The organism is Streptomyces sp. NPDC023527, assembly GCF_055560115.1.
The window spans coordinates 170,703-227,479 of the sequence record NZ_JBVHJJ010000003.1; the positions used below are offsets into that span (position 1 = coordinate 170,703).

The 56,777-nt window shown below is 71.9% G+C and carries 50 protein-coding genes (2 of these 50 cut by a window edge); 21 read left to right on the forward strand and 29 right to left on the reverse strand.

The window, feature by feature from the left end; translation table 11 throughout:
- The 4 genes from glmU to pth form a co-directional block, all read left to right on the forward strand.
- Nucleotides 1-1,110, forward strand: partial view of a bifunctional UDP-N-acetylglucosamine diphosphorylase/glucosamine-1-phosphate N-acetyltransferase GlmU gene (gene glmU, locus ACZ303_RS07735; protein ID WP_467336153.1) — the 3' portion only. 354 nt of this gene lie to the left of the window's left edge; only the last 1,110 of its 1,464 coding nucleotides appear in the window; its start codon lies off the left edge, out of view; the stop codon is at nt 1,108-1,110.
- 73 nt (nt 1,111-1,183) lie between these two features.
- Nucleotides 1,184-2,161 carry a ribose-phosphate diphosphokinase gene (locus ACZ303_RS07740; RefSeq protein WP_467336155.1) on the forward strand — a complete coding sequence of 326 codons (978 nt, stop codon included), beginning with the start codon at nt 1,184-1,186 and terminating at the stop codon, nt 2,159-2,161.
- Between the two features lie 200 nt (nt 2,162-2,361).
- Nucleotides 2,362-2,937: a 50S ribosomal protein L25/general stress protein Ctc gene (locus tag ACZ303_RS07745; RefSeq protein WP_467336157.1), complete on the forward strand. Its 576-nt coding sequence runs from the start codon at nt 2,362-2,364 to the stop codon at nt 2,935-2,937.
- An 86-nt stretch (nt 2,938-3,023) separates the two neighbouring features.
- On the forward strand, nt 3,024-3,614 hold the full coding sequence (pth, locus tag ACZ303_RS07750) for an aminoacyl-tRNA hydrolase (protein WP_467336159.1): 591 nt from the start codon (nt 3,024-3,026) through the stop codon (nt 3,612-3,614).
- Nucleotides 3,615-3,788: 174 nt separating this feature from the next.
- Here pth and ppc read toward each other — a convergent pair whose 3' ends face one another.
- Nucleotides 3,789-6,560 (reverse strand): phosphoenolpyruvate carboxylase, encoded by a 2,772-nt coding sequence (ppc, locus tag ACZ303_RS07755; protein WP_467336161.1) that lies wholly within the window; start codon nt 6,558-6,560, stop codon nt 3,789-3,791.
- Between the two features lie 193 nt (nt 6,561-6,753).
- On the opposite strand from ppc, the gene ACZ303_RS07760 reads away from it, so the two are divergent.
- Together ACZ303_RS07760 and ACZ303_RS07765 are read left to right on the forward strand one after the other, a co-directional pair.
- A complete protein-coding gene (locus tag ACZ303_RS07760) occupies nt 6,754-7,725 on the forward strand; it encodes an acyl-CoA desaturase (protein WP_467336163.1) in 972 nt (323 codons plus the stop codon).
- Nucleotides 7,726-7,754: 29 nt separating this feature from the next.
- The gene (locus ACZ303_RS07765; protein ID WP_467336165.1) at nt 7,755-8,447 is read left to right on the forward strand and encodes a TetR family transcriptional regulator; all 693 of its coding nucleotides are present in this window, start codon (nt 7,755-7,757) and stop codon (nt 8,445-8,447) included.
- Between the two features lie 25 nt (nt 8,448-8,472).
- Here the strand turns inward: ACZ303_RS07765 and ACZ303_RS07770 are convergent, their stop codons facing one another.
- Nucleotides 8,473-9,306 carry a trans-aconitate 2-methyltransferase gene (locus ACZ303_RS07770; protein ID WP_467336167.1) on the reverse strand — a complete coding sequence of 278 codons (834 nt, stop codon included), beginning with the start codon at nt 9,304-9,306 and terminating at the stop codon, nt 8,473-8,475.
- Nucleotides 9,307-9,457: 151 nt separating this feature from the next.
- Here ACZ303_RS07770 and ACZ303_RS07775 point away from each other — a divergent pair, with 151 nt between their 5' ends.
- The gene (locus tag ACZ303_RS07775) at nt 9,458-9,955 is read left to right on the forward strand and encodes a MarR family winged helix-turn-helix transcriptional regulator (RefSeq protein ID WP_467336169.1); all 498 of its coding nucleotides are present in this window, start codon (nt 9,458-9,460) and stop codon (nt 9,953-9,955) included.
- On the opposite strand, the gene ACZ303_RS07780 is transcribed toward ACZ303_RS07775, so the two are convergent.
- The 4 genes from ACZ303_RS07780 to galT all read right to left on the reverse strand — a co-directional run bounded on the left by ACZ303_RS07780 (nt 9,914) and on the right by galT (nt 14,242).
- Nucleotides 9,914-10,696 carry a response regulator transcription factor gene (locus ACZ303_RS07780; protein ID WP_467336171.1) on the reverse strand — a complete coding sequence of 261 codons (783 nt, stop codon included), beginning with the start codon at nt 10,694-10,696 and terminating at the stop codon, nt 9,914-9,916. The two genes, ACZ303_RS07775 and ACZ303_RS07780, sit on opposite strands and share 42 nt — an antisense overlap.
- Before the next feature lie 383 nt (nt 10,697-11,079).
- Entirely contained in the window at nt 11,080-12,228 is a 1,149-nt protein-coding gene (galK, locus tag ACZ303_RS07785; RefSeq protein WP_467336173.1) for a galactokinase, read from the reverse strand.
- Nucleotides 12,225-13,202, reverse strand: coding sequence for a UDP-glucose 4-epimerase GalE (gene galE, locus ACZ303_RS07790; protein ID WP_467336175.1), 978 nt, complete (start codon nt 13,200-13,202; stop codon nt 12,225-12,227). Before galE ends, galK begins: the two co-directional genes overlap by 4 nt.
- Nucleotides 13,199-14,242, reverse strand: a complete 1,044-nt coding sequence (galT, locus tag ACZ303_RS07795; protein ID WP_467336177.1) for a galactose-1-phosphate uridylyltransferase — start codon at nt 14,240-14,242, stop codon at nt 13,199-13,201. Before galT ends, galE begins: the two co-directional genes overlap by 4 nt.
- Nucleotides 14,243-14,431: 189 nt before the next feature.
- On the opposite strand from galT, the gene ACZ303_RS07800 reads away from it, so the two are divergent.
- Both ACZ303_RS07800 and ACZ303_RS07805 read left to right on the forward strand, forming a co-directional pair.
- Entirely contained in the window at nt 14,432-16,102 is a 1,671-nt protein-coding gene (locus ACZ303_RS07800; RefSeq protein ID WP_467336179.1) for a sodium:solute symporter family protein, read from the forward strand.
- A 45-nt stretch (nt 16,103-16,147) separates the two neighbouring features.
- Nucleotides 16,148-16,423 (forward strand): hypothetical protein, encoded by a 276-nt coding sequence (locus ACZ303_RS07805; RefSeq protein ID WP_467336181.1) that lies wholly within the window; start codon nt 16,148-16,150, stop codon nt 16,421-16,423.
- Here ACZ303_RS07805 and ACZ303_RS07810 read toward each other — a convergent pair.
- The 10 genes from ACZ303_RS07810 to rsmI all read right to left on the reverse strand — a co-directional run bounded on the left by ACZ303_RS07810 (nt 16,380) and on the right by rsmI (nt 28,915).
- Nucleotides 16,380-17,108 (reverse strand): response regulator transcription factor, encoded by a 729-nt coding sequence (locus ACZ303_RS07810; protein WP_467336183.1) that lies wholly within the window; start codon nt 17,106-17,108, stop codon nt 16,380-16,382. The two genes, ACZ303_RS07805 and ACZ303_RS07810, sit on opposite strands and share 44 nt — an antisense overlap.
- A gap of 281 nt (nt 17,109-17,389) precedes the next feature.
- Nucleotides 17,390-19,267, reverse strand: a complete 1,878-nt coding sequence (locus ACZ303_RS07815) for a hypothetical protein (protein WP_467336186.1) — start codon at nt 19,265-19,267, stop codon at nt 17,390-17,392.
- A 255-nt stretch (nt 19,268-19,522) separates the two neighbouring features.
- Entirely contained in the window at nt 19,523-21,334 is a 1,812-nt protein-coding gene (locus ACZ303_RS07820; RefSeq protein WP_467336188.1) for an ABC-F family ATP-binding cassette domain-containing protein, read from the reverse strand.
- Nucleotides 21,335-21,479: 145 nt separating this feature from the next.
- Nucleotides 21,480-22,826 carry an acyltransferase family protein gene (locus ACZ303_RS07825; protein WP_467336190.1) on the reverse strand — a complete coding sequence of 449 codons (1,347 nt, stop codon included), beginning with the start codon at nt 22,824-22,826 and terminating at the stop codon, nt 21,480-21,482.
- A 160-nt stretch (nt 22,827-22,986) separates the two neighbouring features.
- Nucleotides 22,987-23,916 (reverse strand): 4-(cytidine 5'-diphospho)-2-C-methyl-D-erythritol kinase, encoded by a 930-nt coding sequence (locus tag ACZ303_RS07830; RefSeq protein ID WP_467336192.1) that lies wholly within the window; start codon nt 23,914-23,916, stop codon nt 22,987-22,989.
- Nucleotides 23,917-23,948: 32 nt separating this feature from the next.
- A complete protein-coding gene (gene rsmA, locus ACZ303_RS07835; RefSeq protein WP_467336194.1) occupies nt 23,949-24,821 on the reverse strand; it encodes a 16S rRNA (adenine(1518)-N(6)/adenine(1519)-N(6))-dimethyltransferase RsmA in 873 nt (290 codons plus the stop codon).
- Nucleotides 24,818-26,311 (reverse strand): ubiquitin-like domain-containing protein, encoded by a 1,494-nt coding sequence (locus ACZ303_RS07840; RefSeq protein ID WP_467336196.1) that lies wholly within the window; start codon nt 26,309-26,311, stop codon nt 24,818-24,820. Before ACZ303_RS07840 ends, rsmA begins: the two co-directional genes overlap by 4 nt.
- Before the next feature lie 100 nt (nt 26,312-26,411).
- The gene (locus ACZ303_RS07845; protein ID WP_467336198.1) at nt 26,412-27,329 is read right to left on the reverse strand and encodes a TatD family hydrolase; all 918 of its coding nucleotides are present in this window, start codon (nt 27,327-27,329) and stop codon (nt 26,412-26,414) included.
- 50 nt (nt 27,330-27,379) lie between these two features.
- Nucleotides 27,380-27,859, reverse strand: a complete 480-nt coding sequence (locus ACZ303_RS07850) for a hypothetical protein (RefSeq protein ID WP_467336200.1) — start codon at nt 27,857-27,859, stop codon at nt 27,380-27,382.
- 162 nt (nt 27,860-28,021) lie between these two features.
- Entirely contained in the window at nt 28,022-28,915 is an 894-nt protein-coding gene (gene rsmI, locus ACZ303_RS07855) for a 16S rRNA (cytidine(1402)-2'-O)-methyltransferase (protein ID WP_467336202.1), read from the reverse strand.
- Between the two features lie 109 nt (nt 28,916-29,024).
- Between rsmI and ACZ303_RS07860 the strand changes: the two genes are divergently transcribed.
- The 4 genes from ACZ303_RS07860 (at nt 29,025) to ACZ303_RS07875 (ending at nt 33,946) form a co-directional block, all read left to right on the forward strand.
- Nucleotides 29,025-29,402 carry a cupin domain-containing protein gene (locus ACZ303_RS07860; protein WP_467336204.1) on the forward strand — a complete coding sequence of 126 codons (378 nt, stop codon included), beginning with the start codon at nt 29,025-29,027 and terminating at the stop codon, nt 29,400-29,402.
- A 90-nt stretch (nt 29,403-29,492) separates the two neighbouring features.
- Nucleotides 29,493-31,226, forward strand: coding sequence for a dolichyl-phosphate-mannose--protein mannosyltransferase (locus tag ACZ303_RS07865; RefSeq protein WP_467336206.1), 1,734 nt, complete (start codon nt 29,493-29,495; stop codon nt 31,224-31,226).
- Between the two features lie 143 nt (nt 31,227-31,369).
- Nucleotides 31,370-32,980 carry a penicillin-binding transpeptidase domain-containing protein gene (locus tag ACZ303_RS07870; protein ID WP_467336208.1) on the forward strand — a complete coding sequence of 537 codons (1,611 nt, stop codon included), beginning with the start codon at nt 31,370-31,372 and terminating at the stop codon, nt 32,978-32,980.
- 114 nt (nt 32,981-33,094) lie between these two features.
- On the forward strand, nt 33,095-33,946 hold the full coding sequence (locus ACZ303_RS07875) for an EamA family transporter (protein WP_467336210.1): 852 nt from the start codon (nt 33,095-33,097) through the stop codon (nt 33,944-33,946).
- 15 nt (nt 33,947-33,961) lie between these two features.
- Here the strand turns inward: ACZ303_RS07875 and ACZ303_RS07880 are convergent, their stop codons facing one another.
- The 5 genes from ACZ303_RS07880 to ACZ303_RS07900 form a co-directional block, all read right to left on the reverse strand.
- On the reverse strand, nt 33,962-34,762 hold the full coding sequence (locus ACZ303_RS07880; protein WP_467336212.1) for an SDR family NAD(P)-dependent oxidoreductase: 801 nt from the start codon (nt 34,760-34,762) through the stop codon (nt 33,962-33,964).
- Nucleotides 34,763-34,772: 10 nt separating this feature from the next.
- Nucleotides 34,773-35,945, reverse strand: coding sequence for a serine hydrolase domain-containing protein (locus tag ACZ303_RS07885; RefSeq protein ID WP_467336214.1), 1,173 nt, complete (start codon nt 35,943-35,945; stop codon nt 34,773-34,775).
- 191 nt (nt 35,946-36,136) lie between these two features.
- Nucleotides 36,137-36,889: an energy-coupling factor ABC transporter ATP-binding protein gene (locus ACZ303_RS07890; protein WP_467336216.1), complete on the reverse strand. Its 753-nt coding sequence runs from the start codon at nt 36,887-36,889 to the stop codon at nt 36,137-36,139.
- The gene (gene cbiQ / locus ACZ303_RS07895; protein WP_467336218.1) at nt 36,886-37,650 is read right to left on the reverse strand and encodes a cobalt ECF transporter T component CbiQ; all 765 of its coding nucleotides are present in this window, start codon (nt 37,648-37,650) and stop codon (nt 36,886-36,888) included. The genes ACZ303_RS07890 and cbiQ overlap by 4 nt, the downstream gene beginning before the upstream one ends.
- A gap of 1 nt (nt 37,651) precedes the next feature.
- Nucleotides 37,652-38,704 carry an energy-coupling factor ABC transporter permease gene (locus ACZ303_RS07900; protein ID WP_467336220.1) on the reverse strand — a complete coding sequence of 351 codons (1,053 nt, stop codon included), beginning with the start codon at nt 38,702-38,704 and terminating at the stop codon, nt 37,652-37,654.
- 213 nt (nt 38,705-38,917) lie between these two features.
- On the opposite strand from ACZ303_RS07900, the gene ACZ303_RS07905 reads away from it, so the two are divergent.
- Entirely contained in the window at nt 38,918-40,963 is a 2,046-nt protein-coding gene (locus tag ACZ303_RS07905) for an MDR family MFS transporter (protein ID WP_467336222.1), read from the forward strand.
- Between the two features lie 198 nt (nt 40,964-41,161).
- On the opposite strand, the gene ACZ303_RS07910 is transcribed toward ACZ303_RS07905, so the two are convergent.
- Both ACZ303_RS07910 and ACZ303_RS07915 read right to left on the reverse strand, forming a co-directional pair.
- A complete protein-coding gene (locus ACZ303_RS07910; RefSeq protein WP_467336224.1) occupies nt 41,162-41,929 on the reverse strand; it encodes an XRE family transcriptional regulator in 768 nt (255 codons plus the stop codon).
- 353 nt (nt 41,930-42,282) lie between these two features.
- On the reverse strand, nt 42,283-43,029 hold the full coding sequence (locus ACZ303_RS07915; protein WP_467336226.1) for a MerR family transcriptional regulator: 747 nt from the start codon (nt 43,027-43,029) through the stop codon (nt 42,283-42,285).
- Nucleotides 43,030-43,167: 138 nt separating this feature from the next.
- Here ACZ303_RS07915 and ACZ303_RS07920 point away from each other — a divergent pair, with 138 nt between their 5' ends.
- From ACZ303_RS07920 to ACZ303_RS07930, 3 genes are all read left to right on the forward strand, one after another.
- Nucleotides 43,168-44,676, forward strand: a complete 1,509-nt coding sequence (locus tag ACZ303_RS07920; RefSeq protein WP_467336228.1) for a flavin-containing monooxygenase — start codon at nt 43,168-43,170, stop codon at nt 44,674-44,676.
- Nucleotides 44,673-45,563 (forward strand): SDR family oxidoreductase, encoded by an 891-nt coding sequence (locus tag ACZ303_RS07925; protein WP_467336230.1) that lies wholly within the window; start codon nt 44,673-44,675, stop codon nt 45,561-45,563. Before ACZ303_RS07920 ends, ACZ303_RS07925 begins: the two co-directional genes overlap by 4 nt.
- A 93-nt stretch (nt 45,564-45,656) precedes the next feature.
- Complete coding sequence (locus ACZ303_RS07930) at nt 45,657-45,845, forward strand: hypothetical protein (RefSeq protein WP_467336232.1); 189 nt, start codon at nt 45,657-45,659, stop codon at nt 45,843-45,845.
- Nucleotides 45,846-45,910: 65 nt separating this feature from the next.
- Here ACZ303_RS07930 and ACZ303_RS07935 read toward each other — a convergent pair whose 3' ends face one another.
- Nucleotides 45,911-49,204 carry a S41 family peptidase gene (locus tag ACZ303_RS07935; RefSeq protein WP_467336234.1) on the reverse strand — a complete coding sequence of 1,098 codons (3,294 nt, stop codon included), beginning with the start codon at nt 49,202-49,204 and terminating at the stop codon, nt 45,911-45,913.
- A 172-nt stretch (nt 49,205-49,376) separates the two neighbouring features.
- Between ACZ303_RS07935 and ACZ303_RS07940 the strand changes: the two genes are divergently transcribed.
- From ACZ303_RS07940 to ACZ303_RS07950, 3 genes are all read left to right on the forward strand, one after another.
- Nucleotides 49,377-49,976, forward strand: a complete 600-nt coding sequence (locus tag ACZ303_RS07940; protein ID WP_467336236.1) for a TetR/AcrR family transcriptional regulator — start codon at nt 49,377-49,379, stop codon at nt 49,974-49,976.
- Nucleotides 49,977-50,072: 96 nt separating this feature from the next.
- Nucleotides 50,073-52,304: an MMPL family transporter gene (locus ACZ303_RS07945; protein ID WP_467336238.1), complete on the forward strand. Its 2,232-nt coding sequence runs from the start codon at nt 50,073-50,075 to the stop codon at nt 52,302-52,304.
- Between the two features lie 180 nt (nt 52,305-52,484).
- The gene (locus tag ACZ303_RS07950; protein ID WP_467336240.1) at nt 52,485-53,681 is read left to right on the forward strand and encodes a MarP family serine protease; all 1,197 of its coding nucleotides are present in this window, start codon (nt 52,485-52,487) and stop codon (nt 53,679-53,681) included.
- Nucleotides 53,682-53,686: 5 nt separating this feature from the next.
- Here the strand turns inward: ACZ303_RS07950 and ACZ303_RS07955 are convergent, their stop codons facing one another.
- The 5 genes from ACZ303_RS07955 to ACZ303_RS07975 form a co-directional block, all read right to left on the reverse strand.
- On the reverse strand, nt 53,687-54,151 hold the full coding sequence (locus ACZ303_RS07955) for a hypothetical protein (RefSeq protein ID WP_467336685.1): 465 nt from the start codon (nt 54,149-54,151) through the stop codon (nt 53,687-53,689).
- A gap of 75 nt (nt 54,152-54,226) precedes the next feature.
- Nucleotides 54,227-54,460, reverse strand: a complete 234-nt coding sequence (locus tag ACZ303_RS07960; protein ID WP_467336242.1) for a DUF397 domain-containing protein — start codon at nt 54,458-54,460, stop codon at nt 54,227-54,229.
- A gap of 101 nt (nt 54,461-54,561) precedes the next feature.
- A complete protein-coding gene (locus ACZ303_RS07965) occupies nt 54,562-55,395 on the reverse strand; it encodes a Scr1 family TA system antitoxin-like transcriptional regulator (protein ID WP_467336244.1) in 834 nt (277 codons plus the stop codon).
- The gene (locus ACZ303_RS07970) at nt 55,385-55,906 is read right to left on the reverse strand and encodes a DUF6879 family protein (protein WP_467336246.1); all 522 of its coding nucleotides are present in this window, start codon (nt 55,904-55,906) and stop codon (nt 55,385-55,387) included. The genes ACZ303_RS07965 and ACZ303_RS07970 overlap by 11 nt, the downstream gene beginning before the upstream one ends.
- Entirely contained in the window at nt 55,890-56,108 is a 219-nt protein-coding gene (locus ACZ303_RS07975) for a hypothetical protein (protein ID WP_467336248.1), read from the reverse strand. Before ACZ303_RS07975 ends, ACZ303_RS07970 begins: the two co-directional genes overlap by 17 nt.
- A 296-nt stretch (nt 56,109-56,404) precedes the next feature.
- On the opposite strand from ACZ303_RS07975, the gene ACZ303_RS07980 reads away from it, so the two are divergent.
- Nucleotides 56,405-56,777 carry the beginning of a helix-turn-helix domain-containing protein gene (locus tag ACZ303_RS07980; protein ID WP_467336250.1) on the forward strand. Its footprint extends 842 nt past the window's final position, so 373 of the gene's 1,215 nt are visible here — the first part of the coding sequence; its start codon is at nt 56,405-56,407; its stop codon lies off the right edge, out of view.

Sequence of the window (56,777 nt, forward strand, 5' to 3'; positions counted from 1 at the left end):
GGCGACACGCTCAAGCGGCTCAGCGACGCGCACGCCGCCGACGGCAACGCCGTCACCGTGCTGACCGCCGAGGTCCCGGACTCCACCGGCTACGGGCGCATCGTGCGCGACGACACCGGCGCCGTGACCGCGATCGTCGAGCACAAGGACGCCACCGACGCGCAGCGCGCCATCCGGGAGATCAACTCCGGGGTGTTCGCGTTCGACGCCCGGCTCCTCACCGACGCCCTCGGCAAGGTCCGTACGGACAACAGCCAGGGCGAGGAGTATCTGACCGACGTCCTGGGCATCCTGCGCGAGGCCGGGCACCGGGTGGGCGCGGCCGTGGCCGGGGACCACCGGGAGATCCTGGGGATCAACAACCGCGTCCAGCTCGCCGAGGCCCGCAAGCTGCTCAACGAGCGGCTGCTGCACACGGCGATGATGAGCGGTGTGACGGTCGTGGACCCGGCCACCACGTTCATCGACGTGACGGTCACCTTCGAGCCGGACGCGCTCGTGCACCCGGGCACCCAGCTGCTGGGCGCCACCCACCTCGCCTCCGGTGCCGAGGTCGGGCCGAACTCCCGGCTGAAGGACACCGCGGTCGGCGCGGGCGCGGTCGTGGACAACACGGTCGCGGACGGCGCGGAGATCGGCGCGGGCGCGAACGTCGGCCCGTACGCCTATCTGCGTCCCGGCACCAAGCTGGGCCCGAAGTCCAAGGCTGGCGCGTACGTCGAGATGAAGAACGCCGTGATCGGCGAGGGCACCAAGGTGCCGCATCTGTCGTATGTCGGCGACGCCACGATCGGCGAGTTCAGCAACATCGGCGCGGCGAGCGTCTTCGTGAACTACGACGGTGTGAACAAGCACCACACGACGATCGGCTCGCACTGCCGGACCGGCTCGGACAATATGTTTGTGGCTCCGGTCACGATCGGGGACGGCGCGTACACCGCGGCCGGCTCGGTCATCACCAAGGATGTGCCCCCGGGTTCGCTGGCTGTCGCACGTGGGCAGCAGCGGAATATCGAGGGTTGGGTTGCCCGTAAGCGCCCGGGAAGCGCAGCCGCACAGGCCGCTTCCGCCGCTCAGCCGGCGGCTGAGGAGACCTCCGGCGAGCAGTGACCGTGACACGGGTGCGTCGTGCGGGGCGTACCGTGATAAGCGCACACAAAGCGACATCCAAGGAGACTGTGCTGTGACCGGGATCAAGACGACCGGCGAGAAGAAGCTGATGCTCTTCTCCGGCCGCGCCCACCCCGAGCTTGCCGAGGAGGTCGCGCACCAGCTGGGCGTCGACCTGGTCCCGACCAAGGCGTTCGACTTCGCCAACGGCGAGATCTACGTCCGCTTCCAGGAGTCGGCTCGTGGTGCTGACTGCTTCTTGATGCAGAGCCACACGGCTCCCATCAACAAGTGGGTCATGGAACAGCTGATCATGCTCGACGCGCTGAAGCGGGCCTCGGCCCGCAGCATCACCGTCGTCGTGCCGTTCTACGGTTACGCCCGTCAGGACAAGAAGCACCGCGGTCGTGAGCCGATCTCGGCGCGTCTGATCGCGGATCTGTTCAAGACGGCGGGTGCGGACCGGATTCTCACGGTCGACCTGCACACCGACCAGATCCAGGGCTTCTTCGACGGGCCGGTCGACCACCTGTTCGCGCTGCCGATCCTGGCGGACTACGTGGGCGCCAAGGTCGACCGCGACAAGCTGACCGTGGTGTCCCCGGACGCGGGTCGTGTGCGCGTGGCCGACCGCTGGTGCGACCGTCTGGGCGCGCCGCTGGCGATCGTGCACAAGCGCCGTGACAAGGACGTCGCCAATCAGGTCACCGTGCACGAGGTCGTCGGTGATGTGAAGGGCCGGGTGTGTGTCCTGGTCGACGACATGATCGACACCGGTGGCACGATCTGCGCCGCCGCGGACGCGCTGTTCGCCAATGGTGCGGAGGACGTCATCGTGACGGCGACGCACGGTGTGCTGTCGGGTCCGGCCGCGGACCGTCTGAAGAACTCCAAGGTGAGCGAGTTCGTGTTCACCAACACCCTGCCGACGCCGGGTGAGCTGGAGCTGGACAAGATCACGGTGCTGTCGATCGCGCCGACGATCGCGCGTGCGGTGCGTGAGGTGTTCGAGGACGGTTCGGTGACGAGCCTCTTCGAGGAGCAGGCGTAACGGCCTTTCCTCGCTGATCGATACCGATCGGCACTGATCGATTTCTGGGCGGCCTCCCCGCCGGGTACACTTCCCAAGTTGCTCGGCGAGGGAGGCCGCACCGTTGTGTGCGGCGGTCCGTTATCGACGCGCTCTTCGTAGCAGGTCTGTCGTGGGCCGGGTAACGGCCGTCAGATCGATTCGTACTACGAGGAGTGCTCATGTCCGAGATCAAGATCCCCGCACAGGTCCGCCGCGAGTTCGGCAAGGGCTTCGCCCGTCGCGCCCGTGTCTCCGGCCAGGTCCCCGCCGTTGTCTACGGTCACGGTGGCGAGCCGGTCCACCTGACCCTGCCGGGCCACGACATGATGATGGCGCTCAAGACGCCGAACGTCCTGCTCTCCCTGGACATCGAGGGTCGCACCGAGCTGGTCATCCCCAAGGCCGTCCAGCGTGACGCCCTCAAGGGCTTCCTGGTCCACGTCGACCTGCTGGTCGTCGCCAAGGGCGAGAAGGTCACCGTCGAGGTTCCGGTCCACACCGAGGGCGAGCTGGCCCCGGGCGGCAACCTGGTCGAGCACATCCTGAACACCCTCACCGTCGAGGCCGAGGCCACCCACCTGCCCGAGTCGGTCACCGCCAGCATCGCGGGCCTGGAGGCCGGTGCCTCCGTGCTGGCGAAGGACGTCGTCCTGCCGGCCGGCACCACCCTGGCCGTCGACGGCGACACCGTCGTCCTGCAGGTCATGGCCGCCCAGACCGAGGCTCCGGCCGAGGCCGAGGGCACCGAGGCCTGATCCTCGGATCGCATCGGTTTTTCTTTCAGCCGCCGTCCCGCTCCTCGGAGTGGGGCGGCGGTTGGCTTATGAAGGAGAATGTGCGGATGACGGACGATACGAGCCCCTGGTTGATCGTGGGGCTGGGCAACCCCGGCCCGGAGTACGCGGCGAATCGCCACAACGTCGGCTTCATGGTGGCCGATCTGCTCGCGGAGCGCCTGGGGGCGAGGTTCAAGGCGCACAAGTCGCGGGCGCAGGTGGTCGAGGGCCGGCTGGGTGCGCCGGGGCCGTCGAGCCGGCGGGTGGTCATCGCCAAGCCGATGTCGTTCATGAATCTGTCGGGTGGTCCGACGGCGGCGCTGCGGGACTTCTACAAGGTGCCGGTGGAGCGGATCGTCGCGGTCCATGACGAGCTGGACATCGACTTCGGTCAGCTGCGGCTGAAGCTGGGCGGTGGCGACAACGGCCACAACGGTCTGAAGTCGATCACGAAGGCGATGGGCCCGGACTACTGCCGGGTGCGTTTCGGTATCGGGCGGCCGCCGGGTCGTATGCAGGTCGCGGACTTCGTGCTGAAGGATTTCTCGGCCACGGAGCGCAAGGAGCTGGCGTTCGAGGTGGATCGCGCGGCGGACGCGGTCGAGACGCTGATCGTGGACGGCCTGGAGCGGGCGCAGGGGACGTACAACTCGTAGCGGGTTTCTTTCCCCGGTCCCGCCGCCTTCCCGAAACCGGGGCTCCTCCCCGGACCTGGACCGCGCTTCGCGCGGTGTCCTCAAACGCCGGACGGGCTGATTTCAGCCCGTCCGGGGTTTGAGGACGCGCCCGCAGGGCGCTCGCCGGCGCAGCCGGCACCACGCCCCGACGGGTCAGCCGGTGTTGCGCAGCCCGGCCGCCACACCGTTCACGGTGAGCAGCAGGGCGCGGGCGAGCAGCGGGTCCGCCGCCTCGCCGCGCGCCGCCGCTTCCCGCTGCCGGTGCAGCAGCGTGACCTGGAGGTAGGAGATCGGGTCGAGGTACGCGTCCCGGATGTGGAAGGTCTGGCTCAGGACGGGGCTGCCGTCGAGGAGTTCCTTCTCGCCGGTGATGCGCAGGACTTCCTGGACGGTGAGCGCGTGTTCGGCCTTGATGACGTCGAAGACGTGCTTGAGCTCGTCGGGGACGAGGGTGTCGACGTAGTGCTGTGCGATGCGCAGGTCGGTCTTGGCGAGGGTCATCTCGACGTTGGAGAGGAAGTTCTGGAAGAAGTGCCAGTGTTCGTGCATTTCGTCCAGGACGGTGTCGAGTCCTGCCTCGCGGGCGGCCTTGAGTCCTGAGCCGACGCCGAACCAGCCGGGGACGATCTGGCGGGACTGGGTCCAGCCGAAGACCCACGGGATGGCGCGGAGTCCGTCGAGTCCGGCGCCGCTGTCGGGGCGGCGGGAGGGGCGGGAGCCGAGGTGGAGTTCGGCGAGCTGGTCGACGGGGGTGGCGGCGAAGAAGTACGCGGGGAGGTCGGGGTCCTCGACGAGCTCGCGGTAGGCGTCGTGGGCGGCGTCGGAGACGGTGTCCATCGCGGCGTCCCAGCGGGCGAGGGCCTCGTCGGACTGGCGGGGGGCGGTGTGCAGGGCGGACGCCTGGAGGGTGGCGGCGACCGTGAGTTCCAGGTTCTCCCGGGCGAGGGCCGGGATCAGGTACTTGTCGGAGATGACCTCGCCCTGCTCGGTGACCTTGATCTCGCCTTCGAGGGTGCCCCAGGGCTGGGCGAGGATCGCGTCGTGGGTGGGGCCGCCGCCGCGGCCGACGGTGCCGCCGCGGCCGTGGAAGAGGCGCAGGCGTACGCCGTAGCGGTGGGCTACGTCGCGCAGGCGGCGCTGGGCGCGGTGGATCTCCCACTGGCTGGTGGTGATGCCGCCGAACTTGGAGGAGTCGGAGTAGCCGAGCATGACCTCCTGGACGTCGCCGCGGAGGGCGACGAGGCGGCGGTAGGAGGGGTCGGCGAGCATGTCGTCGAGGAGGCGGTCGGCTTCCTTGAGCTCGTCGGTGGTCTCCAGGAGGGGCACGATGCCGATCTTGGCCCAGCCGGCGTGGAGGTCGACGAGGCCGGCTTCGCGGGCGAGGACGGCGGCGGCGAAGACGTCGTCGGCGCCCTGGCACATGGAGATGATGTAGGACTCGACGACCTCGGGGCCGAAGCGTTCGAGGGCCTCGCGGATGGTGTGGAAGACGCCGAGGGTCTTCTGTCCGTCGGCGTCGAGGGGTGCCGGCATGGGGGCGAGGGGCCGCCGGGAGCGGAGCTCCTTGGCGAGGAGCTTGCGGCGGTAGTCGCGGGGCATGTCGGCGTAGCGCCAGGATTCCTCGCCGAGGCGGTCGAAGAGCTGGCCGAGGGTGTGGTGGTGGGCGTCGGCGTGTTCGCGGACGTCCATGGTGGCCAGGTGCAGGCCGAAGGCGGCGAGGGTGCGGATGGCGCGTTCGAGGCGGCCGTCGGCGATGAGGCGGCCGCGGTGGGCGCGCAGCGAGTCCTGGATCAGCTGGAGGTCGGCGAGGAGGTCGCGGGCGCCGAGGTAGTCGCGGCCGGGCTCGTGGGGGGTGTTGCGGGCGAGGCGCTCGCGGGTGTTGACGAGCTTCTGCCGGATGCAGGTGGCCTTGAGGCGGTAGGGCTCTTCGGCGTTGAGGCGCTTGTAGCGGGGGCTGATCTCGGGGAGGAGTTCGAGGTCCTGTTGCAGGGAGGTCAGCAGTTCCTCGGTGGCGCCGCAGTTGCGGATGGAGTTGGAGAGGGCGCCGCGGAGGAAGTCGACGAGTTCGAGGGCGTCGGTGATGCCGTGCTCGTGCTGGAGGATCAGCACGTCCCAGGTGACCTGGGGGGTGACGTTGGGGTTGCCGTCGCGGTCGCCGCCGATCCAGGTGCCGAAGGTGAGCGGCCGGGTGGTGGCGGGGAGGGCGACGCCGACGCGGTCGAGTTCGGCGGCGAGGTCTTCGAGGACGTCGCCGACGGCGTCGGCGTGGAGCTCGTCGAGGTAGTAGATGGCGTTGCGGGCCTCGTCGGTGGGCTCGGGGCGGGCGACGCGCAGTTCGTCGGTCTGCCAGAGCAGGTCGATGTTCTCGGCGAGGCGGAGGTCGGTGCGGCGCCTGTCACCGGCGCCGGCGGCGGGGGCGTCGAGGAGCTCGGCGATGCGGCGGAGCTTGTTCAGGACGCTGCGGCGGGCGGCCTCGGTGGGGTGGGCGGTGAAGACGGGTCGTACGCCGAGGTGCTCGACGGCGTGCCGGAGGTGCTCGGGGTCGGCGTCCTTGAGCTGGTCGGCGGTGCGGGTGAGGATCGAGCCCTCGGCGTCGCGCTTGGCCCGCAGCTCGCGGCCGCGGTGCACCTGCTCGGTGACGTTGGCCAGGTGGAAGTAGGTGGAGAAGGCGCGGACGAGCTTGGCGGCGGTCTCCAGGTCGGTGTCGCCGAGGAGCCGGGCGGCGGCGTCGCCGTCACTGCGGGTGAGGGCCCGGACGCGTTCGACGAGGGCGAGGAGGTCGTCGCCCTCCTGGCGGACCAGGGTCTCGCCGAGGAGGTCGCCGAGGCGTCGGATGTCGGCGCGCAGGGCGGCGCTGCGCTGTGCTTCGCCTTCGTTTCCGGGCGTGGTCCCGTGGGCGAGGGGGGTCTGGTCGGCACTGCTCACAGGTGCGGCTCCTTGCAGATTTCTGAGCACGTCTGGAGGGGTTGCGGACCGCGCTGTCCGACGTCCACCAGCATAGGTCGCCGTCCGACGCGCGGTTGTCCGGCAGCCCTCTTGCTCAGGAGCGCGGCCCTGCCATACTTACGTAGCCGTAGGTTACGGAACCGTAGCCGTGTCCAGCCCCCTGAGGGATCTCATGACTGCAAGCCCCGACGTGATCGAAGAAGCGCCGATGGCCCAGGAAAGCCCGCTCCCTTCCGCCACGCTGGGTGGTGACAGCAAGCGATCGGTGGAGCAGATCGCGCTGCTGGTGTTCATCACCGTTCCGTTCGTCGCGCTGCTCGCCGCGGTCCCGCTGGCGTGGGGCTGGGGCGTGAGCTGGCTGGATCTCGGCCTGATGGTGGCGATGTATTACATCGGTTGCCATGGCATCACGATCGGGTTCCACCGCTATTTCACGCATGGCGCGTTCAAGGCGAAGCGGCCGCTGCGGGTCGCTCTGGCGATCATGGGGTCGCTGGCGGTGGAGGGGCCGCTGGTGCGCTGGGTGGCGGATCACCGCCGGCATCACCGGTTCTCGGACGCGGAGGGTGACCCGCATTCGCCGTGGCGGTACGGCGAGAGCGTGCCGGCGCTGCTGAAGGGCCTGTGGTGGGCCCACCTCGGATGGATGTTCGACGAGGAGCGGACGCCGCAGCAGAAGTACGCGCCGGACCTGATCAAGGATCCGGACCTTCGCCGGGTGTCCCGGCACTTCGTGCTGTGGACGGCGGTGTCCTTGCTGATCCCGCCGCTGGTGGGCGGCCTGGCGACGTGGTCGTGGCAGGGCGCGGCGACGGCGTTCTTCTGGGGTTCACTGGTGCGGGTGGCGCTGTTGCACCATGTGACGTGGTCGATCAACTCCATCTGTCACGCGGTCGGCAAGCGGCCGTTCAAGTCGCGTGACCGTTCGGGCAATGTGTGGTGGCTGGCGGTGCTGTCCTGCGGCGAGTCCTGGCACAACCTGCACCACGCCGATCCGACATCGGCGCGGCACGGTGTGCTGAAGGGGCAGCTGGATTCGAGCGCGCGGATCATCCGCTGGTTCGAGAAGGCCGGCTGGGCCTATGACGTGCGGTGGCCCGATGCGGGCCGCATCGATTCGCGGAGGAAGGAAGATGCCGTCTGAGGGTGCCCCCAGGGGTGTCCGGGGAGGGCATGATTGACGGCGTGGCGATCGACAGCAATACCACCAGTAACAAGAACCGGGCCGCCGACTCGGGGTCCCGCCGCACCCGGCGGGTGCGGATGACCGGCGCGGAGCGCCGTGAGCAGCTGCTGGACATCGGTCGCACGCTCTTCGCCGAGAAGGGGTTCGAGGGCACGTCGGTGGAGGAGATCGCGGCGAAGGCCGGGGTCTCCAAGCCGGTGGTGTACGAGCACTTCGGCGGCAAGGAGGGGCTGTACGCGGTGGTCGTGGACCGCGAGATGCGGCAGCTGCTGGATCTGGTGACGGGCGCGCTCACGGCGGGTCACCCGCGGGAGCTGCTGGAGCAGGCGGCGTTCGCCCTGCTGGACTACATCGAGACGTATACGGACGGCTTCCGCATCCTCGTACGGGATTCGCCGGTGGCGCAGTCGACGGGTACGTTCGCCTCTCTCATCAGCGATATCGCGACGCAGGTCGAGGACATCCTGGGCCTGGAGTTCAAGGCCCGCGGCTTCGATCCCAAGCTGGCCCCGCTGTATGCCCAGGCGCTGGTGGGGATGGTGGCGCTGACGGGTCAGTGGTGGCTGGACGTCCGCAAGCCGAAGAAGGCGGAGGTCGCGGCGCACCTGGTGAATCTGGCCTGGCACGGGCTGGACGGGCTGGAGGCGAAGCCGGCCCTGGTGGGGCGTCGGCGTTCGTGATCCGGGGCCGCGCCCCGGACACCGGCTATCGCCGGGAGGTGTCCCCGGCCGGGTCCGGTCGGCGGGCCACCACGAAGATCCTCCGGAACGGGAACACCGTTCCGTGCGGCCCCTCCGGGTACGCCTCGCGCAGCAGGTCGCGATACTCGCCGAGGAACTCCTCCGCCGCCGCCGGATCCTCCGCCAGTGCGGTCAGGGCCGGCCGCAGAGCGGTGCCCTTCACCCAGTCCAGGACCGGGTCCTTCCCCGGCAGCAGCTGGAGGTAGGTCGTCTCCCAGGCGTCCACCTCCAGGCCGAGCCCGGCGAGGCGGGCCAGGTAGGCGGCGGGTTCGAGGACCGGTACGGGCCGCACGGTCGTACCCAGGCGTTCCCGCCAGCGCGTGGAGCCGCACAGCTCGCGCAGCAGCACATGGCTGGGGGCGGTGAAGTTTCCCGGCACCTGGAAGGCGAGGGCCCCGCCGGGGGCGAGCGCGTCCGTCCAGCGGGTGAAGGAGTCGACGTGGTCGGGCACCCATTGGAGTGCCGCGTTGGAGATGATCAGGTCGAAGGTCTCGTCCGGCACCCAGTCGCCGATGTCCGCGAGGGTGAAGTCCAGGCGCCCGCCGCCGCTCGTGGGGCCGGCGTGGGCGGCGGCCTCGGTGAGCATGGCCGGGGAGTTGTCGAGGCCGGTGATGTGCGCGTCGGGCCGGTGCTCGGCGAGGAGCGCGGTGACATTGCCGGCGCCGCAGCCGAGGTCGGCGATGCGGGCGGGCCGGCCGGGGAGCTCGGGGACGCGGGCGAGGAGGTCGTGGAAGGGGCGGGTGCGGTGGCCGGAGTGGCGGAGGTACTGCCGCGGGTCCCAGGTGGGGGCGGTGCGCATGGTGGGGCCTCCTTGCGTGCGGTGCGCGCGGGCGCGAGCCGGTGGCGCGTCCGGTACGTGCGGGTTCCGGACGGTGGCGACTCCAGCATCCCCGGCCAGATCTCTTGACGTCAAGAGACTTCACGTCGACAGACCCTCTACACTGATCGCCATGGAGGACGAGGTCGATCGGCTTGTCGCAGCTTGGCGTCGCGAGCGCCCGGACCTCGACGTGGAACCACTCGAGGTGCTCAGCCGGGTCAGCAGACTCGCTCGCCATCTCGACCGGGCCCGGCGGCTCGCCTTCGCCGAGCACCAGCTGGAGCCCTGGGAGTTCGACGTCCTGACGTCGCTGCGCCGGGCGGGAGCCCCGTATCAGCTCTCCCCCGGGCAGCTGCTCACCCAGACCCTGGTCACCTCGGGCACCATGACCAACCGCATCGACCGGCTGGCCAAGAAGGGCCTGGTCGAGCGGTTGCCGGACCCCAGCGACCGGCGGGGTGTGCTGGTGCGGCTCACCGCCGAGGGGCGGGACCGCGCGGATGAGGCGCTGGCCGGGCTGCTGGCCCAGGAGCGCGCCATCCTCGCCGAGCTCTCCGGGACCCAGCGCCGCGAACTGGCGGATCTGCTACGCCAGTTGACCGCCCCGTTCGACAATATTCCCGGCTAGGTCCACCGGGCCCACCCCGGCCCGCCGGGCCAGCGCGACGGCGGCGAGCGTGGAGTGCACCCCGAGCTTGCCCAGCACATTCTGCATGTGCGTACGGACCGTGTGCGGGGAGAGATAGAGCCGCTCGGCGACCGCCTTGCGTCCCAGCCCGGCCACCATGCAGCGCAGCACCTCGCGCTCGCGCGGGGTGAGCGACTCCACGAGCCGCTCGCTCTCGGTGCGGTGCTTGCGCGCCGCCGTCAGCTCCCTGAGCACGCCCGTCAGCAGGGCGGGCGGCAGATGCGTCTCGTCGCGCAGGACCCCGCGGATGACGGCCAGCAGCCGGGACAGCGAGCAGTCCTTGGCCACCCAGCCGCCCGCGCCCGCCTGGAGCGCGGCCGCGGCCCGCCGGGGGTCGTCGCGCTCGGCGAGCACCACCGTGCGTACGGCGGGCTGGCCCGTGCGGACCCCGGCCACCAGGGAGATCCCGTCGACGGTGCCCTCGCCCTGCCCACCGCTGTCCTGTCCCTGCCCGCGGAGCTGCCCCGGCACCACGTCCGGTGCCACCGTGCCCAGATCCGCGTCGACGAGCAGGACGTCGAAGCGGCGGCCCTCGCCCGCCGCGCGCTCCAGGGCGCGCAGCGCCGCCGGCCCGCTGCCGGCCGCCGAGACGTCCACATCGGGCTCGGCCGCGAGGGCAGCGGCGAGCGACTCGGCGAAGATGCGGTGATCGTCGACCACCAGTACCCGAATACGTGCCACAGCCACCCCCATATCCCGGGGGACGGGCAGTGCGGGTACGGCGCCCGGTCCCGGGGCCGTCACGCGCGCACGGCCGCCGCCGTGATCGCTGATCGACCGCCCCGCCCCGGGCGTCGTACCTGCCTGTCTCGCCCCCTGATCAGCGTCGGCCCCCACCGGCGCTGTGCTTCAGCGTACGGCCGGGGTACGACATCGGAAGCCGATTGGCAAAACTGCTTGACCCGCGTGTTTATGGTGAGCTTTCTGTTCAGTATTGAGGCAGTGAACGACATGGAACGACGCGATGTTGCCCATGCCCGACTGATCCATGGGCCGCATCCGGCCGACAAGTCGACGAAGTCACCGGGAAGCCGCTGGTCGGGTCCCCGCGGGCACCGGCGTCGTCAGGCCATCCGGCGCGCGCCGTCGGCCGGTGACGCCGCGAAGACCCGCGGTTCGCGGTGACCGGCCGCGGCGAAGGCGCCCCGGACGGCCCCGGCGACCGCCGCCGCGTCGCCCGCCTCGACGAGCGCCACGGCCGAGCCGCCGAAGCCCGCGCCGGTCATCCGGGCGCCGAGCGCGCCCGCCTCGTTCGCGACCGCGACGGCCAGGTCCAGCTCGGCGCACGAGACGGCGAAGTCGTCGCGGAGCGAGGCGTGTCCGGCGGTGAGGACCGGTCCGACGGCCCGCGGCCGCCCCGCCTCCAGGTGGCCGACGGCCTCCCGCACCCGGGCGTTCTCGGTGACGACGTGGCGTACGAGCGCCCGTACGCCCGGATCCGTGAGGCGGTGGAGGGCCGACTCCAGCCCGTCGCAGGGGATGTCGCGCAGCGCGCGTACGCCCAGCGCGCGTGCCCCCGCCTCGCAACCGGCGCGTCGCGCCGCGTACGCGCCGTCCGCCAGGGAGTGCTTCACCCGGGTGTCGACGACCAGCAGCCGCAGCCCCGCGGCCTCCGGGTCGAAGGGGACGTGGTGGCGGGTGAGGTCGCGGGTGTCGAGGTGGAGGGCGTGGCCGGCGACGCAGCAGGCGGATGCGGTCTGGTCCATGATCCCGCAGGGGACGCCGACGAAGGCGTTCTCGGCGTGCCGGGCCGTCCCGGCGAGGTCGGCTTCCGGCAGGGCGAGACCGTGGAGGCCGGTGAGGGCCAGGGTCGTGGCCACCGTCAGCGCCGCCGAGGAGGACAGCCCCGCGCCCATGGGCAGTTCGCTCTCCACGTGCAGGTCCGCGCCGCCGATCGGGTGGCCCGCGTCGCGCAGCGCCCAGGCGGCGCCCGCCGGATAGGCGGCCCAGCCGTCGACGGTCCGCGGCGCGAGGTCGGCCACGGCCTGCTCGGTGACGCCCGGTGCGTGGGCGGAGTGGAGGCGCAGCCGTCCGTCGGTACGGGCCGAGGCGGCGACCCAGGTCCGGTGCGGCAGTGCGAAGGGCAGTACGAACCCCTCGTTGACGTCCGTGTACTCCCCGATGAGGTTGACCCGCCCCGGCGCCGCCCAGACGCCTTCCGGGGGGTGTCCGAAGGCGCGGGCGAAGGCGTCCGCCGCGTCGGCGGCGTTCACTCCGGGGCCCGGCGGCGGGCGAACTCCCAGGCGTCCGTGACCATTTCGGCCAGGCCGGGGCGGCGGGGCCGCCAGCCCAGGGTCTCCCTGGCCCGGTCGGCGGAGGCGACCAGGACGGCCGGGTCGCCCTCCCTGCGTGCGGCGGTGATCTGCGGGACGGGGTGGCCGGTGACCTTGCGGGCGGTCTCGACGACCTCGTGGACGGAGAAGCCGTTGCCGTTGCCGAGGTTGCAGATCAGGTGTTCGCCGTCGCGGGCGGCGGACAGGGCGCGCAGGTGGGCCTCGGCGAGGTCGGCGACGTGGATGTAGTCGCGGACGCAGGTGCCGTCGGGGGTGGGGTAGTCGTCGCCGTAGACGGAGATCGCCTCGCGCTCGCCCAGGGCGACCTGGAGGACGAGGGGGATGAGGTGGGTCTCCGGGGCGTGCCGCTCGCCGTGCGGCCCGTAGGCGCCCGCGACGTTGAAGTAGCGCAGGGAGACGGCGGCGAGGCCGTGGGCCGCGCACTCGCCGCTGATCATGTGGTCGACGGCGAGTTTGGTGGCGCCGTAGGGGTTGGTGGGGCGGGTGGGGGCGTCCTCGGTGATGGGGACGGTGGCGGGTTCGCCGTAGGTGGCGGCGGTGGAGGAGAAGACCAGGGTGCGGACGTCGGCGTCGCGCATGGCGGCGAGGAGGTCGGCGGTGCCGCCGACGTTGTTGCGCCAGTACGGCTCGGGGTCGGCGACGGACTGGCCGACCTGGGAGAAGGCGGCGAAGTGCAGGACGGCGTCGTAGGAGCTGTCGAGCCAGCGGTCGGCGTCCTGGACGCGGCCCTCGATGAAGCGGGCGCCGTCGGGCACGCCGGAGCGGTGGCCGGTGGAGAGGTCGTCGAGGACCGTCACGGTGTGTCCGGCGGCCAGCAGGTGCGCGGCGACGACGCTCCCGATGTAGCCGGCGCCGCCCGTGACCAGGTACGTACCGCTGGTGCTGCTGCTCATTCGCTCGCTACCTCTCGCAGTCGCCGGGCCGCGGCCTCGGGTGGCACATCGTTGATGAAGACATTCATGCCGGATTCGGAACCGGCGAGGAACTTCAGCTTGCCGGGAGCCCTGCGAATGGTGAAGAGCTCCAGGTGAAGGGCGAATTCACTCCTGTGGGGGTGGCGGGTGGGCGCCTGGTGCCAGGCGGAGATGTAGGGGGTGGGGGGCGCTCCGGGGCCGAAGATCCGGTCGAAGCGCCGCAGGAGCTCCAGATAGGCCGCCGGGAACTCCGCGCGGGCCGCGTCGTCGAGGGCGAGGAGGTCGGGGACGCGGCGCCGGGGGTGGAGGTGGACCTCGTAGGGCCAGTGGGCGGCGTAGGGGACGTGGGCCGTCCAGTGCTCGCCGTCGAGGACGGTGCGGGAGCCGTCGGCGCGCTCGGCGGCGACGGTGTCGTCGAAGAGGTTGCGGCCGGTGCGCCGCCGGTGGGCGGCGGCCGAGGCGAGCACGCGTTCGGTGCGGGGGGTGACGAAGGGGTAGGCGTAGATCTGGCCGTGGGGGTGGCCGAGGGTGACGCCGATCTCCTGGCCGCGGTTCTCGAAGCAGAAGACCTGTTCGACGGCGGGGTGGGCGGAGAGCTCGGCCGTGCGGTCGGTCCAGGCGGCGAGGACGAGGGCGGCGCGGTCGGGGGTGAGGTCGGCGAAGGAGGCGTTGTGGTCGGGGGTGAAGCAGACGACCTCGCAGCGGCCGGAGTCGCCGGCGAGGGAGGGGAAGCGGTTCTCGAAGACGACGACGTCGTAGTCGGCGGCGGGGATCTCGGTGGGGCGGCCGTCGCGGGTGGGGCACAGGGGGCAGTCGTCGCGGGGCGGGTGGTGCGTACGGGACTGGCGGTGCGAGGCGATGACGACGCTGTCGCCGAGCAGGGGGTCGTGGCGGATTTCGGAGGTGGTGGTGACGGGGTCGAGGGGGCGCCGGTCGACGGCGTCGCGCACGGTGTCGTCGCGGAGGTCGTAGTAGAGGAGCTCGCGGCCGTCCGCGAGCCGGGTGACCGTCTTCTTCACTCCGGACTTCTTCACTCCGGAACCCCGTTCACGCCACGCATGCCGCCCACCGCCAACTCCTTTCCCTGCGGAGCCCTTTCACACCGGATCTCTCCCCTTGCACACACCTTCACACACAACCGAACACAAGGAATCATGAGCGAACAGCACCGTCAACAGTGAGCGAGCGAACCCCCACAGAGGTGACCCATGCACCAGGCGGCCGAAGGACTGCGGCTCCCCGTCAACGGTCTCGACTACACGATCCTCGCGCTCTACTTCGCCGTCGTCCTCGGCATCGGGTGGGCGGCCCGCCGCTCGGTCCGCACCAGCCTGGACTTCTTCCTCTCCGGCCGCGCGCTGCCCGCCTGGGTCACCGGTCTCGCGTTCGTCGCCGCCAACCTGGGCGCCACCGAGATCCTGGGGATGGCCGCCAACGGCGCCCAGTACGGCGCGTACACCGTCCATTGGTACTGGATCGGCGCGATACCGGCCATGGTCTTCCTGGGGCTGGTGATGATGCCCTTCTACTACGGCTCGAAGGTGCGCTCCGTGCCGGAGTTCCTGCTGCACCGCTTCGGGCCGGCCTCGCACCTGCTGTCGTCGGTCATCTTCGCCGTGTCGTCGGTGCTGATCGCGGGCGTCAACCTCTACGCGATGGCGATCGTGCTCCAGGCGCTGCTGGGCTGGCCGCAGTGGCTGGCGGTGGTCGTCGCGGGCTTCTTCGTCCTGGCGTACATCACCCTCGGCGGGCTGTCCTCGGCGATCTACAACGAGGTTTTGCAGTTCTTCGTGATCCTCGCGGCGCTGATACCGCTGACGGTCGTCGGCCTGAAGCGGGTCGGCGGCTGGGACGGTCTCTCCGCGTCGCTCTCGGCCGGCCGCGGTGACGACTTCCTCCATCCCTGGGGCGGTACGGGCATCGGCGAGGCCAACGCGCTGGGCGCCAACTGGCTGACCATCACCCTGGGGCTGGGCTTCGTGATGAGCTTCGGCTACTGGACGACCAACTTCGCCGAGGTGCAGCGCGCGCTGTCGGCCCGGAACCTGAGCGCGGCGCGCCGCACCCCGCTCATCGCCGCGTTCCCGAAGATCCTCATTCCGCTGGTCGTGGTGGTGCCCGGGCTGATCGCGCTGGTGCTGGAGCCGGCGCTGGGCACGGCGGGCAGCGGGCTGAGCTACAACGACGCGATCCCGGTGCTGATGCGCGACCTGCTGCCGAGCGGCGTGCTGGGCCTGGCGGTCACCGGGCTGCTCGCGGCGTTCATGGCGGGCATGGCGGCGAACGTGTCGTCGTTCAACACCGTGTTCACGTACGACATCTGGGGCGCGTACGTGCGCAAGGGCCGCCCGGACGCGTACTACGTGGCGACCGGGCGGTGGATCACGGTGGTCGGGGTGGTGGCGGGCATGGGGACGGCGTTCATCGCCTCGTCGTTCGGCAACATCATGAACTACCTCCAGACGCTGTTCTCGTTCTTCAACGTGCCGCTGTTCTGCGTCTTCGTCATCGGCATGTTCTGGAAGCGGGCGACGGCCGCGGCGGGCTTCTGGGGGCTGCTGTCCGGCACGGTCGCCGCGATGGTCAACTACTTCGCGCTGTACAAGCAGGGTGTGATCGCGATCCCGTCCGACCAGGGCGCCAACTTCGTCTCCTCGATCGTGGCGTTCGCCGTCGGCGCCGTGGTGATGCTGGTGGTCTCGCCGCTGACCCGGCCGCGGCCCGTGGAGCGGCTGGCGGGCCTGGTGTACGGCACGAGCTCGCCGGGGGCGGCGGAGCCGCCTGCGCTCGGCGACGACGCGTGGTACCGCAGGCCGGCGTTGCTGGGCTGGGGCACGGTCGTCCTGGCGGCCGCCTGTTATGTCCCGTTCTCCCTGTGAGCCCCCGAGGGCACCGGGAGAGGATCCACTGAGGGAAGGGTTCCGATGGGTGACGACCTGGAGCGCGAGGACGGCGGGGCGCGCGAATCCGCGACCGCGTCCCGGCTCTTCGACATCCGGCTGATCATCGGTGGGCTGTTCACGCTGTACGGCGTGATCGTCACCGGCGCCGGCGTGCTGGCCTCCGACGCCGATCTCCGCAAGGCCCAGGGCGTCAACATCAATCTGTGGACGGGCCTGGGCATGCTCGCCCTGGGGGGCTTCTTCCTGCTGTGGCTCAGACTCCGCCCGGCGGTCCCGCCGCCGCCCCCCGGGGACTAGCGGCGGCCGCGGCGGCCTGGGCGCCTGCGGCGCGGTCGAGGAGGCCCGTGCGGGCCGCGAGGGCCGCCGCCTCCAGCCGTGAGCCCACGCCCAGCTTCATCAGGACGCGCTGTACGTGCGTACGCGCGGTGCTGGGCGCTATTCCCATGCCCGCCGCGATCAGCCGGGTGTCCTCGCCCTCGGCGACCCGGACCAGCACCTCCACCTCGCGCGGGGTCAGCAGCTGGAGCAGCCGGGCCCCCTCGTCGTCCGGCTGCGCGGCCGGGTTGAGGAGCTCGGTGAAGGCGCCCTGGAGCAGCTGCGGGTCGACGGCGGCCTCGCCGGCGCGGGCCTTCATCATGGCGCGCTCGACGCCTTCGATGCGTTCGTTGTGCCGTACGTAGCCGGAGGCGCCGGCGGCGAAGGCCGCTGCGATGCCCAGCGGGCTCGGCACCGGGCCGAGCACGACGACGGCGACCTGCGGGCGCTCGCGCTTGATCCGTACGATCGGGTCGAAGGCGCCCGGTTCGGCGGGTGTCGCGGTGCCCAGCAGGCATACCTCGGGTGCGCGGCTCACCACCAGGTCGGCCGCTCCCGCGCTCGGCGCGGCGGCGGCCAGCACGCGGTGTCCGCGCAGCTTCAATGCCGAGGCGAGCGCCTCGGCCAGCAGTCGGTGGTCGTCGACCACCATGAGCCGCACGCCCATGCGCTTGCCCCCTGTCGCCCGCGTACGTCTCTTTCCCGGCCCCTCTTGCCCCCGGAAGCTACACGCTTGTTCGACGTCGCGCGCCCCTTACCGGTGAGAAGTCCCCCGGAATGCCGAAATCCCTGCCAATCACGTGTACTTCGAGACTGAAACGGATCGTTCAGGCACGGAGGCGTGGGTGGCAGGGATACGGACTTCATCGTGCGGCAACCGGTCGTAAACGGCTACCGGGGCGACGCGGGGACCGGCCGGGCGGCAGGTCCCCGCGTCAACGCGGGGCGTCAGCTGCCGCCGTAGATCTGGAGCGTGTACTGCTTGCCCAGACCGGAGACGGTGACCTTGCGGATGTAGTTGGTGCCCAGGAAGAGCCGGCCCTGGGCCCAGACGCCCTGCTGGTAGTTGGGCGAGAGCTCGCCCTCGGCCCGCGCGGTGTCGTCGGCGTTCTTCAGCAGCACATCGGCCTTGTACGTCTTGGGGTCGATGCGCAGCACCTGGCCGCCCCACCGGAAGGTGGCGTTCCGGTAGGCGATGGGGTAGCCGTCCTTGTCCACGCCGAGCGGGATCAGGTCGGTACCGGCCGTGCCGTCGGTCTTGCCCTTGGTCTGGCCGCTGGTCAGGTCGAAGGCGACGATCTCGTTGACGCGGCCGCCGTCGCCGCCGGCGGGGTGCTCCTCGGTCGGCAGGTAGAGCGTGTCCTTGGTGATCGACAGCTTGGAGCAGCCCTCGACCTCGGTCGAGGGGCACTTCGGCTCGTACTTGCCGTTGCCCGTGGAGATCTTGGTGCGGAGCTTGCCCTCCTTGGCGCTGTCGTCGACGACGAGGAAGTCGGAGGCCCCGTTGCCCGTGGTGTCACCGGCGGAGACCGCGACGACGAGCGGGTCGGTGGAGGCGATGTGCGGGTAGTTCAGCCCGGACGGCACCTTGTACTCGGACTTCACGGCGCCCGACTTGGGGTCGAGCGTCTGCACGGTGACCTGCGGCCGCTCGTAGTCGCCGCAGCGGCGGACCGCGACGAGCTTGCCGCCGCCGCCGTAGCCGGCGTCCTTGCAGTTGGAGCTGGACTCCTTGGGCTTCCACAGCTCCTTGCCGTCGGCGAGGGACCAGGCCGCGCCGCCGCCGGTGCCGCCGGCGGCGACGGTGCCGCCGCCGATGGTGACCTCGTCGAACCGGACGTCGCTGTCACCGAACTGGGCCGACTTCTGCCACAGCTTGGTGCCGCTGTTCACGTCGAAGGCGACGACCTGGGTGCAGGGACCGCCGTACTTCTTCTCCGAGCTGGGCTTGCCGTCGCTGACGAGGACCACGGCCTTGCCGTCGTCGGTGGCCTTCGGGTTGGACCAGCAGATGGCGCCGTCGAGCGGGAGTTCCCACTTCTTGCCGCCGCTCAGGCCGTAGCCGACGACCTTGTAGACATCGGCCTTGGCGACGGCCTGGTCGCCGACCCACATGCCCTTGGCGCTGACCAGGTCGTCGACCTTCTCCTGCTCGACCTCGAAGAGCAGCTTGCCGTCGACCGTCTTCGGCTTGGGGCCGCTCTTGCCGCCCTCGCCGCCCTGCTTGCCGCCGGTGCCCTGACTGGTGCCGGCGGAGGAGACGTTGGGTTCCTCGTCGTCACCGGAGGTGGCGAACCAGATGCCACCGCCGACGACCAGCACGAGCGCCACCGCGGCGCTGATGATGACCGCCATCTTCTGCTTGGCGCGGCCGTTGCCGTTGCCGGGGCCACCGGGAGCACCGGGGGCGCCCGGGTACTGGGCGGGCGGCGGGAAGGCGCCGAACTGCGGCTGGGTGGGCGCGCCGTAGCCCTGCTGGGCCTGGCCGGGCTGTCCGGGGTAGCCGTAGCCGCCCGGCTGGGCGGCCTGGCCCGGGTAGCCGTAGCCGCCCGGGGCGGCCGGCGGGGCCTGCGGCGGTGCGCCCGGCGGGGGCGGCGTCTGGGGCGCTCCCGGCGGCGGGGGCGGGGTCTGCGGCGCTCCGGCGGGGGGCTGGGGCGCGCCCGCCGGGGGCTGGGGCGCCTGGGGCGGGCCGAAGCCGGGCTGCGCCTGCGGCGGCTGCTGCTGGGGCGGGTAGCCGTACGAGGGGTTCGGCGCTCCGAAGCCTCCGCCTGGCTGTGCCGGCGGAACCCCTGGCGGCTGGTTGGGCGGCTGGGGCGGCTGTGACATCAGCTTTCCTCTTTACGCGGGTCCACGACCCGATCGGTCTCCCCCGCGCTCCCAGTGGCTGAAAACCACCAGGAAGGAGCGAATCGGGCATGCATCCCGCCAGTCGGACGGCAGGCGAGCGGGTGTTCTTTGTATCACCCGGCGCCGACGGCACAGAGGCCGATCCCTGGGGTTTCCACCACCTGAGACCGGCCCGTGACGAGACTGTTGCCCCTTACATGCCCCTTATCCGCCCATTGCAGACCGGGACATGCGTCAGGCGTCGTCGGCCAGTTCCAGCCAGCGCAGCTCCAGCTCGTCGCGCTCGGCGGCGAGTTCACGGAGCTCGGCGTCGAGCTTGGCGACCGCCTCGAAGTCGGTGGCCTGTTCGGCGATCCGGGCGTGCAGCTTGGTCTCCTGCTCGCTGATGCGGTCGAGGCGGCGCTCGATCTTCTGGAGCTCCTTCTTGGCGGCGCGGGCGTCACCGGCCGACTTCTGCTTGGCGGCGGCCGCCTCGGTCACCGCGGGGGCGACGGCGGGCGCAGCGGCCTCGATGACCCGCTGCCGGCGTTCGAGGTACTCGTCGAGGCCGCGCGGCAGCATCCGCAGGGCCTGGTCGCCGAGGAGCGCGTACACCTTGTCGGTGGTGCGCTCGACGAAGTACCGGTCGTGGCTGATGACGACCATCGAGCCGGGCCAGCCGTCGAGGAGGTCCTCCAGCTGGGTCAGGGTCTCGATGTCGAGGTCGTTGGTGGGCTCGTCGAGGAAGAGGACGTTGGGCTCGTCCATCAGCAGCCGCAGGATCTGCAGGCGGCGGCGCTCACCACCGGAGAGGTCGCCGACGGGCGTCCACTGCTTCTCCTTCGTGAAGCCGAACTTCTCGCACAGCTGCCCGGCGGTCATCTCCCGGCCCTTGCCGAGGTCGACGCGGTCGCGCACCTGCTGGACGGCCTCCAGCACCCGCTTGGCGGGGTCGAGTTCGCCGACCTCCTGGGAGAGGTAGGCGAGCTTGACGGTCTTGCCGACGACGATGCGGCCGGCGGCCGGCTGCCGCTCGCCCTGCGTACGGGCCGCCTCGGCGAGGGCCCGCAGCAGCGAGGTCTTGCCCGCGCCGTTGACGCCGACGAGGCCGATCCGGTCGCCGGGCCCCAGCTGCCAGGTCAGGTGGCGGATCAGGGACTTGGCGCCGGCCTGGACGGTCACGTCCTCCAGCTCGAAGACGGTCCTGCCGAGCCGGGAGTTGGCGAACTTCATCAGCTCGGCGGTGTCGCGCGGCGGCGGCACGTCGGCGATCAGCTCGTTGGCGGCCTCGATGCGGAAGCGCGGCTTGCTCGTACGGGCCGGGGCGCCGCGGCGCAGCCAGGCGAGCTCCTTGCGCATCAGGTTCTGCCGCTTGACCTCCTCGGTCGCGGCGATCCGCTCCCGCTCGGCGCGGGCGAAGACGTAGTCGCTGTAGCCGCCCTCGTACTCGTGGACGGCCCCGCGCTGCACGTCCCACATGCGGGTGCAGACCTGGTCGAGGAACCAGCGGTCGTGGGTGACGCAGACGAGGGCCGAGCGGCGGGCGCGCAGGTGGGCGGCCAGCCAGGAGATGCCCTCGACGTCGAGGTGGTTGGTGGGCTCGTCGAGGACGATCAGGTCCTGCTCGGCGATCAGCAGCTTGGCGAGCGCGATGCGGCGGCGCTCACCACCGGAGAGCGGGCCGATGACGGTGTCGAGCCCCTGCGGGAAGCCGGGCAGGTCCAGGCCGCCGAAGAGCCCGGTGAGCACGTCGCGGATCTTGGCGCTGCCGGCCCACTCGTGGTCGGCGAGGTCGCCGATGACCTCGTGCCGGATGGTGGCGGCCGGGTCGAGCGAGTCGTGCTGCGTCAGGACGCCGAGGTGCAGGTGGCCGGCGTGCGTGACGCGGCCCTTGTCGGCGGTCTCCAGCTTGGCGAGGATGCGGATGAGGGTGGTCTTGCCGTCGCCGTTGCGGCCGACGACGCCGATCCGGTCACCCTCGTTCACGCCGAGGGAGACGCCGTCGAGCAGTGCACGTGTGCCGTACACCTTTTCGACGGCTTCCAGATTGACGAGGTTCGTGGCCATTCCGCTCCTGCGCTTGTGCCTTGCGGCGCTTTCCTGGTGTCGGCTGTCCAGGGTAGTCGGCGGCGGGGCGGAGGGCGGTTGGGCCTTGGGGTGCGGGAGGTCACATGCCTGTCCTCGATCGCCGGACGGGCTGGAGGAGCCGGCCCTACCCCCGGCGGGGGGCTCGTCCTGCGGCTTCCACGAGGAGCCAGCCGGCCGCGGCCATCAGGATGGCGGCCGGGGCCGTCACGTGGACGGCCACGAGGAGGGCGGTGCGGCCCTCCAGGAGGTCGCCGAAGCCGACCATGGACAGGCCCAGGATGCCGAAGAGGGCGAGGGTGACGCCGGTCGCGGCCGCGGGGCCTTTCAGGGCCCCCTCCTGTGGGCGGGTGGGGAAGGACGTGGTGGGGGATGGAGGCTGTTCCGCCTTGCGGAACGCTGCCACCAGTAGTGCGGTGATCGCTGCCGCTGCCGCGATGCGCAGGGGGACCTGGGCCCACCAGGTCGGCGTCGCCGGTTCCGGTAGTTGGACGTCCAGGGTCAGCATCGCTCCGTACACCCCCAGCATCGCCGTCAGGTGCCAGAGGAACGCCGTCATCGCGATGCCGTTCGCCGTCACCACCGTGCGCCATACGCGGGGGCGGGCCACCAGGCGGGTCATGGGGGTGCGCAGGAGTTCCACGGCTCCCACCAGCCACAGGCCGTGGCAGAGGAGGGCGGCCGTGGGGGGTGCCATGTTGCTGATCTTTTCGCCGGGCATGCCGACCATCGACAGCGGATACGGGCCCAGCGCCACGAGCGTGATCGCGCCGGTCAGGCCGGCGGCGGCCAGGGCGGCCGGGTGGCGGAGGCGGCCGTCGGCCCGGAGGAAACCGAGCTGGTGGACGGCGAGCCAGACGAACGCGAAGTTCAGGAATTCGATGTACGGGACGCCCGCGGCGAAGCGGAGTACGTCGACGGTGGCCGCGGCGGCGACCAGTGCGGCGAACGCACCCCAGCCGTAGCGCTCGTGGAGCCTCAGGAGAGGTGGCGTGAAAGCGACCATCACCAGGTAGATGCCGATGAACCACAGGGGTTGGGCGACGAGTCGGGAGGCGACGTCCGTCAGGGCGCCATCGGCGCCCAGGAGCTGCACGGTGAGGGCGCCCGCGCCCCACACGGTGATGAAGAGCATCGTCGGGCGCAGGAGGCGCTGCAACCGGGCGCGCACGAACGCCGCGTACGCCGGTCCTTCGGTGCGGCGGGTGAGGGAGCGGTAGGACAGGGCGTGCGAGAAGCCGCCGACGAAGAAGAAGACCGGCATGACCTGGAGGGCCCAGGTGAGCAGTTGGAGCTTCGGCTCGACGGCGAGGAGGTTGCCGACCTCGGGCCGGCCGTGGGCGGCGGTGACGGCCGCCATCAGCCAGTGGCCGAGCACGACGGTGCCGAGCGAGGCGACGCGCAGCAGGTCGATCGTCCGGTCGCGGCCGGCGGGGGTGGCGTCGGCGAGGTCGCGTGCGGTTCTCGTGGGCATGGGGGCACGATCGCCTGCGGCGGGCGGGCGTCGCCACGGGGTGGGTACTCAGGTGGGGTGGGTACGGGTACTCAGGCGGTGGCCTTTCCCCTACCCGCCCCTTCCCGTAACCGGGGCTCCGCCCCAGGCCCCTCTCAAAAGCCGGCCGGACTTGGTTTCCTCAGGCCGGAGCTACGACCGTCGCACCCGCCACCGGACCCGACGCGACCCGCACCGCCCGGCATGTACCCGAATCCCGCAGCGCGTCCGCCACCTTTTCCGCCTCGGTCGCGTCCGTCACCAGGAACGCCGTCGTCGGGCCGGAGCCGGAGACCATCGCCGCCAGGGCGCCCGCACCCGTGCCGGCGTCCAGCGTCGCGGTCAGGGAGGGGCGCAGGGAGAGCGCCGCCGCCTGGAGGTCGTTCGTGACCGCCGCCGCCAGCGCGGTCGCGTCGCCCGTGCGGAGGGCGCCGAGGAGGGCCGGCGACGGCTCCGGGTCGGGGACGTCGGCCGTCGTCGCGCCCGTACCGGCGACCTCCCGCAGGCGGTCGCACTCGCGGTAGACGGCGGGGGTGGACAGGCCGCCGTCGGCGACGGCGAAGACCCAGTGGAAGGTGCCGCCCACGGCGAGGGGCGTGAGGATCTCGCCCCGGCCGCGCCCGAGGGCGGCGCCGCCGACGAGGCTGAAGGGCACGTCGCTGCCGAGTTCGGCGCAGATGTCGAGGAGCTCCTCGCGGGAGGCCCCCGTGCCCCACAGGGCGTCGCAGGCCAGGAGCGCGCCGGCGCCGTCCGCGCTGCCGCCGGCCATGCCGCCGGCGACGGGGATGTCCTTGTCGATGTGGATGTGGACGTTCGCCTCGCGCCCGTGGCGGGCGGCCAGGGCCAGGGCCGCGCGGGCCGCGAGGTTGGTGGCGTCCAGCGGCACCTGGTCGGCGTCGGGGCCGGCGCAGGTGACGCGGAGCTCTTCGGCGGGGGTGACGGTGACCCGGTCGTGGAGGCCGACGGCGAGGAAGACGTTGGCCAGGTCGTGGAAGCCGTCGGGCCGGGCGCCGCCCACGGCGAGCTGGACGTTGACCTTGGCGGGTACGCGGACGGTGACGGACGCGGTCACGGGGGTCTGGCTCCTCGGGTCGGTGGGGGGTGCTACTGCTTGTTTTCCGCGATCGCCACGAACTCGTCCACCGTCAGGGACTCGCCGCGCGCCTGCGGGGAGATCCCGGCGGCAACCAGCGCGGCCTCGGCGGCCGCGGCGGAGCCGGCCCAGCCGGCGAGGGCGGCGCGGAGGGTCTTGCGGCGCTGGGCGAAGGCGGCGTCGACGACGGCGAAGACCTCCTGCCGGGTCGCGGTCGTCTCGATGGGCTTCGCCCGGCGGACGAGGGAGACGAGGCCGGAGTCGACGTTGGGCGCGGGCCAGAAGACGTTGCGGCCGATGGCTCCGGCGCGCTTGACCTCCGCGTACCAGGCGGCCTTGACGGAGGGGACGCCGTAGACCTTGGAGCCGGGCGGGGCGGCGAGCCGGTCGGCGACCTCGGACTGGACCATCACCAGGGTCCGCTCGATGCTGGGGAACTGCGCCAGCATGTGCAGCAGGACGGGGACGGCGACGTTGTACGGGAGGTTGGCGACCAGCGCGGTGGGCGGGGGGCCGGGCAGCTCGGTGATGTGCATGGCGTCGCTGTGCACGAGTGCGAAGTGGTCGGCGCGGGCGGGCAGGCGGGCGGCGACGGTCGCCGGGAGGGCCGCGGCCAGCACGTCGTCGATCTCGACCGCGACGACCCGTTCGGCGGCCTCCAGCAGGGCGAGGGTCAGGGACCCGAGCCCGGGTCCGACCTCGACGACGACGTCGTCGGGCCGCACCTCGGCGGTCCGGACGATGCGCCGGACCGTGTTGGCGTCGATCACGAAGTTCTGGCCGCGCTGCTTGGTGGGGCGTACCCCGAGGGCTGCGGCCAGCTCCCGGATGTCGGCGGGGCCGAGGAGGGCGCCGGAGTCGTCTGTGCTGGGGCTGGAGCTCACCCGTGAAGTTTACGGCCGCACACGGGCCACGGGCTCGCCCCCCGGCTGACGTAGAGCTTCTTGGCCCGGAAGGTCTGCTCGGAGGCGGGTGCGTCCTGGGGGCGGCCCTTGCCGCCGAGGCCCTGCCAGGTGCGGACGTCGAACTGGTAGAGGCCGCCATAGGTGCCCGAGGGGTCGACGGCGTTGGGCCGGCCGCCCGCCTCGCACTGGGCGAGTCCGTGCCAGTTCAGGTGGTCCGCGCCCTGGACGGAGGACGGCATGGGCTTGGTGCCGACCTTCACGATCTGGGTGCGGGGCTGCCGGACGATCCGGGAGGTGACGCGCTGGGGCTTCTGCTTGACGCCGTTGACGGTGCGCAGCGCGTAGGTGATGCGTTCGACGCCCTTCTCGCCGCGCTGGGCGACGACCTCGGTGCCCTTGTGGAGGGTGGGGTCGTTCCGGCGTTCGGTGGCGAAGTCGATGGGGACCTCGCGGATCTCCTGGCTGCCGGTGATGCGCATGACGGAGATCGTCTGGCCTTCGCGGGGGAAGCTGTCGGGGTCGACGGAGGTGGTGTCCTCGCCGCGCAGCGTGATGCCGGCCTGGGCGAGGGCCTCGCGGACGGTGGCGGCGTTGGTGCGGATGGTGCGTTCGCGGCCGTCGGCCATGAAGGTGACGGTCCGCTCGGTGCGTACGTCCAGGTCGACGCCCTCGCGGGAGATGCGGGACGCGCGGTCGGCGGAGAGGTAGGCGCCCTCGGCGCGGACGCCGAGCTGGCGCAGGGCGCCTTCGACGGTCCTGGCGGTGGTCCACACCCGGTGGTGCTCGCCGTCGAGGGTGAGGGCGACGGGCCGCCCGTAGTGGACGGTGACCTCGTCGCCGGGGGCGAGGTCGTGGCCGTGGCCGGGCGAGACGGCGTCGTGGGCGCCGACGGGCAGGTGCTCGTCGGCGAGGAGTTCGTCGACGTCGTCGGCGAAGGTGTGCAGGGTGCGGGAGCTGCCCTCGACGTTGAGCCGGACGGTCTTGTCGCTGGCGACGAAGGCGGAGGTGCCGCCGGCGAGGAAGACGACGACGAGGGCCTGCGGGAGCAGGCGGCGCAGGGCGTCGGGCCGTTCGCCGGTGCGCTTGCGGCGCGGGGCGCGGCGGGTGCCGGCGCGTTCGGGCTCCTCGGCCGGCCGCTGCGGCAGGGCGGCCTGGCGGGGCAGGTGGGGCGCCTCCTGGGGCGGCCCGAGCTCGTCGAGGAGCTCGGGGTGGGAGCAGGCGGCGGCTTCGCGGGGCTCGGGCAGGAAGGGGTCGTACAGGCCGAGCGGCGGTTGGTATATCCGGTAGGGCTCGGCGGGGCCGCCGTAGGGGTCGTACGGCGGGTACGGCTCCTGCGTCCGGGTCTGCGTCTCGTGGCCGGCGTAGTGGTCGGAGGGTTCGTACGGGTCGTACGGCTCGTACGGGTCATACGGCGGTGCTTCCGCCGCACCGCGGCGTGCGGCGCGGGGGCTGCCCTGTGCATGAGTCACGCGACACTCCCCTGGGTCGAGCTTCGGCCCGGGACTGTAGCGGAGGGAGCGTCACTCTCCAAAGTCGGATAAACACAGGGTGTCGCGGGGGGGCGCGGGGTCAGTAGCCGAAAACCCGCGCCGTATTCGCGGCGATCGCTGTGGCGAGGGCGTCCTCGTCGATGCCGCGGTAGCCGGCCATGGCCCGCAATGTGACCGGAATGAGGTACGGCGCGTTGGGCCGTCCGCGATAGGGCACGGGCGTGAGGAAGGGCGCGTCGGTCTCGACGAGCACCAGGTCCAGGGGGGCGACGGCGAGGGCGTCGCGCAGGTGCTGGGCGTTCTTGAAGGTGACGTTGCCGGCGAAGGACATGTGGTAGCCGGCGTCGGCGCAGGTCTTGGCCATCTCGGCGTCGCCGGAGTAGCAGTGGAAGACGACCTTCTCGGGCGCGCCCTCCTCCCGCAGCACCCGCAGGACGTCGGCGTGCGCGTCGCGGTCGTGGATGACCAGGGCCTTGCCGTGGCGCTTGGCGATGTCGATGTGGCGGCGGAAGGAGAGTTCCTGGGCGGCCATGCCCTCGGGGCCGGTGCGGAAGAAGTCGAGGCCGGTCTCGCCGACGCCGCGCACGTGCGGGAGGGCGGCCAGTGCGTCGATCTCCGCCAGTGCCGCGTCGAGGGCGGCGTCGCCGCCGGGCGCGCGGGCGCCCTGGCGGGACCAGCCCTCGGGGTCGCCGTGGACGATGCGGGGGGCTTCGTTGGGGTGCAGGGCCACGGTGGCCCAGACGCTGTCGTGGGCGGCGGCGGTCTCGGCGGCCCAGCGGGAGCCGGCCACGTCGCACCCCACCTGGATCACCGTGGTCACGCCGACGGAGGCCGCTTTGTGGAGGGCTTCCTCGACGCTTCCGTCCTGCATGTCCAGATGGGTGTGCGAGTCGGCGACGGGCACGTTCAGCGGGGCCGGGAGCGGCGGTGGGACGTCCTTCTCGCTCCGGTTCCGCGCGCTGTCGGACTTGCCGCTGTTCGATGCTGTTGCCGCCATGACCGCGATTCTATGGATCGCGTGCGCCCGGGCTCACGCCCGGTGTCCGCTCACTTGCGGTGGTGGAAGGGGTGCAGGAGGTCCGACAGGTGCCAGTGCCGTTCCTGGCTCGGGGCGCTGTCGGAGGGTTCGGTGTGCTCCGGGCGCTCGGGGCCGCCGGCGTGGAGGGGTCCGGCGGGGGCCTGGCTGGTGGCCGGTACGGCCGCGTTCGCGGGACGGTGCAGGACGTCGGCGATCTGCTTGACCCGGCCGGACCGCATGATGCGCACCACGTGCTCGCCGCAGTTCAGGCAGGTCGGGTGGGTCAGCGGGGACGAGACGCGCTGCCCGTCCGCGTAGTAGATGACGAAGGGCCGGCCCTCGGCGTCGGTGTGGTGCGTTATTTCGTACGACTGTTCCCACCCGTGCCCGCACCGCATGCACGCGAAGGCATACGACTCATGTGCCGGCTCCGGTGCGCCGTGCTCGGCGGCCCGCGGACCACCGGTCATCGCGCGGACACCGTTCGAGGTTCCTGCGATCTCGCTCATGGCAGCTCCTCTTGTCCTGAGGACAAGTCTCTCCGGGATCGGACGTCCCACATCCAGGGAACGCCCTTCCCGGCGATAGCGCAGCAGCCCCTGCCCCGAATTGGGGCGAACTTGGCGTCGCACTGCCCAAAATGCCAGGCTGCCAGGCCTAAGCTTTGCTTTTCACGATAGCCCTTTACCTTCTGATGGGCCCTGCTGTACAGCGGCGTTCTTGGCCTCGTTCTTGGCCGCGACGACCGCGTCGAAGACCTCCCGCTTGGGAAGCCCCACCTCCGCCGCCACGGCCACGATGGCCTCCTTGCGGCGCTCCCCCGCCTCCTCCCTGATCCGCACCCGGCGGACCAGCTCGGCGGCGTCGAGGTCCTGCGGGCCGGGCGCGGCGGCGCCCTCCACGACGATGGTGATCTCGCCGCGCACCCCTTCGGCCGCCCAGGCCGCGAGCTCCTCCAGGGGGCCGCGCTTGACCTCCTCGTACGTCTTGGTCAGCTCCCGGCACACCGCGGCCCGGCGGGTCGCGCCGAACACCTCGGCCATGGCGGCGAGGGTGTCGTCCAGCCGGTGCGGCGCCTCGAAGTAGACGAGGGTGCGGCGCTCGTCCGCGACCTCCCGCAGCCGCCCGAGCCGCTCGCCCGCCTTGCGCGGCAGGAAGCCCTCGAAGCAGAACCGGTCCACCGGCAGCCCGCTCACCGCGAGCGCCGTCAGCACGGCGGACGGCCCCGGCACGGCCGTGACCTTGATGTCCCGCTCCACGGCGGCGGCCACCAGGCGGTAGCCGGGGTCGGACACCGACGGCATCCCCGCGTCGGTGACCAGCAGCACCCGCGCCCCGCCGGCCAGTGCCTCGACGAGCTCGGGCGTACGGGCCGACTCGTTGCCCTCGAAGTAGGAGACGACCCGGCCGGTGGTGTGCACGCCCAGCGCCTGGGTGAGGCGGCGCAGCCGCCGGGTGTCCTCGGCGGCGATCACCTCCGCGGCGGCGAGCTCGGCGGCCAGCCGCGGGGGCGCGTCGTCGACGTCACCGATGGGGGTACCTGCGAGTACGAGCGTTCCAGTCACGGTCCCATCCTCGCAGGGTCGGGCGGCGGGGCCGCCCCTGGTGGCCGCGTGGCCGCGGAAGGGGGACGCTGGAAGGGCACCTTCGGTCGCCCCGGAGGAGATGAGACAGATGCCGAAGGTTTCGAAGGAGAGCGCCGCCCAGGTCGAGGACCACGGCTCCGTGCTGGCCCGGCACGAGGACATCGACGGTTACACGGTCGACTTCGTGTCCTTCCGCGAGGACGTCGACGGCACCCTGCTGCTCAAGGGCCTCCCCGAGGACAATTGCGCCTGCCCCCACTGGGGCTATGTCCTCAAGGGCCGGGTGACCTACCGCTTCGCCGACCACGAGGAGGTCTTCGAGGAGGGCGACGCGTTCTACCTCCCCCGCGGCCATGTCCCCCTGGCGGCGGCGGACAGCGAAATCGTGCAGTTCAGCCCGACAGCGGAGCTGAGGGTGACGGAGGAGGCCATCCGCGAGAACCTGCGCCGCCTGAGCGGGGGGTGAGGCCCGGCCGACCGGCGTACGCGCGGGCTCCCGCGGGGACCCGCGCGGCGCCCCGGGGATTCGCACAGGCTGGTTCCCTACGATGGCGCGGTGACCAGTGACACCGCGACCCGAGCCCGGCAGGGCCAGATGGCAGACGAGCCGCAGCCTCCGTGGCAGCGCAGACTCCGCCGGTTCGGCTATGTGGGAGGGCGGCCGGCCGATGTGCGGGAGCGGTTGGTGCCGCCGTTCGCCGCGTCCGGGACGAGGTGGGGGGCGGTGTTGCCGGCGCGCTGGGCGGGCTGGGCGGGGCCGCTGCTGGTGGCGCTGTTCGCGGGGCTGATCCGCTTCTGGCACCTGGGCAGCCCCAAGGCGGTGATATTCGACGAGACGTATTACGCCAAGGACGCCTGGGCGCTGTGGCGGTTCGGCTACGAGGCGAAGTGGCCCGACGACATCAACGACGAGGTCCTGCGCGGTTACACCCAGGTCCCGGACGCCCCCGGGTATGTGGTGCACCCGCCGGTCGGCAAGTGGGTCATCGCCGTCGGGGAATGGCTGTTCGGGCTGAACCCTTTCGGCTGGCGTTTCATGGTGGCCGTCCTCGGCACCCTGACGGTGCTGATGCTGTGTCGCATCGGCCGCCGGCTGTTCCGCTCCACCTTCCTCGGCTGTCTCGCCGGCGCGCTGCTGGCCGTGGACGGCCTGCACTTCGTGATGAGCCGCACCTCGCTGCTCGACTCGGTGCTGATGTTCTTCGTGCTGGCGGCGTTCGGCTGTGTGCTGGTCGACCGGGACAAGACCCGGGCCCGGCTGGCGGCCGCCCTGCCGGAGGATGACGACGGGCTCGTACGGCCCGACGCCTCGGTCGGGGCCGGGCTCGGGCTCGGGTGGCGGCCGTGGCGGCTGGCGGCGGGGGTCTTCCTCGGTCTGGCCTGCGCGACCAAGTGGAACGGCGTGGTGTATCTGGCGGCGTTCGGGCTGCTGGTCGTCGTCTGGGACATGGGCGCGCGCCGTGTCGCCGGTGCCCGCCGCCCGGCGCTCGCCGCGCTGCGCCGCGACGTGCCGTGGGCGTTCCTGTCGACGGTGCCGGTGGCGCTGGGGGTCTATCTGGCGTCGTGGACCGGCTGGTTCGCCAACAGTGGCACGTACAGCGAGAAGAACGGCTGGCAGCACAGCGGCTACTACCGGCACTGGGCCGAGACCGAGGGCGGCCACAGCCCGGACGGCTTCCTGGCCGGTGTCCTCAATCCGCTGCGCAGTCTGTGGAAGTACGAGACCGAGGTGTGGGACTTCAACACCACGCTCTCCTCGCCGCACACCTATCAGTCCAACCCGTGGAGCTGGCTGGTCCAGTCCCGCCCGGTCTCCTACTTCTACGAGTCGCCGGCGCCCGGCACGGACGGCTGCCCGAAGGACACGGCCGACAAGTGCGCCCGCGAGGTGCTCGCGCTGGGCACGCCGCTGCTGTGGTGGGCGGCGTGCTTCGCGCTGCTGTACCTGCTCTACCGGTGGGCGTTCCGGCGCGACTGGCGGGCGGGCGCGGTGCTGTGCGCGGTCGCGGCGGGCTATCTGCCGTGGTTCATGTGGCAGGAGAGGACGATCTTCGTCTTCTACGCGGTGGTGTTCGTGCCGTTCCTGTGTCTGGCGGTGGCCATGATGGTCGGGGCGATCCTGGGGCCGCCGGGGTCCTCGGAGCGGCGCCGGGTGGTGGGCGCGATCGGGGCGGGCACGCTGGTGCTGCTGATCGCCTGGAACTTCGTCTACTTCTTCCCCATCTACACCGGGCATCCGATCCCGATAGAGGCGTGGCGCGACCGGATGTGGCTCGACTCCTGGATCTGACACTCACTCAGATCAGGGTCTCCCCCGAACGATCGATTCCGGCCATCCCCCTCCCTCGCGCCACTCGCGTCCCGTACAGTGCCGAACCGGAGGTTTTAATCGGGTGATTAAGACCTGGGTGGGGGCCTGGAGGGGGCTGGCTTATGCACAAGGGTGCGAAGATCGCGATCGGCGTCGTCGCCGCGGCGATGGTGGGGACGGCCGGACTGGGCGCGTACAACCTCGTCGACGCGGTCACGGACACCGCGGCCGCGCAGGGCGGGGCCGGGCCCGTGACCGGGCCGCCGACGGACAGCGAGGTCGCCAGTACCTCCCGTGACTTCCTTGAGGCGTGGGAGACGGGCGACACGGACAAGGCCGCCGCGCTGACCGACAACAGGGAGGCGGCGACCGCCGCGCTCACCGGCTACCGCCAGTCGGCGCACGTGGAGAAGGTGACGTTCAAGCCGGGCCCACCGGTCGGCGCCAAGGTGCCGTTCACCGTCACCGCCGAGATCGCCTACGGCAAGCAGCGCTCCACCTGGACGTACGACTCGTCCCTCAGCGTCGTGCGCGGCACCATCAGCGGCGACGTCAAGGTGGACTGGCAGCCCGCCGTCGTCCACCCGCAGCTCGCGCGCGGCGAGACGCTGAGAACCGACGCCGGCGCGCCGCCGGAGGTGACCGCCGTCGACCGGAACGACACCGTGCTGGACGGCAAGGACCACCCCTCGCTGGTGGCCGTCCTGCCGGAACTGCGCCGGCGGTACGGGCAGAAGGCGGGCGGCGAACCGAGCCTGGAGGTACGGGCCGTGGGCCCGAACGGCACCGGCACCCCCAAGACCCTGCACGTGGTCTCCAAGGGCAGGCCCGGCCGGTTGAAGACCACGCTGGACGCGGGCGTGCAGCGCGCCGCCGAGGCGGCGGTGGCCGGGCGGGCCGACGCCTCCGTCGTCGCGCTGAAGACCGGCACCGGCGAGATCCTGGCGGTGGCCAACTCCAAGAAGAGCGAGTTCAACACCGCGCTGCTGGGCCAGACCGCGCCCGGCTCCACCATGAAGATCGTGACGGCGGCGATGCTCCTGGAGCAGGGCAAGGCGTCCCCGGACAAGCCGCTGCCGTGCCCGAAGTACGCCACCTACGGCATGAAGTTCCACAACGTGGAGGACAGCGAGAACCCCTCCGCCACCTTCGCGCAGGACTTCGCGGCCTCCTGCAACACCGCCTTCATCTCCCTCGCCGGCAAGGTGGGCGACGACGCGCTCGCCGCCGAGGCCAGGGACGTCTTCGGCCTCGGCCTGGAGTGGAAGACCGGTGTCGCGTCCTTCGACGGCAGCGTGCCGGCCGACGCGGGCGCCGGGAAGGCCGCCGCGATGATCGGGCAGGGGCGGGTGCAGATGTCCCCGCTGAACATGGCCTCCGTCGCCGCGACCGTGCGCGACGGCTCCTTCCACCAGCCCTACATCGTCGCCCCGTCCGTCGACGACCGCGAGCTGGCGCGGGCGCCGCGCGCGCTGCCCGACGCGGTCGCGCGGCAGTTGCGCTCGATGATGCGGCTCACCGCGACCTCGGGCACGGGCGCGAAGGCCATGTCCGGGCTCGGCTCCGACATCGGCGCGAAGACCGGCTCGGCCGAGGTCGACAACCAGGCCGCGCCCAACGGGTGGTTCACCGGCTACCGCGGTGACGTGGCCGCCGCGGCCGTCGTCCCGCAGGGCGGTCACGGCGGCGATTCGGCCGGCCCGATCGTGGCGGCGGTGCTGCGCGCGGGGTGACGGGGGTGGCGGGGGTGACCGGCACTACAGCGGCGGCGCCGTTCCGGCGCTAGCGTCGGGGACCATGAGCTCTCCGGTACGCACACGGGCCCGCCGGCGGCGCGAGCGCGCCGTATGACACCGCTGGTCGCCACGGCGGTCCTCATCGCCGCTGTCACCCATGCCAGTTGGAACGCCATCGCGCACGGCATCAAGGACCAACTGCTCGCCTTCACCCTCGTCGGGGGCGGTGGCGCGGTCTGCGGACTCGCGCTGCTGCCGTTCGTGCCGTCGCCCGCGGCCGGCGCCTGGCCGTATCTGCTGGCCTCGGCGGTGCTGCACGTCGTCTACCAGCTGCTGCTCATGCGGTCGTTCACGCTCGGCGACTTCGGCCAGATGTATCCGATCGCCCGCGGCAGCGCGCCGCTGGCCGTCACCGTCCTCGCGGCCGTCTTCGCCGGTGAGGTCCCGGACTCCTGGCAGCTCGCGGGGGTCGCGGTGGCGTCGGCGGGGCTGGTCGGCGTCGCGCTGTGGGGCATCCGCGGCTCGGGTGCCCGGCCGCACTGGCCGGCCATCACGGCCGCGCTGGCGACGGGGCTGGCCATCGCCTCGTACACGGTCGTCGACGGTCTGGGCGTCCGCGCCTCGGACTCCCCCTTGGGCTATATCGCCTGGCTGATGATCCTCGAAGGTCTCGCGATCCCCGCCTGCGCGCTGGCCCTGCGGCGCGGCCTGCTGCTCGCCGAGCTGCGCCCGCACGCGGTGCGCGGCCTGCTCGGCGGGGTGCTGTCCGTCTTCGCGTACGGCCTGGTGCTGTGGGCGCAGACCCGGGCGGCCCTCGCCCCGATCGCGGCCCTGAGGGAGTCGTCGATCATCGTGGGCGCGGCGATCGGCGCGGTGGTGCTCAAGGAGCGGTTCGGCGGGCCGAGGATCGCGGCGGCGGGGCTGATGGTGGTGGGGATCGGGCTGATGCTGCACGCGGGATGAGGCCGGAAGGGGGGCTCAGCCCTCCCGGGCCTCCCGCATCGCCTGCGACCAGCCCTCGTTGCGGCTCAGGATCCCGCCGTCCACCGGCAGCGTCACGCCCGTGATCCACGACGCGTCCGGTGACGCCAGGAAGGCCACCGCCGCCGCGATGTCCTCCGGGCGGCCCACGCGGCCCAGGGGATACAGCCGGGCGGCCCGTTCCAACATCGCCTCCCGGCCCTCCCAGTTGGGGGTGTCGACGGTGCCGGGGGCGACGAGGTTGACGCGCACGCCGCGGGCGGCGCAGTGGCCGGCCAGGGTGCGGGTGAGGCTCGCGAGGCCGGCCTTGGCGGCGCTGTAGGCGTGGTTGCCGAAGTCCTGTTCGGCGTTGACCGAGCCGATGTTGACGACGGCGCCGCGGCCGCCGGCGGCGGCCAGGTGCGGCATGGCGGCCCGTACGCAGCGGAAGGCGCCGGTCAGGGTGATGTCGAGGTCCCGGAACCAGGTGTCGTCCGGCTGGTCCTCGACGAGGGGGGCGTCGGGGTGGCAGGAGAGGGCGTTGTTGACCAGGACGTCGAGGCGGCCGAAGCGGTCGACGGCGGTCGCCACGGCCCTCTCGACGGCCGTCCGGTCGCCGACGTCGCAGGCGAGCGACTCGGCGGCCAGGCCCGCCTCCCGCAGGGCCGCCGCCGCCTTCTCCGCCCGTGGGCCGTCCAGGTCGGTGACGAGCACCCGCGCGCCCTCCGACGCGAAGCGGCGGGCCGTGGCCTCGCCGATGCCCTGCCCGGCGCCCGTGATCAGTACCGCGTAGCCGTCGAAGCGTGCCGCTGCCGTCATGTGGCGAGCACTACCCGGCGGTGGCTCCGGCAACCGCCCGGACCAGGGCCTGGGCGCGCGGGTCGGCAGTGACGTTCTTCTGCATGCCGTTGGTGACGTAGCCGAAGGCGATGCCCGACTCGGGGTCGGCGAAGGCGAGGGAGCCGCCGCGCCCGGGGTGGCCGAAGGAGCCGGGGGCCAGCAGGGGCGACGCGGGGCCGTGGAGCATGTAGCCGAGGCCGAAGCGGGTGCCGACGACCAGGACGCGGTCCGGGCCGGCGGACTCCTCCGTACGGGCCAGGGTGAGGGTCGCGGGCGCGAAGAGCCGGCGGCCGCCCTCGACGTCGCCGATCAGCGCGGCGTAGAAGCGGGCCAGGGCGTCGGCCGTGGCGATGCCGGCGGAGGCGGGGAGCTCGGCGGCGCGGTAGGCGGGGTCGTTCTCGTCGGCGAGGGGCTCGATCGCGGCGAAGGCGCGGCGGGTGAGGGAGTCCGGGTCGCGGTAGGCGTCCGAGACGGACTTCTTGGCACGTACCCGCAGGCCCGGCGTGGCCGGCTCGGCGGGCGGCTCGATGTCGGCGATGCGGCCGACGCGGTCGCGCTCGGCGTCCGGCAGCCCGATCCACAGGTCGGCGGCGAGCGGCCCGGCTATCTCCTCGGCGACCCAGGCGCCGACGGTCCGGCCGGTGATGCGCAGGATCAGCTCGCCGAGCAGCCAGCTGTAGGTCTGGGCGTGGTAGCCGTGGGCGGTGCCCGGCTCCCAGGCGGGGGCCTGGGCGGCGACGGCGCGCGGGCCGCTGACGCCGTCGATGGCCTCGGCGGGGCTCAGGGGCGTGTCCAGTACGGGCAGCCCGGCGCGGTGGGAGAGCAGGTGGCGTACGAGGACGCGCTCCTTGCCGGCGGCCTTGAACTCGGGCCAGTAGGTGCCGACGGGCGCGTCGAGGTCGACCTGCCCGCGCTGGTGCAGCAGGAGCAGGACGGCCGCCGCGACGCCCTTGGTGGCCGAGCGGACGACCTGGGCGGTGCCCCGGGTCCAGGGGGCGTCGCCGTCGGCGTTTTTGGTGCCGGCCCACAGGTCGACGATCTTGTGGCCCCGGCGGTAGACGGTGACGGCGGCGCCGCGCTCCCCGCGCCGGGTGAAGTTCTCCGCGAAGGCGTCCCGGACCGGTTCGAAACCGTCCGCCACCGTGCCCTGGACGTCCACCACTGTTCTCCTGCTCCCACTGTGCGAATGCTGTGCCGATGCTGTGCCGAATGCGTCGATCGCGATAAATCCCCCACCATGGTGCAACGCGATCGTCAATGCGCGTAGACCGGGGCACCCGGAACCCCTCGCCTACCCCGTGGGACGGTCACCGAACGCGTCGCATGTCACGTGCGTGGGCCAGGTGGACCACGTCACCGCGGCACCGTCACCGAACGCGGGTCGAAGCCGAACGGCAGCTCCAGCCGGTGCGCCCGCATCAGCTCCTCGTCGCAGAGCAGCTCCTGCGTCGGCCCGTCCGCGGCGATCACCCCGTCGCTGAGGACCACGGCCCGGCCGCACAGCTCCAGCGCGTACGGCAGGTCGTGCGTGACCATCAGGACGGTGACGTCCAGCGAGCGCAGGATGTCGGCGAGCTCGCGGCGGGAGGCGGGGTCGAGGTTGGAGGAGGGCTCGTCCAGGACGAGGATCTCGGGCTCCATGGCGAGGACGGTCGCCACGGCCACGCGCCGCCGCTGCCCGAAGGAGAGGTGGTGCGGGGGCCGGTCGGCGAACGTCTCCATGCCGACCAGGGCGAGGGCCTTGCGTACGCGCGCCTCCAGCTCGGGCCCGCGCAGCCCGGCGGCGGCCGGTCCGAAGGCGACGTCCTCGCGGACGGTGGGCATGAACAGCTGGTCGTCGGGGTCCTGGAAGACGATGCCGACGCGGCGGCGGATCTCGGCGAGGTGGCGCTTGCCGACCGGCAGTCCGCCGACCCTGACGGTGCCGACGCCGCCGCCGAGGATGCCGTTGAGGTGCAGGACGAGGGTGGTCTTGCCGGCGCCGTTGGGCCCGAGCAGGGCGACGCGCTCGCCGCGCGCGACGGTCAGGTCGACGCCGAAGAGGGCCTGGTGGCCGTCGGGGTAGGCGAAGGCGAGGCCGGAGACCTCCAGGGAAGGGGTGGTCATGTCAGTGTCCATCCGGTCAGGCGGACCGCGAGCGCGGCCAGCGGCAGCGCGGCGGCGTGCGCCCATTGCGTACGCGTCGCGGTCACCTCGTCGATCACGGGCATGGCCCCCGTGTAGCCCCGGCTGACCATCGCCAGGTGCACGCGCTCCCCACGCTCGTACGAGCGGATGAACAGCGCCCCCGCGGTCTTGGCCAGCACCCCCCAGTGGCGTACGCCGCGCGCGGTGAAGCCGCGGGATTCGCGGGCGACGCGCATGCGCCGCATCTCGTCCGTGACGACGTCCCCGTAGCGGATCATGAAGGAGGCGATCTGGACCAGCAGCGACGGCATCCGCAGCCGCTGGAGCCCGAGCAGCAGGGAGCGCAGCTCGGTGGTGGACGCCAGCAGGACGGACGCGGCGACGCCGAGGGTGCCCTTGGCGAGGATGTTCCAGGCGCCCCAGAGGCCGGATTCGCTGAGGGAGAGGCCGAGGACGTCCACCCGGTCCCCCTGCGCGACGAAGGGCATCAGCAGGGCGAAGGCCACGAAGGGGATCTCGATCAGCAGCCGCTTGAGCAGGAAGGCGGCGGGGATCCGGGCGGCGGCCGCGACGGCGGCGAGCAGCAGCGCGTACGCCGCGAAGGCCCAGAGCGCCTCGCGCGGGGTGGAGACGACGACGAGCACGAAGCCGAGGACGGCGGCGAGCTTGCAGTGCGGTGGCAGCCGGTGCACGGGCGAGCGGCCGGGCCGGTAGAGCTGGTGGGTGTGGCCCGCGCCCATGTCAGACGGTCTCGGTGGCGGGCGCCTCGGCGGGCGTACCGGCCCGGGCGCGGCGGTGGCGTACGGCGAGGAGGACGCCGCTGCCGACGACGAGGGTGGCGCCGACGCCGATCACACCGGCCAGGCCACCGGAGATCCGGGCGTCGGAGACGTCCTTGACCTGGTAGTCGGCGAGCGGGGAGTCCTCGGCGGCGTGCTCCTCGGTCTTGCTGTCGAGGCCCTTGTCGTGGGCGGCCTTCTCCAGGCCGTCGGGGCTGGTGGAGGCGTAGTAGCTGACGCCGCCGGCGCAGACGAGGGCGGCGGCGAGGCCGGCGATCCACACGGGCCGCGTGGAGCGTGCGGGCGCGGCGGCCGGCCGCGGGGCGGTGCGTACGGTGCCGTCCGGGGTCCGCAGCTCCAGGGGGCGCACGAGGTCGCGGGCGCCGTGGACGAGGTCGGGGCGGACGGCGACGACCGCGCCGACCGTCAGCGCGGTGATCACCGCCTCGCCGACGCCGATGAGGACGTGCACGCCGACCATCGCCGTGAAGACCTTGCCGAGGGGGACGTCGGTGGTGCCGCCCAGGGCGTAGATCAGGGTGAAGGCGCAGGCCGCGGCCGGTACGGACACGAGCGCCGCCACGAAGGAGGCGATGGTGACCCCGGACCGCCGGCGCGGCAGGAGCTTCACGAGCGCGCGGAAGATCCCGTAGGCGGCGAGGGTCGTGACGACGGCCATGTCGCTGATGTTGACGCCGAGCGCGGTGAGGCCGCCGTCGGCGAAGAGGACGCTCTGCATGAGCAGGACGACGGATATGCAGAGCACGCCGGTGTACGGGCCGACGAGGATCGCCGCCAGGGCGCCGCCGAGGAGGTGGCCGCTGGTGCCGGCGGCGACGGGGAAGTTCAGCATCTGGACGGCGAAGACGAAGGCGGCGACGAGCCCGGCGAGGGGCGCGGCCTTGTCGTCGAGTTCCTTGCGGGCGCCGCGCAGGCCGACCGCGACGGCGGCCGCGGCGAGGGCCCCGGTGGCCACGGACACCGGGGCGTCGATGAATCCGTCGGGTACGTGCATGGGCGGGGCTCCGCTCTGCCGGTCGGGCTGTGGTCGCAGGTGCAGGGGTTGGTGGCTGATGATAGGCGCGCTTTGCGAAAACCTCGCAAGAGCGTGTGCGCCGCTCTTGCACGCCCCTCGCTCACCCGCGCGCCGCCAGCGGTGGCGGGGATCGACGTCTGCCCGAATGCTGAGCTTCGGAGGACTTCGGGACACTTCGGGAGGTTGGCCATCATGACCACGGCTGCCGCGCCCACCCCGGAGGCCCCCGGGGCCCCGCCGGCCCCGCCCGCGCTCAGCCGCCGCCGGACGAACCTCGTCTTCGTCACGATCGTCCTCGGCATGCTGCTGGCGGCCCTCGACCAGACCATCGTCTCCACCGCCCTGCCGACGATCGTCGCGGACCTGGGCGGCGGCGGGCACATGGCGTGGGTGGTGACCGCGTACCTCCTCGCCGAGACGGTCTCGACCGTCCTGGTCGGCAGGTTCGGCGACCTCTTCGGCCGGAAGGTCGTCTTCCAGCTGAGCGCGGTGGTCTTCGTCGGCGGCTCGGTCTTCGCGGGCGCCGCGAACTCCATGCTGATGCTGATCGCCGCCCGCGCCCTCCAGGGCGTCGGCGGCGGCGGTCTGATGGTCACGGCCATGGCGCTGATCGCGGACGTCATCCCGCTGCGCGAGCGCGGCAAGTACCAGGGCGCCCTGGGCGCGGTCTTCGGTGTGACCACGGTCGTCGGCCCGACGCTCGGCGGCATCTTCACCGACCAGGCGACGTGGCGCTGGTGCTTCTACGTCAACGTGCCGGTCGCGATCGTCATGGTGGTCATGGCGGCCCGTACGATCCCGGTCGTCCGCTCCACGGTGCGGCCCGTCATCGACTACGCGGGCATCGCGCTGGTGGCCCTCGGCGCGTCCGGGCTGGTCCTGGGGCTGGAGTGGGGCGGCAACGAGTACGCGTGGGGCTCGGCGGTGATCGTCGGCCTGTTCGCGGGGTCGCTCGTCCTGCTGACGGCGTTCGTCCTGGTGGAGCTGCGGGCGAAGGAACCCATGCTCCCCATGCACCTCTTCCGCAACCCCGTCTTCGTCATCTGCTCGGTCCTCAGCTTCATCGTGGGCTTCGCGATGCTGGGGGCGCTCACCTATCTGCCGACGTACCTCCAGTACGTGGACGGGGTGTCGGCGACCATGTCGGGCGTACGGGCGCTCCCGATGGTCGCCGGGCTGCTGGGCGCGTCCATGCTCTCCGGCATCACCGTCAGCCGCACCGGCCGCTACCGCGTCTTCCCCGTCTCCGGGATGGCGGTGATGGCGCTCGGCCTGTTCCTGATGTCGACGATGGGCGCGTCGACGGGGCCGTGGCTGGAGTCGCTGTACATGTTCGTCCTCGGCGCCGGCATCGGCCTGGCCATGCAGGTGCTGACGATCGCCGTGCAGAACACGGTCCCGTACCACGAACTGGGCACGGCCACCTCGGGCGTGACCTTCTTCCGCACGCTCGGCAGCGCGTTCGGCACGGCCATCTTCGGCACGCTCTACACCAAGCAGCTCCGGCCGAACCTGGAGGAGGCGCTCCTGCGGTCCCCGGGCGTCCCGCCGTCCGCGGTGCTGAGCCCGGCTGACCTGGCGCGGCTGCCGCCGCAACAGGCACGGCCGGTCGTCGACGCCTACGCGGAAACGATCAACTACGTCTTCCTGTGGGTCGTACCGGTCGCGCTCCTCGGCTTCCTGGTGGCCTGGTTCCTCAAGGAGGTGCCACTGCGCGACAGCGCGCGGGCCGGCGCCTCCGACATGGGCGAGGGCTTCGCGGCCCCCGACTCGGCGGAGGCGGAACGCCAGTTGGAACGCGCGGTGGCGGGCGTCATGCGCCGCGCCCGCAGCCCGGTCAGCCGCCAGATCCTCGCGGAGTCGGGCAGCCCGCTGGGCCCCGCGGAGGCGTGGACCCTCGGCCAGATCCACTGGCGCCTGCGCGTCCGCGGCGAGGCCACGCTGACGTCGGTGGCCACCGCCCACCGCATGCCGCCGGAGGTCCTGGCCCCGGCCTTCACCCGCGCGGCGGAAGCGGGCCTGGCGCGGGTCGAGGGCGACCGCCTGACCCTGACCCCGGCCGGCGAGGCGGAGATCGACCGCCTGAACCGCACATGGCGCGACTGGCTGGCCACCCGCCTGGACGACTGGGACATCACCGACCCCGAGGACCGCGCCCTCCTGGACCGCGCCCTGGACACGATGGCGGCCCGCCTCCTGGAGGAAGCGGAGGAGGAACAGGAACGGATCGCGGTGTGACGGGGTCGCGGGGTGCCGCTCCCCCGGCGGTTTCCAGCAACGGAAACCCGAACCCCTTGTCCCGGCCCCCGGAGAGCCGACAGCATCTGATCCGGCGGCGTATCCGCCTACCGCGACAAGTCGTTGGCGCTCGCCGTACCGTTCAGGGAAGGGTGGGCGACGCACGGAGAGTGAAGCGCGCTGAACGCCCCGACGGACCTACGGGCTCACCGAAGCCGGTACGGGCACGCCTCGGGACCACAGTTCCTCGCTGTGTTCCGCGAAGCGGGAGAACATTCCGCTCTCTCCGTGGCGGCGCAGGTGCAGCAGCGGCGAGTCGTGGCCGACCAGCCGGGCGAGGTGTGGCGTGACCAGGGCGCGGTCGTCGAAGCGGAAGACGGACAAGGAGACGTGGTTGATCGCGTCCGCCGACGCGGAGGAGCGGGTCTCCAGCTGTTCCGCCGGTCCGAGCCTTTCCAGATGTTCCAAGGTGATCCTGATGCGGGTGGAGACCTTCAACGCGACGTCCTCGATCTGCTCGCGCTGCCGGGTGACTTCTCCGGCCGGGTCCCCGAGCAGGAAACGGACCCGGCAGCCCTGCCGCATCTTGCGGCGCAGCGTGCCGACGAAGTCGGGCTGGTCGAGCCAGAGGAAGTAGTTCGTGTAACCGGCGAAGAACAGCTCTTCGGCGGCGTCGTCGATCAGCTCTCCCCAAACCGCCGACGGGCACGCGGACCGATAGGGGTAGCTATGGACGATCTCCCTGTCCGTCCCGGCCTTGATGCGCTCCTTGACGGCTTTCGGCCACAGCATCTCTTCGTCAACTCCCAGCGCCGCACAGGCATCGTGGCGGTTCCTCGGGTGCGGGGTCAGCTCCGGATCGCTGATCCAGCGCTCAACGGTCTTGCCCGACACCCCGAGGCGTAAAGCCAACTGTCGCGGCGAGAGACCGGCGTCGGCCATAGCCGATCGCAGAGCAGTGTTCAAGGGCTCTCCCTCGGACGTTTGGGACGTTTACAAGCTACCGCCGAGGCGTCCCAACTGTCTCCGGAATGGCGGCGATACGTCCTCGATGGGAGACGAGGGCGCTGCCATGGAAACGAGCGACGCGGGAAGGGCCGTGAACATGCCTGCTGAAGGTGGAGGGGAGCCCGTGAAATGCCGGGGGTGCGGCGGCATCGTCCTGTGGCTGGACGGCCTCAGTCCCTGCGGCCGCTGCGGCAAGTCCGTACGGATCCTCCTGGCCGGGTCGCCGGACCCCGGCCGGGCGGCAGAAGGTCGGCGGAAGCCGCCCGCCGGATGACAGCCGCCGCCCCGCACCAAGCCGCCCCCGGCCTTCGTCAGCCGGACCGACCCGCCCCCGGCTCCTCCCGAGCCGGCTCCGTACGGACCCGGCGGTCCATCGCCATCGTGAACTCCGCCTCCACCACCGCCTTCGCCAGCGGCCGCAGCTCGTCGAGGGTTTCCGTCACGGAGTGCGCGCGGAGCAGGGTCGTGAAGGTCTCCGCCATCGCGTCCGCGTGGGCGCGGACCTCGCGGCCCGCGGCCAGGACCGCCGCCAGGGGGATGCCGTGGCGGACCAGCGCCGAAGAGGCGTCGAGCAGGCGGCGGCTGACGTGGACGATCTTGTCGCCGTCGACGCCGAGATAGCCGATGTCCAGGGTGGCGGTGAGGTTCTCGGGGGTGACCTCGCCCTCGAAGCGGTCGGCCAACTCCTCCGGGCTGAGTCGTACCGCGGTCTCCTCCGACCACGGGACCGTGATCGTCGCGCCGGCCAGGCCGAGGAGCTCGCCCACGTCGCGGCCGGACTCGAAGGCCGTGAGCAGCTCGGCGATGCCGCCGAGCGTGTGGCCGCGGTCCAGGAGGGCGGCGATCGTGCGCAGCCGGGCCAGGTGGTGCGGGCCGTACCAGGCGATGCGGCCCTCGCGGCGCGGCGGCGGGAGCAGTTTGCGCTCGCGGTAGAAGCGCAGCGTGCGCACCGGGATCCCGGCCGCCTCGGCCAGTTCCGTCACGCGGTATTCGCGCGGCTCGCCCCGTACGCCGGACGGCTCCGGCCGTTCGCCCACGGCGTCCTCGTCACTCGCCATTCCCGCACCCTATTCCCTTCCGTACGCGCGGTAACTTCCTTGCCGCGGCCCCCTATCGCTCCACGAGCGACTGCCCTACGCTCCGAACCATGCCAGTAATCGCTGGCATGGTTGGACGCTACACCGGGAGGCGGAGGCATGGCCGAGCACAAACGCGTGGCGGTGATCGGGTCCGGATTCGGCGGGCTGGGCGCGGCCGTACGGCTGCGCCGGGAGGGCGTCACCGACTTCCTGGTCCTGGAGCGCGCCGGCTCCGTCGGCGGCACCTGGCGGGACAACACCTATCCCGGCTGCGCCTGCGACGTCCCCTCCCACCTCTACTCCTTCTCCTTCGCCCCCAACCCCGAGTGGCCGCGCAACTTCTCCGGTCAGCCGCACATCCGCGCCTATCTGGAGCGCGTCGCCGACACCTTCGGCCTCCGCCCCCACCTGCGCTTCGACTCCGAGGTCCGCAGCCTGCGCTGGGACGCCGACCGGCTCCTCTGGGAGCTCGACACCGCCTCCGGGCCGCTCACCGCCGACGTGGTCGTCTCCGCGACCGGGCCACTGTCCGAGCCCAGGATCCCGGACGTCCCGGGCCTGGCCGGCTTCCCCGGCAAGGTCTTCCACTCCGCCCGCTGGGACCACGACTACGACCTGCGCGGCAAGCGCGTCGCGATGATCGGCACCGGCGCCTCGGCCATCCAGATCATCCCCTCCATCCAGCCGGACGTACGCCACCTCACGCTCTTCCAGCGCACGGCCCCCTGGGTCCTGCCCCGCGCCGACCGCCGGATCACCGCGGCCGAGCAGTGGCTGCACACCAAGGCCCCCGTCACCCGCGCGCTGCGCCGACAGCTGCTGTGGGCCGTCCGGGAGCTCCAGGTGAGCGCCTTCACCAAGCACCCCAAGCGGTTGGGGCTGCTGGAGAGCCTGGCCAAGTCCCATATGCGCAAGGCCGTCAAGGACCCGGCACTGCTCGCCGGGCTCACCCCCGACTACCGCATCGGCTGCAAGCGCATCCTGCTGTCCAACGACTACTACCCCGCGCTCGCCGAGCCCAATGTGGACGTCGTGACGTCCGGGCTCGCCGAGGTCCGCGGCTCCACGCTCGTCGCCGCCGACGGTACGGAGACGGAGGCCGACGCGATCGTCTTCGGCACCGGGTTCCGGGTCACGGACATGCCGATCGCCGAGCGGGTGACCGGCGCCGACGGCACGACGCTGGCGGAGGAGTGGAAGGACGGCATGGCGGCCCTGCGCGGCACCAGCGCCGCCGGGTTCCCCAACTTCCTCACGATCATCGGGCCCAACACCGGCCTGGGCAACAGCTCGATGATCCTCATCATCGAGGCCCAGCTGAACTACCTGGCCGACTTCATACGGCAGTTGGACACCCTCGGCGGCAAGGCCGCGCTCGACGCCCGCCCCTCCGCCGTGGGCGCCTGGAACCGCGGCGTCCAGACCCGGATGCGGCGCACGGTGTGGAACACCGGCGGCTGCGACAGCTGGTACCTGGACGGGGAGGGCCGCAACACCGTGGTCTGGCCCGGCACCACCGCGGAGTTCCGCAAGGTCACCCGGCGGGTGGACCTCACCGAGTACCGGGTGCTGCGGCTGCCGCGGACCACCCGCCGCCCCGCCGCGACCGCGGAGGCCGCCCGATGAGCCGTACGGGCCTGGAGGGCCAGGTCGCGGTGGTCACCGGGGCCGCGCGCGGCGTCGGCGAGCTGCTCGCCCGGAAGCTGTCGGCACGCGGCGCGCGCGTCGCGCTGGTCGGCCTGGAGCCGGACGAGCTGCGGCGGGTGGCGGACTCGCTGCACGAGGACGCGGCGTACTGGCACGCCGACGTCACCGACCACGAGGCGATGGCCCGCACCGCCCGCGAGGTCAAGGCCCGCTTCGGCAAGGTGGACATCGTCGTCGCCAACGCGGGCGTGGCCACGGGCGGCCCGTTCGCCGACTCCGACCCCGACGCCTGGCGGCGGGTCGTGGAGGTCAACCTCATCGGCAGCGCCGTCACCGGCCGAGCCTTCCTGCCCGTACTGACCGAGAGCCGCGGCTATCTGCTCCAGATCGCCTCGCTCGCCGCGATCACCCCGGCGCCGCTGATGAGCGCCTACTGCGCGTCGAAGTCGGGCGTCGAGGCGTACGCGCACTGCCTGCGCGCGGAGGTGGGCCACAAGGGCGTACGGGTCGGCGTCGCCTATCTGAGCTGGACCGACACCGACATGGTGCGCGGCGCCGACGAGAACGACGTGATCCGCGAGCTGCGGCAGCGGCTGCCGTGGCCGGCGAACCGCACCTACCCCCTCGGGCCGACCACGGACCGCCTGGTCGCGGGCATCGAGCGGCGCTCGGCGCATGTGTACGGGCAGGGGTGGCTGCGCGGCCTCCAGGCCGTACGCGGACTGCTGCCCGAGCTCCTCGCCCTGGGCGGGCGGCGGGAGATGCGCCACTTCGAGCCGAGGCTGGCGGGCGTACCGGCGGTGGGTCTGGTGGGCGCGGGCGGCGCGGCGGACGAGAAGGCACGGGCGGCCGGTAGCGCAGGGTAGTCGTACGATATGCGCGCCGTGAGGGCGCGTGCCACGCTGATTCGGGGCCGCTCGACTGCCCCGCACCCACCCCCCACGAGGAGTGAGAACAGCATGGGTATCAAGGACGAGATGCAGGAGAAGGCTCAGAAGGCCAAGGAGAAGATGCAGGGCAAGCAGGACGAGGCGAAGCAGCGCGGCCAGAGCGAGCAGGAGCGCCTGCGCCAGCGCGCGGACGAGACCCGGCAGCAGGGCCAGCGCAGCTTCGACGACATCCAGGACGACATGGACGACCGTCGGTAAGAGGCACCAGCCGGTAAGGGGCGCACCCCACGGGGGTGCGCCCCTTACGCATGCCCTCTCGGCGATCACCGCGGCGGCAGCTTCGGCCGCCGCCGGTCCGGCACCCGTGAGTAGTCCGGCGGCTCCGCCGCCCCGTGCCGCTCCAGCAGGTCGAGCGCCAGCCGCACCGCGTCGTCGAGCTGCTTGTGCCGCCCCTCCGCCCAGTCCAGCGGGGTGCGGTCGACCTCGATGTCGGGCTCCACGCCGTGGTTCTCCACGTCCCAGCCGTAGGCGTCGAACCAGGCGGCGTTCATCGGCACGGTGATCGCCGTGCCGTCCCCGAGCCGGTGCCGCCCGGTCATCCCGACGACGCCGCCCCAGGTGCGCAGGCCCACCACCGGGCCGATGCCCTGGAGTTTGAAGGCCGCGGTGATCATGTCGCCGTCGGAGGACGTCATCTCGTCGGCGATGGCCACGACCGGCCCGCGCGGGGCGTTGCTCGCGTACGACACCGCCTGCGCGTCGCGCGTCAGGTCCCAGCCGATGATCGTGCGGGTCAGCTTCTCCACGACGAGCTCGCTGATGTTGCCGCCGGCGTTGCCGCGTACGTCCACGATGAGCGCCGGCCGTGACATCTCCATCCGCAGGTCGCGGTTGAACTGCGCCCAGCCGGAGCCGCCCATGTCGGGGATGTGCAGATAGCCGCACTTGCCGCCGCTGACCTCCCGTACGACCGCGCGGCGCTTGGCCACCCAGTCCTGGTAGCGCAGCGGCCGCTCGTCGACCAGCGGCACGACGGCGACCCGGCGCGGCGGTCCCTCGCCGTCCGGTGGTCCGAAGGTCAGCTCCACGGTCGTGCCGCCCGCCGCGGCCAGCAGCGGGTACGGGCCGGTGACCGGGTCGACCGGCCGGCCGTCGACGTGGCTGAGCACCGCGCCCTCGCGGATGCCCGAACCGGCCAGCGGGGAGCGGGCCTTGGAGTCGGAGGAGTCGCCGGGCAGGATGCGGCGCACGGTCCAGGCGCCGTTCTTGTCGCGGATCAGGTTGGCGCCGAGGAGCCCGATGGCCCGCTGGTAATGCGGCGGGCCCTCGTTGCGGCGCGCGGGTCCGACGTAGGCGTGCGAGGTGCCCAGCTCGCCGAGGACCTCCCGCAGCAGGTCGGCGAAGTCGTCGGGGGTGGCGACGCGTTCGACGAGCGGCCGGTACTGCGCGAGCACCGCGTCCCAGTCGATGCCGCACATCCCCGGCTCCCAGAAGTACGCGCGGACGATCCGGCCGGCCTCCTCGTACGCCTGGCGCCACTCGGCGGCCGGGTCGACCTCGTGCAGGATGCGCCGCATGTCGATGAAGACGGTCGAGTCGGAGTCGCCGACGTCGGTGGCGGGCACGGCGCGCAGCTCGCCCTCGTCGTTGACGACCAGGCGGGTGCCGTCACCGCTGACCGAGAACCAGTCGAGGGAGCTGGTGAGTTCGGTGCGCTTGGCCTTGGCCAGGTCGAAGTGTTCGAGCGTGGGGCGGCCGGAGGTGTCGGTGGGGTTGGCGAAGGTCTCGCCGAGGGCGCCGGAGATGGGCCAGCGCAGCCACACCAGGCCGCCGCCGCTGACGGGGTGGAGCTCCGAGTACTTCGAGGCGGCCACCGGGAAGGGCGTCACCCGGCTCTCCACGCCCTCCACCTCGATCAGCGTCGTCCCTTCGTCGCCGCCGGTCTCGTCGGCGTCCAGCCCGCCGGACGGCGGCCGGCCCTCGGCCGACAGCGCGAAGGGCGAGGGCGTGGCCGAGGACAGGGGGACGAGATAGGGGCGGCAGCCCAGCGGGAAGGACAGGTCGCCGGTGTGCACGTCGTAGACGGGGTCGAAGCCGCGCCAGGACAGGAAGGCGAGGTAGCGGCCGTCGCGGGTGAAGACGGGCTGTTCGTCCTCGAAGCGGCCGTTGGTGACGTCCACGATCAGCCGGTCGGCGAGCCGGGCGATCTTGATCTGGCGCAGGGAGCGCCCGATGCCCGGGTGCGACCAGGTCAGCCAGGCGGAGTCGGGCGAGAAGGCGAGGTCGCGCACGGGCCCGTTGGCGGACCGGATCAGCTCGCCGACCTCGCCCTCGTGCTCGCTGTCGGGCGAGGTGTCGACCAGCAGCAGCCGGCCGTCGTGCGCGGCGACGGCCAGCCGTTCGCCGTCCGGCGCGGAGACGAGCTCGTGCACCCGGCCGATCAGGCCGGCCGCCAGGCGGCGCGGCTCGGCGGGTCCGGTGGCGCGCGGCAGTTGCGCGATCTCGATCGCGTCCTCGCCCTCGGCGTCCGTGACGTAGGCGACCTGTCCGGTCGAGCCGAGCATCTCCGGCTGCCGGACCCGTACGCCCGGGGTGTCGGCGATCGCGCGGGCCGGGCCGTCGCGGTGGGTGAGCCAGTAGAGGCTGCCGCGGACCTGGACGGCGCTGGCCCGGCCGGTGGCGTCGACCGCGAGCGCGTCGACGTGGGAGGCGGCCTGCACCTGGTACGTGCGCCGGCCCGCGCGCGGCCCGGCCAGCCGCACGTCGAGCCTGCGCGGGGTGCCCTGCGGGCCGAGGTCGTCGACCAGCCACAGATCGCCCGCGCACTGGTAGACGACGCGGGTGCCGTCGGTGGAGGCATGGCGGGCGTAGAAGTCGGCGTGGTCGGTGTGGCGGCGCAGGTCGGAGCTGTCCGGCAGGCAGGAGTAGAGGTTGCCGACGCCCTCGTGGTCGGAGAGGAAGGCGATGCGGTCGCCGACGAACATCGGCGCGTCCAGGTGCCCGCCGATGTCGGGGACCAGCCGGGTGCCGTGCAGCCAGAGCCGGCCGGTCGCGCCGCCGCGGTAGCGCTTCCAGGAGGCGGGCTCGTGCGGGGGCTTGCCGGTGAGCAGCAGCGTCTTGTGGTCCTCGGCCCGGATCGAGAAGTCGGAGGCCGGGCCCCAGGGCAGCCGGCCGCCGGGGCTGCCGTCGGTGGGCAGGCGGTAGGCCCAGGAGAAGTAGGAGAAGGGCTGGCCGTGCGAGGAGACGGCGAGGATGTCGCAGGCGCCGTGCTCGTCGGGCGGCGCCCAGCCGCAGACGCGGGCGTCGGAGCTGCCCCAGTAGGTGAGCCGGCGGGCCGGGCCGCCGTCGACGGGGGCGAGGTGGATCTCGGGGTCGAGACTGCGCCAGGTGGTGAACGCGATGTGCCGCCCGTCGGGCGAGAAGCGGGGGTGTCCGACCCGGGTGCGGTCGACGGTCAGCCGCCAGGCCCGCCCGGCACCGCCGCCCGGCACGCCGGGGGATGCCAGCGGGGCCACCCAGAGGTCGTCCTCGGCGGTGAAGCAGAGGAGATCACCGTGCAGGTGCGGAAATCGGAGATACGCGCCGGGCGCGCCGGGTTCCTCTCTCACCCCACCCATGGTTTCGGGCCCGGAAGGTCGCGGCAACTCGGTCGGCGGTGCGCGGCCGTCGCGCCGTGACGGAGAACACCACCGGAACGGTCCGTTCCCGTATCGGGCCCGTCGTACGCTCGTGGTGTACGAAACCGTTTCGTTCAGTGGAGTGGATCGGAAGGTCGGAAGGGAGCGCGCGATGCCCACGGAACCACCCACCCCGGCGGCCCGCCGTACCCGGCTGACGCCCGACCGCGAGGCCGAGATCTACGCGGCCGTCCTCGACATCCTGCGCGAGGTCGGCTACGACGCCCTCACCATGGACGCCGTCGCGGCCCGTACGCACTCCAGCAAGGCCACCCTCTACCGCCAGTGGAAGGGCAAACCGGAGCTGGTCGTGAGCGCCCTGCGCCACAAGAAGCCGATCGAGCTGGCGGACATCGACACCGGCACGGTGCGCGGTGACCTCCACGCGATGGTGTGCGAGGCCGACGATGCCCAGATGGAGCAGGACGCCGCCCTCATGCGGGGCCTGGGACACGCGATCCACACCAACCCCGATCTCCACCGCGCGCTGCGCGAGCTGCTGATCGAGCCGGAGATCTCCGGTCTCGAAGCGCTGCTGCGGCGGGCGGTCGGCCGGGGCGAGATCGCCGCGGACAACCCCGCGCTCGGCTACGTCGCGCACATGATGCTCGGCGCCTTCATCACCCGACCCCTGATCGAGGACATGACCGCGGACTCCGCGTACGTGTCCCGCTACATCGACGCCGTGATCCTCCCCGCTCTCGGCCTCTGATCCCCCCACACCCCCCACCTGACGCGCCGCTCTCGTCGTCGGGCCGGTTTTCCACGCCCAGTTCGTCCATTTGATCCGACGGGAGCACAACGCCTCGTGGCCACGTTCCTCTACAAACTCGGCCGGCTCGCCTTCAGGCGCCGCTGGTACTTCGCCCTGATATGGGTGACGCTGCTGGTACTCGCCGGGGTCGGCGCCGCCACCGCGTCGAAGTCGACCAACAACGACTTCTCCATCCCCGGCACCGAGGCGCAGCAGGCGTTCGACCTGCTGGAGAAGCGCTTCCCGGGCAACAACGAACAGAACGCCTCCGCCCGCGTCGTCTTCAAGGCCCCGGAGGGCCAGAAGCTGACGGACGCGAAGAACAAGGCGGCCGTCGAGAAGGTCCTCGACGAGCTCAAGGGCGGCCCGCAGGTGGCGTCGGTCGTCGACCCGTTCGCCGGGCACGCCGTCAACAAGCCGGAGACCACCGGCTACGCCTCCGCCGCGTACAAGGTCAAGTCCACCGACCTGACCGAGGACTCGCGCGAGAACCTCAAGGACGCCGCTCAGCACGGCCGTGACGCCGGGCTGACCGTCGAGGTCGGCGGCAGCGTCCTCCAGCAGATGCCCGAGGGCGGCTCGGAGGCCATCGGCATCGCGGTGTCGGCGGTCGTCCTGCTGATCACCTTCGGCTCGCTGGTCGCCGCCGGACTGCCGCTGCTCACCGCCATCATCGGTGTGGGCATCGGCGTCTCCTCGATCGCCGCCCTGGCGCCGGTCCTGGACCTGTCCAGCAACACCTCGACGCTGGCCATGATGATCGGCCTCGCCGTCGGCATCGACTACGCGCTGTTCATCGTCTCCCGCTTCCGCGCCGAGCTCGCCGAGGGCCGGGAGCGCGAGGAGGCCGCGGGCCGGGCCGTCGGCACGGCGGGCTCCGCGGTGGTCTTCGCCGGTCTGACCGTGGTCATCGCGCTGGCCGGGCTGGCGGTCGTCAACATCCCGATGCTGACGAAGATGGGCATGGCCGCCGCCGGTACGGTCGCCATCGCCGTCCTCATCGCGCTGTCCTTCATCCCCGCCCTGCTGGGCTTCGCGGGCAAGCAGGTGCTGGCCCGCAAGGTCCGCAAGGCCGGCCCGGACGCGGCCGCCGAGGACAAGCCCAACATGGGCACCCGCTGGGCGCGCTTCGTGCTCCGCAAGCCGGTGATGGTTCTCGTGGCCGGTGTGGTCGGGCTGGGCGTGATCGCCGTGCCCGCCGCCTCGCTGGAGCTGGGCCTGCCCGACGACGGCGCCGCGTCCAAGAGCACCACGCAGCGCAAGGCGTACGACCTGCTGTCCGAGGGCTTCGGCCCGGGCTTCAACGGACCGCTGATGGTGATCACCGATGTGGCCGGCACCAAGGACCCCAAGGGCGCGGCGAACAAGGTCCACGACACCCTGACGGGCCTGGACAACGTCGCCACGGTCACGCCGGCGGCGTTCAACAAGGCCGGTGACACGGCCATCCTCAACGTCGTGCCGAAGTCCAAGCCGACCAGCACGGAGACCGAGGACCTGGTCCACGCGATCCGCGGCAAGGGCGCGTCCCTGAAGTCGGACACCGGCGCCACGGTGCTCGTCACCGGCTCGACGGCGATGAACATCGACGTCTCGCAGAAGCTCAACGACGCCCTGGTGCCCTACCTGGCGCTCGTCGTCGGCCTGGCCTTCCTGCTGCTGATGGTCGTCTTCCGGTCCGTGCTCGTCCCGCTGAAGGCCGCGCTCGGCTTCCTGCTGTCCGTGGTCGCCGCGCTCGGCGCGGTCGTCGCGGTCTTCCAGTGGGGCTGGCTCGGCGGGCTCTTCGGCGTCGAGGAGACCGGCCCGATCATGAGCATGATGCCGATCTTCATGGTGGGTGTCGTCTTCGGTCTGGCGATGGACTACGAGGTCTTCCTCGTCACCCGCATGCGGGAGGCGTTCGTCCACGGCGAGCGCCCCGGCCAGGCGGTCGTGACCGGCTTCAAGCACGGCGCGCGGGTCGTGACGGCCGCCGCCATCATCATGATGAGCGTCTTCGCGGGCTTCATCGGCTCCTCGGAATCGATGATCAAGATGATCGGCTTCGGCCTGGCCATCGCGGTCTTCTTCGACGCGTTCGTCGTCCGCATGGCGATCGTCCCGGCGGTCCTGGCCCTGCTCGGCAAGGCCGCCTGGTGGCTGCCGGGCTGGCTCGGCAAGGTGCTGCCGAACGTCGACGTCGAGGGCGAGCAGCTGCACAAGCAGCTGGCGCACGGGGCGCCGGCGGCAGCCGTCGACAAGTCCGACGACAAGTCCGCCGACGACCGGGAGCCGAGCCGCGTCTGAGCCGTTCCCCGATCACCGGGCCCGGTGTGGTCCCCCTGTCACCGCAGGGGGCCGCGCCGGGCCTTTCTTTTGTGGTGTACGCCATGCGAGGGAACCGTTGGTCCCCAAACGGGCGTTTTCTCTAGTCCACACCTGTTGTGGGCGCGATCGGGGGGCGCGCGTGATGGAAAGGGCTCCGCGTTGAACCTGCTCGATGTGCTTCTCATGCTGATCGTCGTCGCCTACGCCGTCTCCGGCTTCCGGCGCGGCCTGGTCGCCGGCGTCGTGCTGCTCGCCGGGTTCCTCGGCGGGGCGGTGCTGGGCGTCCTGGCCCTTCCGTACGCGCTGGAACCCTTCGACGCCGGCACCTCCACCGCGGCGGCCGTCGCCGTCCTCGTCGTCCTGCTGCCCGCCGCGATCGGGCACGCGCTGGCCGGGCGGTTCGCCTGGCGGCTGCGGCGCCGGCTGACGTGGGCGCCGGTGCGCGGCGTCGACGGGATCGGCGGCGCGGCGGTCAACTCCCTGGCCGTCCTGCTGGTCGGCTGGGTCGCGGCCAGCGTCCTGGTCTCGGCGAACTCGACCCTGCTGACCAAGGAGATCAAGGACTCCACGCTGCTGGGCGCGGTCCAGAAGGCGATGCCCGAGCAGGCGCCCACGTGGTTCAGCCGCACGACGGACGCCCTGTCCGGCGCCGGCTTCCCCCAGGTCTTCAACCCCTTCGAGAACGAACCCGCCACCGGTGTCGCCGAGCCCTCGGGCGACGCGGTGACCGGCACGGCGACGCGGGCGGCGCGCGAGAGCGTCGTCAAGGTCGAGGGCGTCGCGGACACCGGCGGCGGCCGGCGCGGCCAGGAGGGCAGCGGCTTCGTCTACGCCGCGCACCACGTGATGACCAACGCGCACGTGGTCGCCGGGGTCGACCGGCCGACCGTACGGGTCGGCGGGATCGGCCAGGCGTACAAGGCGAAGGTCGTCCTGTTCGACCCCAGGACCGACGTCGCGGTCCTGGACGTCCCCGGTCTGAAGGCCCCCGTCCTGCCCTTCGACAAGACCGCCAAGCGCGGCGACGCCGCCGTGGTCGCGGGCTTCCCCGAGAACGGCGGACTCGACCTGCGGGCGGCCACCGTCGCCAACGAGGTCCGCGCCAAGGGCCAGGACATCTACGGCGACGGCATCACCACCCGCACGGTGTACTCCGTCCGCTCCACGATCCGCCCGGGCAACTCGGGCGGCCCGCTGCTGACCCCTGCGGGGAAGGTGTACGGCGTCGTCTTCGCCCGCTCCACGTCCGACGCGGAGACGGGCTACGTCCTGACGGCGGACCAGATCGCGGCGGACGCGGCCCGCGCGGCGACATCGACCACACCGGTGAGCACGGGGAGCCGGGCGGCGCTGTAGGTGCCTCACGCGAGGGGGCAAGGGTGCTGCGCCGCCTGGTTCGGGGAACACGTCACGACGGCGAGGCTGAGGAACTCCAGACGCGTGAGGTAGTGCCCGAAGGAGACGTCGCCGCCGTGCCGGAGTGTCCGGGCCGCGCGCTCCGTCTTCCGGGCGAGGCTGTGCACGTCCCGCTCCGCCTCGGCGGCGAACCGAGGCCCGTACTGCGCAAGACGTTCCGCCAGCCACCGTGCGGCGCCGATGGGTTCCTCCCACGTTCCCCGCACCAGCCCAGCAGGCCGCACCAACCAGTAGGCCGTCTCCAGTGGCGGCACAGTCGTCACTCGCCACTCGGCGACGGCTTCCCGGTAGCGCGCGACGACTTCCGGTGCGCTGCTCCCGACGGGCTCCACGGCCGAGGGCGGCCGCCGGACGCTCTCCTTGTCGAAGACGGCTTTGCCGCCGACCCACAGATAGCCGTGCCAGTGCAAGGGGGCCTTTTCCACGCTGTTGAGGGCGGCTCCCACCTCTCAGGAAGGAGGGGGAGCCGCGGCTGGAAAATGTGGTCAGGCCGAGAGGCCGAAGCGGGCGGGGTCGATGCCGGCGGCGTTCAGTTCGGCGGTGGTGAACCGCAAGGGCTCGGCGCCCGGCCGCTTGCTGTCGCCCAGGGCCCACGCGTCCACGGCGATACGGGCGAGGGTGACGCACGATTCGCCGTCGGGGTGGGTATTTCCACCGCAGGCCTCGCCGAAATACACCCCTTCGAGCGACAGGCCGTAGAGGTCGGTTCCGTTCTGCATGGTGCGCCTACTTCCACCAGAGGTCGGGAATTCGGTGTGCGCTTCGATGGTGGCGCCGGAAGGGGAGCGTTTCGAGCACTATTCTTGTGATCGACTAAAGATCATCGACGATGCATATCGGCCCAGACGCGCAGCCGCTCCCGCGCCTCTTCCCCAAACAGTGCATGGGACTCGTAGGCAGAGAACTCTTCGCGGTAACTGGACACGTCCCGGGAGTCCCGGAACATCATCACGCCGGTGGAAATTTCGACCGTGGCCATACGGTCGTCGTACACGGTGAAGGTGTTCAATGGGCAGCCCGGCAGAAAGGAAGCGGTCGGGACCACACCCAGCCTCACAGCGGGAAGATATGACAGCGAAGCCAGTCGATCGATCTGCACAGCCATCGCCGGCCCGGCCAGGAGTGGGAACCTGACGGCATACTCCGTCAGGATGAAAGTGAACGACTTCGCATCGTCGTAGAGCGCCGCCTGCCGTTCCAGCTTCTTCGCAATGACCTTCGAGTGGTCACCGGGCACGTCGGCAATGCTGGCGCGAATGTATTCCGGCGTCGAGAGGAGGCTGGTGATCATGGAAAGCAGGAAGTACCGGAGCTCCGTCGAGGTCTTCTCGATGTCGGCCAACTCGTTCTGCTTCTTGTCCAGCCCCCGGCGGCGGAGGGACCGCACGTCCTGCCATTCGGTGTTGGCGATCCTGGTGAGCGCCGTCACCTCGGCGATCAGCTTCGGCGGAGTGTCCAGCGCGCGCAGAATGCGCTCCACGTCCACCAACGTCGGTATGGTCTTGCCGGTCTCGATCTTGCTGATCTTGGACTGGGACATGGCACAACGCCGAGCGAGCCGGTCTCCCGTGAGACCGGCTCGCCTGCGCAGTTCCCTCAGCGTCTCCGCCAGGTCAGCCTTGGACTGCCCCAGCCTCTCGGGCTCAAGCGTCAATCCGCTTCACGTACTCCATGAACGACACCGACTCGGCCACGGCGATGCGCTGGTACTCCCTGAACCGCTCGGGGTCGCCGTCGAACAGCTCCCGGTCGATCTGCTTGCCGTCCGGCTCGTAGTTCATGAGCACGACCGTCGACCGGTCGAACATCCAGAAGTCCTGAACCCCGACCAGCGGGTGAGCCCGATCGGTCACGTCAAGAATCCGGATGTCCTCTCCGGCCCTGACGCTATTGGCGTAGAACCACTCGAACTCGAACCTCAGGTAATCCGACAGTGGGCGCGTGACGATATGAACCCGCCCCATGCTTCGACCGGCCTCACGGTGACCGAGGATCAGATCCGCCCAGTCGTCCTCGCACGGTACGGGCGGACGCTCCCCGGCAAGGAAACGTGAGAACTCTTCCGCTTCCTGCGGCACGAGGTATTGAGGCAGTGTTTCGAGCCGCCACGCCTCCATCTGGAAGTTCCGGAACTTGGCCTGCCATTCCTCACCAGCCAAGAGCACGGACGGCCTCCCTCAAAACGCTTTCGGGGATCTTCACCAGCGCCTCGCCGACCGGCGGCCGAAAGGCATTGCACAGGTAACCCTGAACGACGAATCCGCCGTCCGTCTCGTCCAGATAGAGGTTCGGGCAGTCGTTCTTCCCGCATTCCCCCGAGCCTTCGCCACTCCCCGTGAGACGAGTGAGAGCCGAATCGGCCTCCACGCCCAACCCCCTTGCCTCCGGCTCCGGTTGAGCCGACCGGAACCGAGATTAGGGGCGGGCCGAAGGTCCGTCCATGACGCAACGGCAATATTCCCGTGTTCGACTAAGGATCATGCTCGCGGGCGCTGCTCGAGCATGGACCGGCCTCATTCCTGCCGCTCGAAGACCGCCGTCACCGGCCCATGGTCCGACCAGCGCGGGTCATGCGTCGCCGCGCACTCCACCGTCTCGCGTCCCGCCGCTCCGGTTTCCGGATCGATCACACGAGCCGCCCACCCCGGCGTAGCTTCTGGTGCATGGCTACTGAGCACTTGGGCGATCGTCTGGCCCGGCTGCGCCGGCCGGCGGGGCTCACGCAGGAGGGGCTGGCCGAACGGTCCGGAGTGTCCGTGGACGTGATCCGGAAGCTGGAACAGCGCCGTAAGCACAGTGCGCGCCTGCCGACACTGCACGCCCTCGCCATGGGGCTCGGCGTCGAGCTGACGGCCCTTCTGGGCGACCCACCGGCCGTTCCGTCCAGCGGGGAGGCCGACCCGCCCCAACTCGTCGCAGTCCGGCGCGCGATCATGCCGCCGCTCTTCGCCCCTCCTGTCGAACCCACCGGTGCCGAGGGGCTTTCACCGCACCTCGTGCGGGCCGAACTCGCGGAGGGGTGGACGCTGTACCACG

Bases quoted from the DNA above. Each gene is read 5' to 3' on its own strand.
- ACZ303_RS07860 (WP_467336204.1), top strand. From the start codon at position 29,025: ATGCCGAAGGTTTCGAAGGAGAGCGCCGCCCAGGTCGAGGACCACGGC.
- ACZ303_RS07850 (WP_467336200.1), bottom strand. From the start codon at position 27,859: ATGAGCGAGATCGCAGGAACCTCGAACGGTGTCCGCGCGATGACCGGT.
- ACZ303_RS07800 (WP_467336179.1), top strand. From the start codon at position 14,432: ATGCACCAGGCGGCCGAAGGACTGCGGCTCCCCGTCAACGGTCTCGAC.
- cbiQ (WP_467336218.1), bottom strand. From the start codon at position 37,650: ATGGGCGCGGGCCACACCCACCAGCTCTACCGGCCCGGCCGCTCGCCC.
- ACZ303_RS07815 (WP_467336186.1), bottom strand. From the start codon at position 19,267: ATGTCACAGCCGCCCCAGCCGCCCAACCAGCCGCCAGGGGTTCCGCCG.
- ACZ303_RS07935 (WP_467336234.1), bottom strand. From the start codon at position 49,204: ATGGGTGGGGTGAGAGAGGAACCCGGCGCGCCCGGCGCGTATCTCCGA.
- ACZ303_RS07870 (WP_467336208.1), top strand. From the start codon at position 31,370: ATGCACAAGGGTGCGAAGATCGCGATCGGCGTCGTCGCCGCGGCGATG.
- ACZ303_RS07825 (WP_467336190.1), bottom strand. From the start codon at position 22,826: ATGCCCACGAGAACCGCACGCGACCTCGCCGACGCCACCCCCGCCGGC.
- ACZ303_RS07775 (WP_467336169.1), top strand. From the start codon at position 9,458: ATGGAGGACGAGGTCGATCGGCTTGTCGCAGCTTGGCGTCGCGAGCGC.
- ACZ303_RS07915 (WP_467336226.1), bottom strand. From the start codon at position 43,029: ATGGCGAGTGACGAGGACGCCGTGGGCGAACGGCCGGAGCCGTCCGGC.
- ACZ303_RS07930 (WP_467336232.1), top strand. From the start codon at position 45,657: ATGGGTATCAAGGACGAGATGCAGGAGAAGGCTCAGAAGGCCAAGGAG.
- ACZ303_RS07900 (WP_467336220.1), bottom strand. From the start codon at position 38,704: ATGCACGTACCCGACGGATTCATCGACGCCCCGGTGTCCGTGGCCACC.
- ACZ303_RS07880 (WP_467336212.1), bottom strand. From the start codon at position 34,762: ATGACGGCAGCGGCACGCTTCGACGGCTACGCGGTACTGATCACGGGC.
- ACZ303_RS07960 (WP_467336242.1), bottom strand. From the start codon at position 54,460: ATGCAGAACGGAACCGACCTCTACGGCCTGTCGCTCGAAGGGGTGTAT.
- ACZ303_RS07920 (WP_467336228.1), top strand. From the start codon at position 43,168: ATGGCCGAGCACAAACGCGTGGCGGTGATCGGGTCCGGATTCGGCGGG.
- galE (WP_467336175.1), bottom strand. From the start codon at position 13,202: ATGAGCAGCAGCACCAGCGGTACGTACCTGGTCACGGGCGGCGCCGGC.
- ACZ303_RS07765 (WP_467336165.1), top strand. From the start codon at position 7,755: ATGATTGACGGCGTGGCGATCGACAGCAATACCACCAGTAACAAGAAC.
- ACZ303_RS07770 (WP_467336167.1), bottom strand. From the start codon at position 9,306: ATGCGCACCGCCCCCACCTGGGACCCGCGGCAGTACCTCCGCCACTCC.
- ACZ303_RS07760 (WP_467336163.1), top strand. From the start codon at position 6,754: ATGACTGCAAGCCCCGACGTGATCGAAGAAGCGCCGATGGCCCAGGAA.
- ACZ303_RS07745 (WP_467336157.1), top strand. From the start codon at position 2,362: ATGTCCGAGATCAAGATCCCCGCACAGGTCCGCCGCGAGTTCGGCAAG.
- ACZ303_RS07845 (WP_467336198.1), bottom strand. From the start codon at position 27,329: ATGGCGGCAACAGCATCGAACAGCGGCAAGTCCGACAGCGCGCGGAAC.
- ACZ303_RS07925 (WP_467336230.1), top strand. From the start codon at position 44,673: ATGAGCCGTACGGGCCTGGAGGGCCAGGTCGCGGTGGTCACCGGGGCC.
- pth (WP_467336159.1), top strand. From the start codon at position 3,024: ATGACGGACGATACGAGCCCCTGGTTGATCGTGGGGCTGGGCAACCCC.
- ACZ303_RS07810 (WP_467336183.1), bottom strand. From the start codon at position 17,108: ATGGGCGTGCGGCTCATGGTGGTCGACGACCACCGACTGCTGGCCGAG.
- ACZ303_RS07820 (WP_467336188.1), bottom strand. From the start codon at position 21,334: ATGGCCACGAACCTCGTCAATCTGGAAGCCGTCGAAAAGGTGTACGGC.
- ACZ303_RS07905 (WP_467336222.1), top strand. From the start codon at position 38,918: ATGACCACGGCTGCCGCGCCCACCCCGGAGGCCCCCGGGGCCCCGCCG.
- ACZ303_RS07940 (WP_467336236.1), top strand. From the start codon at position 49,377: ATGCCCACGGAACCACCCACCCCGGCGGCCCGCCGTACCCGGCTGACG.
- ACZ303_RS07875 (WP_467336210.1), top strand. From the start codon at position 33,095: ATGACACCGCTGGTCGCCACGGCGGTCCTCATCGCCGCTGTCACCCAT.
- ACZ303_RS07805 (WP_467336181.1), top strand. From the start codon at position 16,148: ATGGGTGACGACCTGGAGCGCGAGGACGGCGGGGCGCGCGAATCCGCG.
- ACZ303_RS07890 (WP_467336216.1), bottom strand. From the start codon at position 36,889: ATGACCACCCCTTCCCTGGAGGTCTCCGGCCTCGCCTTCGCCTACCCC.